At 67.7% G+C, this 42466-nt stretch carries 38 protein-coding genes and 1 tRNA gene (1 of these 39 only partly in view); all 39 read right to left on the bottom strand.

Annotated features, from left to right (window positions below):
* Positions 1-212 precede the first annotated feature (212 nt).
* Positions 213-2858 (bottom strand): DNA gyrase subunit A, encoded by a 2646-nt coding sequence (gene gyrA, locus FHW84_RS19405; protein WP_167257620.1) that lies wholly within the window; start codon positions 2856-2858, stop codon positions 213-215.
* A gap of 139 nt (positions 2859-2997) precedes the next feature.
* A complete protein-coding gene (locus FHW84_RS19400) occupies positions 2998-3408 on the bottom strand; it encodes a GtrA family protein (RefSeq protein WP_167257619.1) in 411 nt (136 codons plus the stop codon).
* A gap of 25 nt (positions 3409-3433) precedes the next feature.
* A complete protein-coding gene (gene mtnA, locus FHW84_RS19395) occupies positions 3434-4453 on the bottom strand; it encodes an S-methyl-5-thioribose-1-phosphate isomerase (protein WP_167257618.1) in 1020 nt (339 codons plus the stop codon).
* A 65-nt stretch (positions 4454-4518) separates the two neighbouring features.
* Entirely contained in the window at positions 4519-4710 is a 192-nt protein-coding gene (locus tag FHW84_RS19390) for a PspC domain-containing protein (protein WP_026634417.1), read from the bottom strand.
* A 22-nt stretch (positions 4711-4732) separates the two neighbouring features.
* Entirely contained in the window at positions 4733-5800 is a 1068-nt protein-coding gene (gene phaC / locus FHW84_RS19385) for a class III poly(R)-hydroxyalkanoic acid synthase subunit PhaC (protein ID WP_167257617.1), read from the bottom strand.
* An 11-nt stretch (positions 5801-5811) separates the two neighbouring features.
* Positions 5812-6915 (bottom strand): poly(R)-hydroxyalkanoic acid synthase subunit PhaE, encoded by a 1104-nt coding sequence (locus FHW84_RS19380; RefSeq protein WP_167257616.1) that lies wholly within the window; start codon positions 6913-6915, stop codon positions 5812-5814.
* Between the two features lie 628 nt (positions 6916-7543).
* Positions 7544-9643, bottom strand: a complete 2100-nt coding sequence (gene pnp / locus FHW84_RS19375; protein ID WP_167257615.1) for a polyribonucleotide nucleotidyltransferase — start codon at positions 9641-9643, stop codon at positions 7544-7546.
* A gap of 21 nt (positions 9644-9664) precedes the next feature.
* Positions 9665-9934, bottom strand: coding sequence for a 30S ribosomal protein S15 (gene rpsO / locus FHW84_RS19370; RefSeq protein ID WP_167257614.1), 270 nt, complete (start codon positions 9932-9934; stop codon positions 9665-9667).
* Between the two features lie 162 nt (positions 9935-10096).
* A complete protein-coding gene (truB, locus tag FHW84_RS19365; protein WP_167257613.1) occupies positions 10097-11023 on the bottom strand; it encodes a tRNA pseudouridine(55) synthase TruB in 927 nt (308 codons plus the stop codon).
* Complete coding sequence (rbfA, locus tag FHW84_RS19360) at positions 11023-11418, bottom strand: 30S ribosome-binding factor RbfA (protein WP_167257612.1); 396 nt, start codon at positions 11416-11418, stop codon at positions 11023-11025. Before rbfA ends, truB begins: the two co-directional genes overlap by 1 nt.
* A 147-nt stretch (positions 11419-11565) precedes the next feature.
* On the bottom strand, positions 11566-14409 hold the full coding sequence (gene infB, locus FHW84_RS19355) for a translation initiation factor IF-2 (RefSeq protein ID WP_167257611.1): 2844 nt from the start codon (positions 14407-14409) through the stop codon (positions 11566-11568).
* A 127-nt stretch (positions 14410-14536) separates the two neighbouring features.
* On the bottom strand, positions 14537-16036 hold the full coding sequence (gene nusA / locus FHW84_RS19350) for a transcription termination factor NusA (protein WP_167257610.1): 1500 nt from the start codon (positions 16034-16036) through the stop codon (positions 14537-14539).
* Between the two features lie 48 nt (positions 16037-16084).
* Positions 16085-16597 (bottom strand): ribosome maturation factor RimP, encoded by a 513-nt coding sequence (rimP, locus tag FHW84_RS19345; protein WP_167257609.1) that lies wholly within the window; start codon positions 16595-16597, stop codon positions 16085-16087.
* A gap of 421 nt (positions 16598-17018) precedes the next feature.
* Positions 17019-17095, bottom strand: a tRNA-Met gene (locus tag FHW84_RS19340).
* 157 nt (positions 17096-17252) lie between these two features.
* A complete protein-coding gene (gene nuoN, locus FHW84_RS19335; protein ID WP_167257636.1) occupies positions 17253-18692 on the bottom strand; it encodes an NADH-quinone oxidoreductase subunit NuoN in 1440 nt (479 codons plus the stop codon).
* Positions 18693-18700: 8 nt separating this feature from the next.
* Positions 18701-20209: an NADH-quinone oxidoreductase subunit M gene (locus FHW84_RS19330; RefSeq protein WP_167257608.1), complete on the bottom strand. Its 1509-nt coding sequence runs from the start codon at positions 20207-20209 to the stop codon at positions 18701-18703.
* Positions 20210-20223: 14 nt separating this feature from the next.
* Positions 20224-22302, bottom strand: coding sequence for an NADH-quinone oxidoreductase subunit L (nuoL, locus tag FHW84_RS19325; protein ID WP_167257607.1), 2079 nt, complete (start codon positions 22300-22302; stop codon positions 20224-20226).
* Between the two features lie 4 nt (positions 22303-22306).
* Positions 22307-22612 (bottom strand): NADH-quinone oxidoreductase subunit NuoK, encoded by a 306-nt coding sequence (gene nuoK / locus FHW84_RS19320; protein ID WP_026634431.1) that lies wholly within the window; start codon positions 22610-22612, stop codon positions 22307-22309.
* Positions 22609-23265 (bottom strand): NADH-quinone oxidoreductase subunit J, encoded by a 657-nt coding sequence (locus FHW84_RS19315; RefSeq protein ID WP_167257635.1) that lies wholly within the window; start codon positions 23263-23265, stop codon positions 22609-22611. The genes nuoK and FHW84_RS19315 overlap by 4 nt, the downstream gene beginning before the upstream one ends.
* Positions 23266-23279: 14 nt before the next feature.
* Positions 23280-23771, bottom strand: a complete 492-nt coding sequence (gene nuoI, locus FHW84_RS19310; RefSeq protein ID WP_167257606.1) for an NADH-quinone oxidoreductase subunit NuoI — start codon at positions 23769-23771, stop codon at positions 23280-23282.
* An 8-nt stretch (positions 23772-23779) separates the two neighbouring features.
* Positions 23780-24808 (bottom strand): NADH-quinone oxidoreductase subunit NuoH, encoded by a 1029-nt coding sequence (gene nuoH, locus FHW84_RS19305; protein WP_167257605.1) that lies wholly within the window; start codon positions 24806-24808, stop codon positions 23780-23782.
* 3 nt (positions 24809-24811) lie between these two features.
* Entirely contained in the window at positions 24812-27136 is a 2325-nt protein-coding gene (nuoG, locus tag FHW84_RS19300; protein ID WP_167257604.1) for an NADH-quinone oxidoreductase subunit NuoG, read from the bottom strand.
* On the bottom strand, positions 27133-28443 hold the full coding sequence (gene nuoF, locus FHW84_RS19295; RefSeq protein ID WP_167257603.1) for an NADH-quinone oxidoreductase subunit NuoF: 1311 nt from the start codon (positions 28441-28443) through the stop codon (positions 27133-27135). Before nuoF ends, nuoG begins: the two co-directional genes overlap by 4 nt.
* A gap of 13 nt (positions 28444-28456) precedes the next feature.
* The gene (gene nuoE / locus FHW84_RS19290; protein ID WP_167257602.1) at positions 28457-28984 is read right to left on the bottom strand and encodes an NADH-quinone oxidoreductase subunit NuoE; all 528 of its coding nucleotides are present in this window, start codon (positions 28982-28984) and stop codon (positions 28457-28459) included.
* Between the two features lie 18 nt (positions 28985-29002).
* Positions 29003-30256 carry an NADH-quinone oxidoreductase subunit D gene (locus tag FHW84_RS19285; protein WP_167257601.1) on the bottom strand — a complete coding sequence of 418 codons (1254 nt, stop codon included), beginning with the start codon at positions 30254-30256 and terminating at the stop codon, positions 29003-29005.
* A 2-nt stretch (positions 30257-30258) separates the two neighbouring features.
* Positions 30259-30987 (bottom strand): NADH-quinone oxidoreductase subunit C, encoded by a 729-nt coding sequence (locus FHW84_RS19280; protein WP_167257600.1) that lies wholly within the window; start codon positions 30985-30987, stop codon positions 30259-30261.
* 11 nt (positions 30988-30998) lie between these two features.
* Entirely contained in the window at positions 30999-31556 is a 558-nt protein-coding gene (locus tag FHW84_RS19275; protein WP_026634440.1) for an NADH-quinone oxidoreductase subunit B, read from the bottom strand.
* Positions 31547-31903 (bottom strand): NADH-quinone oxidoreductase subunit A, encoded by a 357-nt coding sequence (locus FHW84_RS19270; protein WP_167257634.1) that lies wholly within the window; start codon positions 31901-31903, stop codon positions 31547-31549. Before FHW84_RS19270 ends, FHW84_RS19275 begins: the two co-directional genes overlap by 10 nt.
* 311 nt (positions 31904-32214) lie before the next feature.
* Positions 32215-32571 carry a PilZ domain-containing protein gene (locus FHW84_RS19265; protein ID WP_035322846.1) on the bottom strand — a complete coding sequence of 119 codons (357 nt, stop codon included), beginning with the start codon at positions 32569-32571 and terminating at the stop codon, positions 32215-32217.
* Between the two features lie 116 nt (positions 32572-32687).
* Positions 32688-33614, bottom strand: coding sequence for a PIG-L family deacetylase (locus tag FHW84_RS19260; protein ID WP_167257599.1), 927 nt, complete (start codon positions 33612-33614; stop codon positions 32688-32690).
* The gene (locus FHW84_RS19255; RefSeq protein WP_167257598.1) at positions 33605-35260 is read right to left on the bottom strand and encodes a glycosyltransferase family 39 protein; all 1656 of its coding nucleotides are present in this window, start codon (positions 35258-35260) and stop codon (positions 33605-33607) included. Before FHW84_RS19255 ends, FHW84_RS19260 begins: the two co-directional genes overlap by 10 nt.
* 153 nt (positions 35261-35413) lie before the next feature.
* Positions 35414-36349, bottom strand: a complete 936-nt coding sequence (holB, locus tag FHW84_RS19250) for a DNA polymerase III subunit delta' (RefSeq protein WP_167257597.1) — start codon at positions 36347-36349, stop codon at positions 35414-35416.
* Positions 36346-36984, bottom strand: coding sequence for a dTMP kinase (gene tmk, locus FHW84_RS19245; protein WP_167257596.1), 639 nt, complete (start codon positions 36982-36984; stop codon positions 36346-36348). Before tmk ends, holB begins: the two co-directional genes overlap by 4 nt.
* Positions 36981-38033: an endolytic transglycosylase MltG gene (mltG, locus tag FHW84_RS19240; protein WP_167257595.1), complete on the bottom strand. Its 1053-nt coding sequence runs from the start codon at positions 38031-38033 to the stop codon at positions 36981-36983. The genes tmk and mltG overlap by 4 nt, the downstream gene beginning before the upstream one ends.
* On the bottom strand, positions 38030-38857 hold the full coding sequence (gene pabC, locus FHW84_RS19235) for an aminodeoxychorismate lyase (protein WP_167257594.1): 828 nt from the start codon (positions 38855-38857) through the stop codon (positions 38030-38032). Before pabC ends, mltG begins: the two co-directional genes overlap by 4 nt.
* The gene (locus tag FHW84_RS19230; RefSeq protein ID WP_167257593.1) at positions 38857-40206 is read right to left on the bottom strand and encodes an aminodeoxychorismate synthase component I; all 1350 of its coding nucleotides are present in this window, start codon (positions 40204-40206) and stop codon (positions 38857-38859) included. Before FHW84_RS19230 ends, pabC begins: the two co-directional genes overlap by 1 nt.
* Before the next feature lie 7 nt (positions 40207-40213).
* Positions 40214-41452: a beta-ketoacyl-ACP synthase II gene (fabF, locus tag FHW84_RS19225; protein ID WP_167257592.1), complete on the bottom strand. Its 1239-nt coding sequence runs from the start codon at positions 41450-41452 to the stop codon at positions 40214-40216.
* A gap of 204 nt (positions 41453-41656) precedes the next feature.
* Positions 41657-41896 carry an acyl carrier protein gene (gene acpP / locus FHW84_RS19220; protein ID WP_026634450.1) on the bottom strand — a complete coding sequence of 80 codons (240 nt, stop codon included), beginning with the start codon at positions 41894-41896 and terminating at the stop codon, positions 41657-41659.
* A 315-nt stretch (positions 41897-42211) separates the two neighbouring features.
* Positions 42212-42466, bottom strand: partial view of a 3-oxoacyl-ACP reductase FabG gene (gene fabG / locus FHW84_RS19215; RefSeq protein WP_167257591.1) — the final stretch only. 489 nt of this gene lie beyond the right edge of the window; only the last 255 of its 744 coding nucleotides appear in the window; its start codon lies beyond the right edge, outside the window; the stop codon is at positions 42212-42214.

Genomic DNA, 42466 nt, shown 5'->3' with positions numbered 1-42466 from the left:
CTCTTTGGTTACTTTCTCTTTGAGCCAGCAAAGAGAAAGTGACCCGGGCGCCGGCAGGCGTCCGGAATGCCCGCTGCATAAGCGGCCAAATCGCGACAACCACACCTAGTCGCTACTGGACCCCGGCCTACGCCGAAATGACGAGCAAAAAAATCCCCCGCCGCGGTGCGGCGAGGGATCTCATCAATCAGCGCTGAGCAATCAGCCGCCGATCACTCCTCCGGCGTCGGCTCGCCGGCATCGCCCGCATCGCCGGCATCCGGCGCCGCAACGTCACCACCCTGCTCCACGCCGCCGCTCCCGCCATCGGGTGCATCCGCACCCTCAACCTCCTCCTCCGCATCCAGCCGCACCACGCTGACCAGCGCCTCATCGGCCGGCAGCTTGATCAGGGTGACGCCCTGGGTGTTGCGGCTGAGCTGCGAGACTTCCGCCACGCGGGTGCGCACCAGGGTGCCCTGGTTGGAGATCAGCATCAGCTCGTGCGCCTCGGTGACCTGCACCGCGGAGACCAGGCCGCCGTTGCGCTCGGAGCACTGGATGCCGATCACGCCCTGGGTGCCGCGGCCCTTCTTGGGGAATTCCTCCAGCTGGGTGCGCTTGCCGTAGCCGCGTTCGGTGGCGGTGAGAATGTCGCCTTCCGGTTCGGCCACGATCAGCGACACCACTTCGGCGCCGTCGGCCAGCTTCATGCCGCGCACGCCGGTGGCGGTGCGGCCCATCGAGCGCACCTCGCCCTCGTCGAAGCGCACCGTCTTGCCGTTGGAAGCGAACAGCAGCACGTCGCTGTTGCCGTTGGTGAGCGCCACGTTGACCAGGGCGTCGCCCTCGTCGAGGTTGATGGCGATCTTGCCCTTCTGCAGCTGGAAGGCGAACTCGTTGAGCGGCGTCTTCTTCACCGTGCCCTGGCGGGTGGCGAAGAACACGTAGCAGTCGTCGCTGTATTCGCGCACCGGCAGCACCGCCTGCACCTTCTCGCCGGCGGCGAGCGGCAGCAGGTTGACCATCGGCTTGCCGCGGGCGTTGGGGCCCGATTCCGGCATCTGGTACACGTTGAGCCAGTACACGCGGCCGGTGCTGGTGAAGGTGAGCAGGGTGTCGTGGGTATTGACCACCCACAGCTGCTCGACGAAATCCTCGTCCTTCAGCGCCGAGGCCGAGCGGCCCTTGCCGCCGCGCCGTTGGGCACGATAAGTGCTGGCCGGCTGGCGCTTGACGTAGCCGGTGTGCGACAGCGTGACCACGACGTCTTCCGGCGCGATCAGGTCGAGGACGTTGAGGTCTTCCTGCGAATGCTGGATCTCGGTGCGGCGCTTGTCGCCGAATTCTTCCTTGACCACTTCGAGCTCGGCGCGGATCACCGCCAGCAGGCGGGCCGGGTCTTCCAGGATCTCGATCAGGCCGCGGATGGTGGCCAGGATCTCGCGGTACTCGTCGGAGAGTTTTTCCTGCTCCAGGCCGGTCAGGCGGTGCAGGCGCATGGCCAGGATTTCCTGGGCCTGCACGTCCGAAAGCTGGTAGCCGTCGGCCTTGAGGCCGTCGCGCGGGTCGAGGTCTTCCGGACGCGAGGCATCGGCGCCGGACGCGCCCAGCAGGGCCGAGACCATGCCCGGCTCCCACTTGCGCGCCAGCATGCGCTCGCGCGCTTCCTGCGGCGAGGCGGAGCTGCGGATCAGCTCGATCATCGCGTCGATATTGGCCAGCGCGACGGTGAGGCCTTCGAGGATGTGGGCGCGGGCGCGGGCCTTGCGCAGCTCGAAGATGGTGCGGCGGGTGACCACCTCGCGGCGGTGGCGGATGAAGGCCTCGAGGATGTCCTTGAGGTTCAGCAGGCGCGGCTGGCCGTCCAGCAGGGCCACCATGTTGATGCCGAAGGTGACCTGCAGCTGGGTCTGCTGGAACAGGTTGTTGAGCACCACATCGGCCATCGAGTCGCGGCGGATCTCGATCACTACGCGCATGCCGTCCTTGTCGGACTCGTCGCGCAGCTCGCTGATGCCTTCGAGCTTCTTTTCCTTGACCAGCTCGGCGATCTTCTCGATCAGGCGCGCCTTGTTCACCTGGTACGGCAGCTCGCTGACGATGATCGTCTCGCGGCCGTTGGATTCGGTCTCGATCTCGGTCCGGGCGCGCACCAGGATGCGGCCGCGGCCGGTGCGGTAGGCCTCGACGATGCCGGAGGAGCCGTTGATGATGCCGGCGGTGGGGAAATCCGGGCCGGGGATGTACTGCATCAGGTCGTCGACCGACAGCGACGGGTCGTCGATCAGGCCGATGGTGGCGGCCACCACCTCGTTGAGGTTGTGCGGCGGCACGTTGGTGGCCATGCCCACCGCGATGCCCGCGGAGCCGTTGACGAGCAGGTTCGGCACGCGGGTGGGCAGCACCAGCGGCTCGCTTTCGCTCTCGTCGTAGTTGGGGCCGAAGTCGACGGTTTCCTTGTCGATGTCGGCCAGCAGCTCGTGGGTGAGGCGCGACATGCGCACCTCGGTGTAGCGCATGGCCGCGGCGTTGTCGCCGTCGACCGAACCGAAGTTGCCCTGGCCGTCGACCAGCATATAGCGCAGCGAGAACGGCTGGGCCATGCGCACGATGGCGTCGTAGACCGAGGCATCGCCGTGCGGATGGTATTTACCGATCACGTCGCCGACCACGCGGGCCGACTTCTTGTAGGGCTTGTTCCAGGCGTTGCTCAGTTCGTTCATCGCGTACAGCACGCGGCGATGCACAGGCTTGAGGCCATCGCGCACGTCCGGCAGGGCGCGGCCCACGATCACGCTCATGGCGTAGTCGAGGTAGCTCTGGCGCATCTCGTCTTCGATGTTGACGCGGATGATTTCTTTGGCGAGTTCTGCCATCAATCGGCTTCCCTGGATGAAGAAAAAGGGCCGTGGCGCGCGAGCTTCAGCCGCGCGTGCAGCGGTCCCGGATATAGCCTTTGAAGTGTAGCAGAAATACTATCGAAACGACAGTATTTTGATGAATGGAATCAATAGCTTACGCAGAGCTTTTGGAGCCTTTGAAAAGCACCCCGCGCGCTGTCGAGAAATTGACCAGCGCAGCCACCGCCGAACCGGCCAGCACGGCTACCGCCGGCCAGCGGTGCAGGGCCGGAAAACCGACCAGCATCAGCGCGTAGGTGGCGTAGTTGATCAGCGCGCCGGCGGTCATCAGGCCCATCCAGCGCAGCCATTCCAGGTGCAGCGGCTGCCCGCTGGCGCGGTGGGCGAAGGTGTAGCGGCGGTTCCACCACCAGGTCGCCGTGGCCGCGAGCAGGAAGGACGGCACGCGCGCCACATAGGCGTTGGCGCCGGCCAGCGAGACCAGGGCCTGCACGCCGCCGGCATCGACGATGAAGCCGATCACGCCGCCGACGAAGAACAGGCCCGCTTCGCGGCGCAGCCTCATGGGCCGGCCCCGTATGAGCCGTGCCTCATGAACCGAACATCGCCTGCATGGCCAGCGCGTTCGGATGCTCGATCACCCCGCGCTCGGTGACGATGGCGTCGATCAGCCCGGCCGGCGTCACGTCGAACACCGGGTTCCACGCCTGCGCGCCCTCGACCACGGTGCGCTGCCCGGCCACGGCCAGCAGTTCCGCCGGATCGCGCAGCTCGATCTCGATCGCCTCGCCCGAGGGCGTGGCCATGTCGACGGTGGACGACGGCGCCACCACCATGAACTTCACGCCGTGGTGGCGCGCGGCGATGGCCAGCTGGTAGGTGCCGATCTTGTTGGCGGTATCGCCGTTGGCGGCGATGCGGTCGGCGCCGACGATCACCCACTGCACCGCGCCGGAGCGCATCAGGTGCGAAGCGGCGGAGTCCGCGATCAGGCGCGCGGGCACGCCGTCGCGCACCAGTTCCCACATGGTCAGGCGCGCGCCCTGCTGCCACGGCCGCGTCTCGCCGGCATAGACCTCGTCGATACGGCCGGCGCTGACGCCGGCGCGGATCACGCCCAGCGCGGTGCCGAAACCCGCGGTGGCGAGCGAGCCGGTATTGCAATGGGTGAGCACACCGGAACCCGGTGCAATGAGCGCGGCGCCGAGCTCGCCCATATGGCGGTTGGCGGCCAGATCCTCGTCCTGGATCGCCTGCGCTTCGCGCTCCAGCGCGGCGGCGTCGGCACCGGCCGTGATGCGCGCCTTCATGCGGTCCAGCGCCCACATCAGGTTCACCGCGGTCGGGCGGGCGGCGCGCAGCATGGCCAGGGCCGGCTCGAGCGGCGCGCCCTGCTGCGCTGCCAGCACCACGCCCCAGGCGGCGGCGATACCGATGGCCGGCGCGCCGCGTACGGCCAGGTCGCGGATGGCCTGGGTCACCTGCGCGGCGTCGCGGCAGTCGATCCACTCCTCCGTGCGCGGCAGCAGGCGCTGGTCGAGCAGGCGCAGATGGTCGCCCTGCCATTGCACGGCACGGATGCGGTCGTAACGGTCGTAGTCGATGCTCATGGATGTACTCGAACGAAGCGGCAGGCGCGGTGGTGCGCCTGCCGGCAGCCGTGGGGTCCGGCCGTTTAGACGTCCTGCGGCATCACCAGCCACAGGATCAGATAGATAAGGATACCGGAGCCGCCGGCCAGGGTCAGGACGATCCACAGCAGGCGCACGATGGTGACGTCCCAGCCCAGGTATTGGGCGACGCCGCCGCACACGCCGGCGATCATCTTCTGGCTGCTGGAACGGACGAGGCGCTTGTCGGTATTCATGCGGTTCTCCTTGTGCTGGAACTCAATCCCTGGAACGCAGCCACTGGTGGATGGCCGGCGGCACTTCGCGCTGCGCGCGTCCGGAAACGTAGATGCCGATATGCCCGCCCTTGAAGGCGAGCTGGGTGTAGTCGGTGGTGCCCACGTGCTTGCCCAGCGCGCGCGAGGCGTCCGGCGGCACGAGGTGGTCCTGCTCGGCGAAGATGTTCAGCACCGGCTGGGTGACCATGCCCAGATCCACCGGCTTGTCGCCGATGGTGAGCGTGCCCTTGACCAGCTTGTTGCCCTGGTAGAAATCCTTGATGAACTGCCGGAACGCTTCGCCGGCCTGGTCGGGCGAGTCGAAGATCCAGCGTTCCATGCGCAGGAAATTTTCCATCTCCTTGCGGTTGTCCAGCAGGTCGACCATCGACACGTATTTCTGCTGGTTGAGCCGCACGGGCTTGAGCGTGAGGTAGACGTAGTTCATCAGCTCGGCGGGGATATTGCCCAGCGTGTCGACGAACAGGTCCACGTCCAGGTTCTGCACCCAGTGCGACAGCATGTTGTCCGGCGTGTGGTAGTCCACCGGCGTGACCATGGTCACGAGGTTCCGCACTTTCTCCGGATGCATCGCCGTGTAGCACAGCGAGAACGCGCCGCCCTGGCAGATGCCGAGCAGATTGACCGCATCCAGGCCGTGGCGCGCGCGCACCGCGTCGACGCAGCGGTCGAGATAGCCGTTGAGGTAGTCGTCCAGGGTGAGCCAGCGGTCGGCGCCGTCCGGATAGCCCCAGTCGATCAGGTACACATCCTCGCCCTGCTCCAGCAGATTGCGCACCAGCGAGCGGTCGGCCTGCAGGTCGGTCATCCACACCGTGTTGACCAGGGCGTAGACGATCAGCAGCGGCGTCTTCGAGGTGGGCTTGCCGTTGCCCTTCATATGCCAGACGGTGAGCTTGTCCTCGCGATAGACGGCTTCGCGCGGCGTGTTCGCGTATTCGGGTTCGTGCATGCCGCGCAGGCTTTCCACGCCGGCGGCGAGCTTGCGCTGGAAGGCGGCGACTTCGCCGAGGAGCTTGGCCGGATCGATGCGTAGAGGGGTGAACATGCGTCAGTCCTTCACTTGCGCGTGCGTTGCGTGCCGCGCGCGGGCGCGGTCTTGGCGGTGCGGCGGGCGGCGGGCGGCTTGCGTTTGCTTTCCGCCTCGGCGCCCAGCGATTCGGACAGCACTTTCTTCGGCGCGTGGCCGGCTTCGGCGCGGCCGGCGAGCTTGCGCTTCAGCGCGGCGACTTCGTTGCGCAGCGCGTCCAGTTCCGCGTCCGGCGCGGCGGCGCGCGTCGCCTTGCCGGCGGAGCTGGCGCGCAGTTCGCGGCGCAGCTCCTGCACGCGCTTGCCCAGCGAATCGACTTCGCCGCGCGTGGGCATGCCCAGTTCGCGGCACCAGGCGTCGGTCTGGCGCTGCTGGCGCTGGCGCACCTGCATCTGCGTGTTGACCATGGCGCCGTAGGCTTCGCGGAATTCGTCCGACAGCGCGATCTGCGCATAGGCTTCTTCGGCGGCGTCGACCCACAGGTCGTACAGCGCCTTGAGCGAATCGACCTGGCGCGCCGGCTCGGTCATCTGCGTGAGCTTTTCGCGCAGGCGTTCGAAGCCGTCGGCGTTGGCGCGCAGGATCAGCGTGTTGTAGCGCGACGAAGCCTCGGCGTATTCGCGCATGGCTTCGAGCAGCGCCTGCTGCTGCATCTGGCGTTCGCGCGTATAGCCGAAAGCCGGCGTGTCGCCCAGGCCCGCGCCCCAGGCGCCGGCCTGCGGCTGCGCGGCCTGCAGCCAGCTCTGCCATTGCTGGGCGAAACCGTGCGCGGCGGCATTGTCGATGCCGGCGAAAGCCTGCGCGAACGGCTGGTTGATGCCGGCGAACGGATTGCCCATGAAGCCCTGCCCCATGGCGGCCGCACCCGCCACCGGCTGCCCCATGAACAGCTGGCGCAGCGCCTGCTGCCAGTCGTCCGGCCCCTGCCCCGCGATGCCGCTGGTGGCGGCCGCCTGCATCCAGTCGGCATAGCTTTTCAGGCCACCCATGGCGCGCGACAGCAGGTCGTCGGAAGCCGCGGGCACCGGCGCGAACGGCGACGCGGGCCGCTGCAGCGATTGCATCCATGCGTCCCAGGATTGCTGCGCCCAGGCCTGGTATTGCTTCATCACATCGTTGGCGTGATCGCTCATGCCCGCATCCTCGTTTGCGCTCTGGGCATCGTAGCAAAAGCCACCTCACGCCACTGTTGCGCAAAAAAGTGGAGGGCGCTGGATGAGCGTTTTGGCGGAGTGGTGCGCATCACTCTTGCGCTCCGCCCGGCCCCTCACCCCAACCCTCTCCCCGGAGGGGAGAGGGGGATGACGGGCGGGGCGAAAACCGAGCGAAGAGCTCGCGGCGCAGCCGCGGCGTTCCGCTGGCGCGCTTCTGCTCTTGATCTACCGGGTCCCCTTGGCGCCGGCGGTGAGGGCTGGACGAAAAGGCCCCGCAGGGGGCGGGGACACGATGTCCCCGCCTTTTTGATCAGGGCATGGATGCCCTGTCAAAAAGCCCGGCCAGCCCTCACGGACCCTCAGCAGCTGCGCTGCTGAGGGCGCCAAGCAGGGTGCCCTTCTCTTTGCTTACTTTCTCTTGGGCACGCAAGAGAAAGTAAGTCGGGCCGCGGCAGCGGCACGAAACACTCGCCAAAGGCGAGGCCAGCGGACATCAACGCGACAACCAAGCGATACCGCCACTGGATCCCGGCCTACGCCGGGATGACGAGCAAAAAAAAGCCCGGCGATAAGCCGGGCTTTCTTCAACCTGCCTGCAGAGAGCGCCTCAGGCGCCCTCTTCCTCAGTCACCGCCTTCATGGACAGGCGAATACGCCCCTGCTTGTCCACTTCCAGCACCTTGACCTTGACGATGTCGCCTTCCTTCAGCTTGTCGGAGACCTTCTCCACGCGCTCGTTGGAAATCTGCGAGACGTGGACGAGGCCGTCCTTGCCCGGCAGGATCGTGACGAATGCGCCGAAGTCCATCAGCTTGGCGACCTTGCCCTCGTAGATGCGGCCCGGCTCGACGTCGGAGACGATCTGCTCGATGCGCTTCTTCGCTTCGTCGGCCGCCAGGCGGTTGACCGAGGCGATGATGACGGTGCCGTCGTCGCTGATGTCGATGGTGGTGCCGGTCTCTTCGGTGATCGAGCGGATGGTGGCGCCGCCCTTGCCGATGACTTCGCGGATCTTGTCCGGATGGATCTTGATGGTGAGCAGGCGCGGGGCGTACTCGCTCATCTCCGAACGCGGCTCGCTGATCACCTTGGCCATTTCGCCCAGGATGTGCAGGCGGCCACGCTTGGCCTGCTCCAGCGCCACCTTCATGATCTCTTCGGTGATGCCGTCGATCTTGATGTCCATCTGCAGCGCGGACACGCCGTTGGCGCTGCCGGCCACCTTGAAGTCCATGTCGCCGAGGTGGTCTTCGTCGCCCAGGATGTCGGACAGCACGACGTAGTCGTTGCCTTCCTTCACCAGGCCCATGGCGATGCCCGCCACCGGAGCCTTGAGCGGCACGCCGGCGTCCATCATGGCCAGCGAGGAACCGCACACCGAGGCCATCGAGGAGGAACCGTTCGACTCGGTGATCTCCGAGACCACGCGCAGCACGTACGGGAATTCCTCGATCGAGGGCTTGACCGCCTGCACGCCGCGCTTGGCAAGGCGGCCGTGGCCGATCTCGCGGCGCTTCGGCGCGCCGAAGCGGCCGGCCTCGCCCACCGAGAACGGCGGGAAGTTGTAGTGGAACAGGAACGGATCCTTCGACTCGCCTTCCGGCGCGTCGATGATCTGCGCGTCGCGGGTGGTGCCCAGCGTGGCCACGACCAGGGCCTGCGTCTCGCCGCGGGTGAACAGCGCCGAGCCGTGGGTGCGCGGCAGCACGCCGACGCGGACGGTGATCGGGCGCACGTCGTCCAGCTGGCGGCCGTCGATGCGGACCTTGGTCTTCAGCACGCTGTCGCGCATGGTGCGGTATTCGAGCTCGCCGAATTCCTTCGCCAGCTCGGCAGCCGGCCAGGCGTGCTCTTCGGCCTGGGCCTTGAGCGAGGCGATCACGTCCGCCTTGATGGCGGCGATGGCGTCGCGGCGCTGCAGCTTGTCCTTGACCTGGAAGGCCTCGTCCAGCTTGCTGCCGACGGCGCCGCGCACGGCGGCGGCCAGGGCCTCGTTACGGGCCGGCGGCTGCCAGTCCATCGACGGGCGGGCGGCCTCGGTGGCCAGTTCCGCAATGGCGCGGATCGCGGTCTGCATCTGCTGGTGGCCGAACACCACGGCGCCCAGCATGACTTCTTCGCTGAGCAGCTTGGCTTCGGATTCCACCATCAGCACGGCGTTGGTGGTGCCGGCCACGACCAGGTCCAGGTCCGAGCTCTTCAGCTCGGTGGCGGTCGGGTTCAGCACGTACTGGCCGTTGGTGTAGCCGACGCGGGCGGCGGCGATCGGACCCTTGAAGGGGATGCCGGCGAGGCTCAGCGCAGCGGACGCGCCCAGCATGGCCGGGATGTCGCCGTCGACTTCCGGATTGAGCGAGACCACCTGCGCGATGATCTGCACTTCGTTCTTGAACTCTTCCGGGAACAGCGGGCGCACCGGACGGTCGATGAGGCGCGAGGTCAGCGTCTCCTTCTCGGTCGGGCGGCCTTCGCGCTTGAAGAAGCCACCGGGGATGCGGCCGGCCGAGTAGAACTTCTCGACGTAATCCACGGTGAGCGGGAAGAAGTCCTGACCTTCCTTCGCCTTGGCCGCGGCCACCGCGGTGACCAGCACCACGGTGCCGTCCATGCTGACCATGACGGCGCCGGACGCCTGGCGGGCGATTTCGCCCGTCTCCAGTGTGACCGTGTGATTACCGTACTGGAATGACTTGGTTACTTTCGCCACGTCGTTAGTCCTTGGAGTCGATTAACGGCGGAGGCCGAGGCGTTCGATCAGGCTCTGGTAGCGGGTCACGTCGCTGGCCTGGAGGTAGCTCAGCAGGCGCTTGCGCTGGTTGACCAGCTTGAGCAGGCCGCGACGCGAGTGGTGGTCCTGCTTGTGGGTCTTGAAGTGGTCGGTCAGGTGGGCGATGCGGGCCGACAGCAGGGCCACCTGGACTTCCGGCGAACCGGTGTCGTTCGGCACGCGGCCGTATTCAGCAATGATCTTGCCGGTCTGTTCTGCAGTAAGGGACATGGGTCTCTCTTCCTCAAAAGCGGGTGCGAAGCTTGCGCAACGTCACCGTCGATGACGTTGCGCAAGCTTCGGATGGATGGATAAAGCTCTGGAACAAGCGGGATATTCTAGCCGGCCGATGCTCATTACAACAAGAGCATGACAAGCGCGCCGATGGCGCTCTCATGCCGTTTGCGCCGCCGGCGGCAGATTGAAGCCGCGCTGGATGCGCAACAGGCCGTCCGCGTCCAGCTCGCACAGCGCCACCGGGCGCCCGTCCGGGGCGAACGCGGCATAGGCGCCGGCCGCATGGCCGGCAAGCTGAATGCGCTGGCCGCGGGTCACGGCATGGCTCTGCGCCTCGTCCAGGGCCAGCGCCGGCCAGCCGGCCAGGCCGGCGGCGACCGGCAGCAGCAGGGCGTCCATGGCGGCCTCGCCCTGCTCCGCCGCGGCGTCGAGCTGATCCAGGCCGACCATGGCCGGCGCCCGGAACGGTTCGACCCACAGCCGGCGCAGCGCCGTGAGATGGGCGCCGCAGCCCAGCGCCTCGCCCAGGTCCACGGCGAGGCTGCGGATATAGGTGCCGGAGCCGCATTCCACTTCCAGCTCCAGCGTGTCGGCGGTGCGTGACAGCAGCTCCAGCCTGAAGATGTCCACTTCGCGGGGCGGCGCCTGCACGTCCTCGCCGCGGCGCGCCTTCACATACAGCGGCTCGCCGCCCTGTTTCAGCGCCGAGTACACCGGCGGAATCTGCACGATGCGCCCGCGCAGGCCGGCCAGGGCCGCTTCCAGCATGGCTTCGTCCAGCGGCGGCACGGGGCGTTCCCGCACCACCGCGCCTTCCAGGTCGGCCGTGGCGGTGGTGGCGCCCAGGCGCACCTGGGCGCGATAGGCCTTGCGCGAGCCGAGCAGGCTGCCGGCGATCTTGGTGGCCTCGCCGAAGCACAGCGGCAGCAGGCCGGTGGCCAGCGGGTCCAATGCCCCGGTGTGGCCGCCCTTCTCGGCGCGCAGCCGGTGGCGGACCTTCTGCAGGGCCTGGTTGGAACTCAGGCCCAGCGGCTTGTCCAGCAGCAGCAGGCCGTGCAGGTCGCGGAAGCGGCTGCGGCGCATCAGTCCTCGCCGTCGGCCTTGGCGGCGTCGTCCTTGGCCGGGGCCAGGTCGCGGGCCTGCTCGCGCAGCAGCGCCTCGATGCGCTCGCCCTTGTCCACCGAATCGTCGTACTTGAAGCGCAGCTCCGGCACGCGGCGGATGCGCATGCTGCGCGAGAGCGAGCGGCGGAATTCCACCGCCAGCTCGTTCAGCGCCTTCACGGCTTCCTTGGACTGTTCCGGCAGCAGCGCGGTCACCCACACCGAGGCCCAATCCAGGTCGCGGGTCACTTCCACGTCCGAGACGCTCACCGAGGGCAGGCCGTGGTCGCGCACGGCGGCGTGGACCAGCAGGCCCAGTTCACGGCGCAGCTCGGCGCCGACGCGGTCGGTACGCTTGAAATCGCGCGAGGGCATATAGCCTCCTTGAGACGGCCGCCATTCGCGGCCGATGGCGCGCCGCCCGGATGCCGGACAGCGCCGATACGAAAAACGCCGAAGCCCGGACAGGACTGTCCGGGCTCCGATTCCGTCGGAACAAGGAGCCTACGCCCCCTGCCCGGCTTACAGCGTGCGGGCCACTTCGATGCGCTCGAAGCACTCGATCTGGTCGCCGACCTTCACGTCGTTGTACTGCTTCACGGCGATACCGCATTCCATGCCGTTGCGCACTTCGTCGACCAGGTCCTTGAAGCGGCGCAGCGATTCCAGTTCGCCCTGGAACACCACGGTGTTGTCGCGCAGCACGCGGATCGGCTTGCTGCGCTTGACCGTGCCTTCGGTGACCATGCAACCGGCGACCGCGCCGAACTTGGAGCTGCGGAACACCTCGCGCACCTGGGCGATGCCGATGATCTCCTCGCGCACTTCCTTGCCCAGCAGGCCCGAAGCGGCCTGTTTCACCTGGTCGATCACGTCGTAGATGATCGAGAAGTAGCGCACGTCCAGGCCGGCGGTATCGATCACCTTGCGGGCCGAGGCATCGGCACGCACGTTGAAGCCGATCACCAGCGCCTTGGAAGCCGCCGCGAGGGTGGCGTCGGACTCGGTGATGCCGCCGACGCCGGCCGCGATCACGTTGACCTTCACGTTCTCGTTGCCGATCGAGCTGAGCGATTCGCGCAGCGCCTGCACCGAACCCTGCACATCGGCCTTGACCAGGATGTTGAGGGTCTGCTGCTCGGCGCCCTGGCCCATCTGGGCCATGATGTCCTCGAGGCGGTTGGCCTTGCTGACCATGCGCGTTTCGCGGCGCTTGAGCTGGCGCTCGGCGGCCACTTCGCGGGCCAGGCGCTCGTCCGCCACCACCACGAAGTCGTCGCCGGATTCCGGCACGCCGGACAGGCCCAGCACCTGCACCGGAATCGACGGGCCGGCTTCCTGCACGGTCTTGCCGTTCTCGTCGATCAGCGCGCGCATGCGGCCGTACTCGATGCCGCAGACCACGAAGTCGCCGCGCTTGAGCGTGCCCTGCTGCACCAGCACCGTCGCCACCGGGCCGCGGCCGCGGTCGAGGCTGGATTCGATCACCACGCCCGACGCCGGGCCGTCTTCCACGGCCGTCAGCTCCATCACTTCGGCCTGCACCAGGATCGCGTCGAGCAGGTCGTCGATGCCCATGCCGGTCTTGGCCGAGATCGGCACGAACGGGGTGTCGCCGCCCCACTCTTCCGGAATGACTTCCAGGTTGCCGAGGCCCTGCTTGACGTGGTCGGGGTTGGCGTCCGACTTGTCCATCTTGTTGAGCGCCACGATCAGCGGCACCTTCGCCGCACGCGCGTGCTGCACGGCTTCGGCCGTCTGCGGCATGACGCCGTCGTCGGCCGCCACCACCAGCACCACGATGTCGGTGGACTGGGCGCCGCGGGCGCGCATCGAGGTGAACGCCGCGTGGCCCGGGGTATCCAGGAAGGTGATCACGCCCTTGGGCGTTTCCACGTGGTACGCGCCGATGTGCTGGGTGATGCCGCCGGCTTCGCCCGAGGCGACCTTGGTGCGGCGGATGTAGTCCAGCGTCGAGGTCTTGCCGTGGTCGACGTGGCCCATGATGGTGACCACCGGCGGACGCGGCTTCTTCTCGCCCTCGAGCTCGGCGTTCTGGGTGTGCGCGGCCAGCGCGGCCTCGGCGTTGTTCTCGCTCGCGGCCACGGCCGTGTGGCCGAGCTCCTCGATCACCAGCACGGCGGTGTCGTGGTCGATGGTCTGGTTGATGGTGGCCATCACGCCCATCTTGAAGAGCGCCTTGACCACTTCCGAACCCTTGACCGCCATCTTCTGGGCCAGGTCGGCGACCACGTTGGCGTCGCCCACCACCACTTCGCGCACCACCGGTGCGGTCGGGCGGGAGAAGCCGTGCGGACCGGAGCTGGAGGCCGACGAGCCGCCACGCACGGGCTCGTTGCGGCCCGGCCGGCCCGGCTTGCCGCGCTTGTTGCGGCGGGCGCGGTCGGCTTCGGACAGATGCAGTTCGCCGGCGGCGAAACGCTTGCCGCCCGGGCCTTCGTCGCGGTCGCGGCCGCCCGGACGCGCCTTGTTGCGCGCGTCGGTGGCGCCAGCCGGCGCGGGAGCGGCGCCAGCCGCCGGAGGACGGCCCGCGGCCGGAGCCGAGGGGCGGCCGGGAGCGGGAGCCGGTGCCGGCGCAGCCACGGGAGGAGCCACCGGCTTCTCGCGACGGCGCGGTTCGTGAATGCGCGGCAGGATCATGCCCAGCGCCTTCGGATCGATCTTCTGCACGGACGACGCAGCCGGCGCGGCGGCCGTCTTTTCCTGCGCCTGCACCTGCGGCTCGGGAACGGCCTGCGGCGGCTCCTGCACCTGCACCTCTTCGCGCTCGACGGCGGCCGCAGCGGCGGCTTCGCGTGCGGCTTCGGCTTCCGCCTCGGCCTGCAGGCGGCGCTGCTCGGCTTCTTCCTGGCGGCGCAGCTCGGCTTCCTCGCGCTCGCGCACTTCGTCCTGGCGGCGGCGCTCGGCGTCGACGCGCTCGGTTTCCTCGTGCTCGCGCTGCTGCGCGGACTCCTGCAGCTTGCGCAGGGCGTCCTCGCGCTCGTGGTCGGCGCTAGCTTCTTCAGCGATGACGCTGCGCTTGACGTAGGTGCGCTTGGCGCGCACTTCCACGTTCACCGTCTTGGCGCCGCCGGCACCGCGGGCACCGGGCGTGGAGACCTTCAGCTCGCTCACCTTGCGGCGCTTGAGCGTGATCTGGCGCGGCGAGCTGTCTTCCGCTTCCGCGGTCTCCTCGCTCTTGCCGTGCGTGCGGCGCAGGAATCCGAGCAGCTTCACCTTCTCGGTGCTGCTGATGACCTGCTCCGGATCGGAGAATTTCATGCCGGCTTCGGCAAGCTGCCCGAGCAGCCTGTCCACCGGTAGGCCAAGTACCTTGGCAAGTTGTTTGATCGTTACGTCCGACATCGTGTTCTTTCTCCGCCGTTCCCGCGCATACCCCGTGCGACCGAAGGCCGCCCGGATACCGCCATCCGTGGTGGAAGCCGTTCAAGGCTTCCCTCGGCGCGCCCATCCCGGGCGCGGCCGTCCGCGGTTAGCCGCCCCTCTCCAGCCGCTCGATCATGGGCTTGCGCGCTTCCATGATCAGCTTGGCGGCGAGGTCTTCGTCCACGCCTTCGATATCGATCAGGTCGTCGACCGCGAGGTCGGCCAGATCGTCCAGCGACACCACTTCGCGCTCGGCCAGCGCATAGGCGATCGACTCGCTCATGCCCGGCAGCGCCAGCAGCTCTTCCGAAGGCTCGTTCACGCCCTCTTCCACCGCCAGCGCCTCGGTCAGCAGGGCGTCGCGGGCGCGGGCGCGCAGTTCCTCGACGATGTCCTCGTCGAAGCCTTCCACCGCCAGCAGCTCGGCGCTGGGCACGTAGGCGATTTCCTCGACCGTGGAGAAGCCTTCCTGCACCAGGATGTTGGCGATCTCCTGGTCCACCTCGAGCTTTTCCATGAACAGCTGGCGCGCGGCCTCCTGTTCGGCCTCGCTCTTGGCGGCGACCTGGTCCTGCGTCATCACGTTGAGCTGCCAGCCGGTGAGTTTGCTGGCCAGGCGCACGTTCTGGCCGCCGCGGCCGATGGCCTGGGAGAGCTTCTCCTCGGCCACCGCGATGTCCATGGAGTGCTTTTCCTCGTCCATGATGATGGACTGCACTTCCGCCGGCGCCATCGCGTTGATCACGTACTGGGCCTGGTTGTCGGCCCAGGTGATGATGTCCACGCGCTCGCCGTTGAGCTCGTTGGACACCGCCTGTACGCGCGAACCGCGCATGCCGATGCAGGCGCCGATGGGATCGGTGCGGCTGTCATGGGCCACCACGGCGATCTTGGCGCGGTCGCCCGGATCGCGGGCGCAGCCCTTGATCTCGACCAGGCCCTGGCCGACTTCCGGCACTTCGAGCTTGAACAGCTCGATCATGAATTCCGGCGCCGCGCGCGAGACGAACAGCTGCGGGCCGCGGATTTCCGACTTCACTTCGAACAGATAGCCGCGCACGCGGTCGCCGACGCGGTGCGATTCGCGCGGGATGGTCTTGTCGCGCGGGATGAAGGCCTCGGCGTTGCCGCCCAGGTCCAGATAGACGTTGCCGCGCTCGACGCGCTTGACGATGCCGGTGATCAGCTCGCCCACGCGGTCGGTGTAGGCGTCCACCACCTGCTGACGCTCGGCTTCGCGCACGCGCTGCACGATCACCTGCTTGGCGGCCTGCGCGGCGATGCGGCCGAATTCGGCGTTCTCGATCTGCGTCTCGATGTATTCGCCGACCTGCGCGTCCTCGCGCTCGTCGACCGCGTCCATCAGGCGCAGCTGGTGATAGGGCGATTCCATCTCGCCGTCGTCGGCGATGATTTCCCAGCGGCGGAAGGTCTCGTACTCGCCGTTCTGGCGGTCGATGCTCACGCGGATGTTCGGATCCTCGTCGGGGTAGCGCTTCTTGGCGGCCGAGGCCAGCGCGGCCTCCATCGCCTGGAAGATCACTTCGCGCGGCACGCCCTTTTCATTGGCAACCGCGTCGACGACCAGCAACAGTTCTTTGCTCATTGCAGCAACTCCGTGGACGCCTTTCCGTCGCCCGCTCGCTCTGATGGATTACTTGGTCTTCTTGACCGGCTTCTTGCCGGGCTTGGGCTGCGGCACGTAGCCGAGCGCTGCCCAATCCGGCACCACGCGCGCGCTTTCCACCGCGTCGTGATCGAACTCGAACACCTTCCCCTCGGCTTCCAGCGAAATGCGCTCGCCTTCCACCGCGGTGACCTTGCCGCGCAGGCGGCGGCGCCCTTCGATCGGCGCCTTCAGCAGTACTTTCACTTCCTGGCCGGCGACCTTGCCGAACTGCGCCGCGGTGAACAGCGGGCGGTCGATGCCCGGCGAGGACACTTCCAGCAGGTAATGCCCCGGGATCGGGTCTTCCACGTCGAGCATGGCCGACAGCTCGCGGCTGGCCGCCTCGCAATCGTCGAGGGAGACTTCGCGCCCTTCCACGTCCAGGTAAACGCGCAGGGTACTCTGCCCCTGCGACGGGGAGAATTCCACGCCAAGGCAGCTCAGGCCCAGATCGGCCAGTACCTCGGTGAAGCGTTGTGCGAGTGCCTGCGTGTCCATAAAAACCGTCTATTTACCGTCGCCAGAAACGAAAAATGGGCTCCAACGGCCCATTCCCTTATCTCGCCGATGTCCCGACTCTTCCGGGGCTCTTTCCGGGCATGTGCGCGCGCAAACCGGTACGAATAGCAAGCCGGGCGTGACGACTATGCGACGCATCCTTGCGCCCAACAAAAAAGCCTCACGAGGAGGCTTTCTTGTTCAAAGAAAGATCCGGTAGCGGGGGAACCTAGGATGCGCTGTGGAAGCGCTTCGTTATTCCGCTTTGTCCGCCTCAGAGTTCACGAATCATAGTCTGATTAACGCGATTCCGCAACATTTACGCGGGCTGGCCTGAGCCCGGCGCGCGAATGCGAAGCGAGGTTTTTCGAGCGCCCAAAGAAATTCGGCGCCCTCTTGCGAGGACGCCGAATCGAATAATTGGTAGCGGGGGTAGGATTCGAACCTACGACCTTCGGGTTATGAGCCCGACGAGCTGCCAGACTGCTCCACCCCGCACCAGAGAAATGAAACTATAGCGGGATGGCCGAATTCTTGCAAGGGCTCTAGGCGAATTCCGTAAAACTTTTTTTGCGGAATTCTTACCCGACCCCATACAACTCTTCTCAATCGCACGCTTGCTGCATCAACGCGGCGGCATCGGCCGCCGCATCGATCAACCGGGGAACACGCTCTTGCACCAGCCCAGCAGCGGACCCCAGGCCAGGCCCAGCACCAGCAAGGTGAGCGCATTGAGCGACAGCACCAGGCGCAGCGCCGGATCCTGCTGCAGCTTGATCTCGGTACCTTCCACCGGCGCGTCGAAGTACATCACCTTCACCACGCGCAGGTAGTAGTACAGGCCGATGATGGCGAACACCGCGCCGACGATCGCCAGCCACAGCATGCCGGCATGGATGGCCGACTGCAGCACCAGGAACTTGGCGAAGAAGCCGAACAGCGGCGGCACGCCGGCAAGCGAGAACATCACCAGCATCATCAGGAAGGCCATCCACGGCGATCGCTGGTTGAGGCCCTTGAGATCGTCGATCTCCTCGCACTCGAAGCCCGCGCGGGCCAGCGCCATGATCACGCCGAAGGCCGCGGTGCCCATCAGCGCGTAGCTGATCGCGTAGAACAGCGCCGACGCGTAGCCTTCCGGACCGGCGTTGACCAGGCCCAGCAGCAGATAGCCCATGTGCGAGATGGTCGAATAGGCCAGCAGGCGCTTGAGGTTGGTCTGCACGATCGCGACCAGGTTGCCGATCGCCAGCGACAGCACCGCCAGCGCGGCCAGCATCTGCTGCCAGTGCGCCGACAGGTCGCCCAGGCCCGCTTCCAGCAGGCGGTAGGCCATGCCGAACGCGGCCAGCTTCGGCGCGGAACCGATGAAGATGGTCACCGCGGTCGGCGCGCCCTGGTACACGTCCGGAATCCACATGTGGAACGGCGCAGCGCCCAGCTTGAAGCCGATGCCGATGATCATGAAGATCATGCCGAACAGCAGCAGGTTGGGCACGCCGGTATGCGCGGCGGCGCCGTGCAGGGTGGCCAGGTCCAGCGTGGCGGTGGCGCCGTAGACCATCGACATGCCGTACAGCAGCATGCCCGAGGCCAGCGCGCCCAGCACGAAGTACTTCACCGCCGCTTCGGACGAGAGCTTCGAATCGCGGTTCAGCGCCACCAGCGCGTACGAGGACAGCGTCAGCAGCTCCAGGCCCAGGTACACCGTGATCAGGTTGCCGGCCGAGACCAGCAGCATCACGCCGATCACCGCGAAGATCATCAGCGTGTAGAACTCGCCGACGTAGAGCTTGCGGTCGGCCAGGTAGGAGCGCGAGTAGACGAAGACCAGCGCCACGCACAGCAGCGCGAAGGTCTTCAAGATCTCCGCCACGCCGTCGCGCACGAACATGCCGCCGAAGGCGCGCACCGGCTGTTCCGGCTGGCCGGAGATCACCAGGTAGATGGCCACCAGCACCACCGCGATCGACAGCCAGTGCAGCAGGCTGCGCTGCTCCGGCTTCATGAAGGCGTCCAGCAGCAACAGCAGGCACGCCGCCGCCACCAGGTACAACTCCGGCAGCATGATCAGAATGTCATTGAGATTCGGCATGGTCATTCTCAGATCTTGTGGTTGCCAAGCTGCTGCACCAGCTGCGACACGGAGCTGTCCATCAGGTGGATCAGCGGCTGCGGCCACACGCCCAGCGCGATCACCGCGGCGGCAAAGGCGATCAGCACGAAGGCTTCGCGCCCGTTGATGTCCTTCATCTCGGCCACGTGCGGGTTGGTCACCTCGCCCCACAGCACGCGCTTGACCATCCACAAGGTGTAGGCGGCGCCGATGATCAGGGTGAAGGCGGCGAACAGCGCGATCCACGGATTGGCCTGGAAGCTGGCCAGGATCACCTGGAACTCGCCGACGAAGCCGCTGGTGCCCGGCAGGCCGCTGTTGGCCATGGCGAACAGCACGTAGAAGAAGCCGAACCACGGCATCACGTTGATGACGCCGCCGTAGTCCTTGATCTGGCGGCTATGCAGGCGGTCGTACAGCACGCCGATGCAGGAGAACATCGCGCCCGATACGAAGCCGTGCGAAATCATCTGCACCATCGCGCCCTGCATGCCGAGCTTGGCCGCGTCCAGGTTGCCGGCGCCGCGCACCAGCATGAAGGCGATGAAGATGCCCAGCGTGACGAAGCCCATGTGCGCCACGGACGAATACGCCACCAGCTTCTTCATATCGTCCTGCACCAGGGCGATGTAGCCGATGTAGACCACCGCGATCAGGCTCAGGCCGATCACCACCCAGGCGTAGGCCTCGGAAGCGTCCGGCACGATCGGCAGCGAGAAGCGCAGGAAACCGTAGCCGCCGATCTTCAGCATCACCGCGGCCAGCACCACCGAACCGCCGGTCGGCGCCTCCACGTGGGCATCCGGCAGCCAGGTGTGCACCGGCACCATCGGCACCTTCACCGCGAAGGCGGCCAGGAAGGCGAAGAACAGCCAGGTCTGCTCGCGCATGCTCAGCGGCAGCGCCGCCAGCGTGGCCAGGTCGAACGAACCCGCCTTCAGGTACAGGTAGATCAGGCCCACCAGCATGAAGATGGAGCCGAGGAAGGTGTAGATGAAGAACTTCAGCGTCGCGTACACGCGGCGCGGACCGCCCCAGATGCCGATGAGGATGAACATCGGGATCAGCATGGCTTCGAAGAACACGTAGAACAGCAGCGCGTCGGTGGCGCAGAACACGCCGATCATCAGGCCTTCGAGCACCAGCATGGCGGCCATGTACTGGTGCGGGCGGTTCTGGATGACTTCCCAGGCGCCGACGATGACCAGGATGCCGACGAAGCTGGTCAAGAGGATCAGCGCCACCGCGATGCCGTCGACCGCCAGGCCGTAGTGCACGCCGAGCGAGGCGATCCACAGATAGCTTTCGCCGAGCTGCTTGCTGCTGTCGGCCGCGTTGTACTGCGTCAACAGGAACAGGCTGAGCACGAAGGTGAGCACGGCCACCAGCAGCGAGATCCAGCGTGCGGTATTGGGACGGCCGGAGCCGGCCAGCAGCACGGGGATGGCGCCGACGATCGGGAGCCAGATCAGCAGGCTGAGCAAGTGATTGAACATGGAGCTGGGTTCCCTTATTGCCCGACCAGCCAATACCCGCCAAGCAGCAGGATCAGGCCGAGGATCATCGCGAAGGCATAGTGATAGAGGTAGCCGGACTGCAGCGCGCGCACGCCGCCGGCGATGCGCTGGACCAGCGAGGCCGAGCCGTTCACCAGCGCGCCGTCGATCACCGCGGCGTCGCCGCCCTTCCACAGGGCGCGGCCGAGCTTCACGCCGCCCTTGGCGAACAGCGCGAAGTAGACGTCGTCGACCCAGTACTTGCGGTCCAGGACGGTCCACAGCGGCTTGAGCGCGCTCTTGATCTTGTCGGCGACGGACGGGTTGAACAGGTAGATGTAGGTCTGGATGACGAAGGCGGCCAGCACCAGGAAGAACGGCCACTGCAGGAAGCCATGCAGCGCCATCGCGGCCCAGCCATGGAACTCGTGGCCCACTTCCGCCAACACGTCATTGGCTTCGTTGACGTGGATGGCTTCGCCGAACCAGCCGCCGAACAGCATCGACTTCACGCCGATCGCGCCGATCACGATGGACGGGATCGCCAGCAGCACCAGCGGCAGGGTCACCACCCACGGCGACTCCTTCGGCGCATGGTGCAGCACGCCGGGCTCATGGTGGCCATGGTCATCGTGGTGTGCGTCATCGTGATGCGCATCGCCATGGTGCGCGTCGTGATGGGCGGCGTGCGCATCGTGGCCATGGCCATGCCAGGCCACCACGGTGAAGCGCTCCTTGCCGTGGAAGGTCAGGTACATCTGGCGGAAGGTGTACAGCGCGGTGACGAACGCGCCGATCAGCACGCAGGCATAGGCATAGCCCGCGCCCCAGCGGTGCGACTCGCCCACCGCCTCGATGATCGCGTCCTTCGAATAGAAGCCCGCGAAGAACGGCACGCCGCACAGCGCCAGCGAACCGATCCACATGGTGATCCAGGTGACCGGCATGTACTTGCGCAGGCCGCCCATGTAGCGCATGTCCTGCTCATGGTGCATGGCGATGATCACCGAGCCCGCGCCCAGGAACAGCAGCGCCTTGAAGAAGGCATGGGTCATCAGGTGGAAGACCGCGCCGGAGTACGCCGAGACGCCCAGCGCCACGGTCATGTAGCCCAGCTGCGACAGCGTGGAGTACGCCACCACGCGCTTGATGTCGTTCTGCACGATGCCGATCAGGCCGGTGAACAGCGCGCCGGTGGCGCCGATCACCATGATGAAGCTGAGCGCGCCTTCGGACAGCTCGAAGATCGGCGACATGCGCGCGACCATGAAGATGCCCGCGGTCACCATGGTGGCCGCGTGGATCAGCGCCGAGATCGGGGTCGGGCCTTCCATCGAATCGGGCAGCCACACGTGCAGCGGCACCTGGGCCGACTTGCCCATGGCGCCGATGAACAGCAGCACGCCGATCACGGTGGCGGCGTCCCAGGCATGGTTCTGGGTGATCTGCAGGGTCTTGCCGACCAGGCTCGGCGCGTTGGCGAACGCGGCGGAGTAGTCCAGCGTGCCCAGGAAGTACAGGATCGCGGCGATGCCCAGCAGGAAGCCGAAATCGCCAACGCGGTTGACCAGGAAGGCCTTGAGGTTGGCGAAGATCGCGGTCGGGCGCTTGAACCAGAAGCCGATCAGCAGGTACGACACCAGGCCCACCGCTTCCCAGCCGAAGAACAGCTGCATGAAGTTGTTGCTCATCACGAGCATCAACATGGAGAAGGTGAACAGCGAGATGTAGCTGAAGAAGCGCTGGTAGCCGTCGTCTTCCGCCATGTAGCCGATGGTGTAGATGTGCACCAGCAGCGACACGAAGGTGACCACCACCATCATCATGGCGGACAGCTTGTCGATCAGGAAACCGACCGTGGCGGTGTACTTGCCGATCTCGAACCAGGTGTAGATGTTCTGGTTGTAGACCGGCACGGCGCCCGTGCACAGCTGGTACAGCACGTACATCGACAGCGCGCAGGAAACCGCCACGCCGAGGATGGTGACGCTGTGCGAGCCGGCGCGCCCGATGAACTTGCCGAGGAAGCCGGCGAGCAGGCAGCCGAGCAGCGGCGCCAGCGCGATGACCAGCAGGATGGAGGTGGAGATCATCGGCTCAGCCCTTCATGCTGTCGATTTCGGCGATGTTGATCGTGCTGCGATTGCGGAACAGCAGGACCAGGATCGCCAGGCCGATGGCGGTTTCCGCCGCGGCCACGGTGAGGATGAAGAACACGAACACCTGGCCGGCCACGTCGCCGAGGAAGCGCGAGAAGGCCACGAAGTTGATGTTCACGGCCAGCAGCATCAGCTCGATCGACATCAGCAGCACGATGACGTTCTTGCGGTTGATGAACAGGCTGGCCACCGCGATGCAGAACAGCACCGCGCCAAGCACGATGAAGTGCGACAGCGTGATCATGGCTTGGTCTCCGGATTCTGGGTCTGCGCGGGCGCGTCGGTCGCGGGGCGCTCGGCCGCCATCTTCACGATGCGCACGCGGTCGGTGGCCTTCACGGCGACCTGCTGCGCGGCCGTCTGGTGGCGGGTGCCGCCGCGGTGGCGCAGGGTCAGCGCCACGGCCGCGACCACGCCCACGGTCAGGATCAGCGCGGCGATCTCGAACGGCAGCAGGAACTGGGTGTACAGCGCCTGGCCCAGCCACTGCGTGTTGGACAGGCCGGCGGCGGTGGCCGGGTTGGCCCCCATCACCGCCTCGTGCATGGTGCGCACGCCGATCAGGGCGAGCATTTCCACCAGCATCACCACGGCCACCACGATGCCCACCGGCAGGTAGCGGATGAAGCCTTCGCGCAGGTGCTCCTGCTTGATGTCCAGCATCATCACCACGAACAGGAACAGCACCATCACCGCGCCGACGTAGACCACGATGAGCGCGATGGCCAGGAACTCCGCCTCGGCCAGCAGCCAGATGCAGGCCGTGCTGAAGAAGGTCAGCACCAGCGACAGCACGGCATGCACCGAGTTGCGCAGGGTGATGACGCCCAGCGCCGCCACCACGGTGACCGCCGCGAAAGCGTAGAAGCAGACAAGTTGGAACACAGACGGATCGATCACGGTTGTGTCCTTTAGCGGTACGCGGCGTCTTGGGCGCGGGCGGCGGCGACTTCATGCTCGAAGCGGTCGCCGATGGCGAGCAGCTGCGGCTTGGTCACCACGTTTTCGCCACGCTTTTCGAAGTGGTATTCGTGCACGTGCGTCTCGACGATGGAGTCGACCGGGCAGCTCTCCTCGCAGAAGCCGCAGAAGATGCACTTGAACAGGTCGATGTCGTAGCGCGTGGTGCGGCGCTGGCCGTCGCTCTCGCGCGGGGCGGAGTCGATGGTGATGGCCAGCGCGGGGCACACCGCCTCGCACAGCTTGCACGCGATGCAGCGTTCCTCGCCGTTGGCGTAGCGGCGCAGCGCATGCAGGCCGCGGAAGCGGTTCGACTTGGGGATGTGCTCCATCGGGTAGCGCATCGTGTACTTGGGGCTGAACATGTAGCGCATGGTCAGGCCCATGCCCTTGAACAGCTCGATGAGCAGCAGGCTCTTGAAATAGTTGCTAATGCCGGACATGGTTTTCTTCAGCCTCCCGTGCCGATGCTGACCCAGCCGAAATACTTCATGCAGCCGGCCACGAGAACCCAGACGATGGTGATGGGAATGAACACCTTCCAGCCCAGCCGCATGATCTGGTCATAGCGGTAGCGCGGGAAGCTGGCGCGGAACCACAGGAACAGGAAGGCGAAGAAGAACGCCTTCGCGAACAGCCAGAAGAAGCTGCCCTGCCCCAGGAACGGCACCGACGAGGGGAACGGCGACAGCCAGCCGCCCATGAACAGGATCGCGGCCAGGAAGCTGACCAGGATCATGTTGGCGTATTCGGCCAGGAAGAAGATGGCGAACGCCGAACCCGAATACTCCACGTGGAAGCCGGCGACGATTTCCGATTCGCCTTCGGCCACGTCGAACGGCGCGCGGTTCGTCTCGGCCACGCCGGAGATGAAGTAGATGACGAACACCGGCAGCAGCGGCCACATGAACCACTCGAAGATGCCCTTGCTGCCCGACTGCGCATGCACGATGTCGGTGAGGTTCAGGCTGCCGGCCAGCACCAGCACGCAGACCAGGCACAGGCCCATGGCCAGTTCGTAGGAGATGACCTGCGCGGCGGAACGCATCGCGCCCAGCAGCGCGTAGCGCGAGTTGGAGGCCCAGCCGGCCAGGATGATGCCGTACACGCCCAGCGAGGTCATCGCCAGCAGGTACAGCACGCCGGCGTTGACATTGGCCAGCACCATCTTGTCGTTGAACGGGATCACCGCCCACGCGGCCATCGCCGGCACCAGGGCCAGCAGCGGCGCCAGGTAGTACAGGAACTTGTTCGCGCTGGTCGGAAGGATCACTTCCTTGATCAGCAGCTTCACCACGTCGGCGAAGGCCTGCAGCAGGCCGAGCGGACCGATCTTGTTCGGCCCCATGCGCACGTGCATCCAGCCGATGACCTTGCGCTCCCAGTACACGAACATCGCCACCGCCAGGATCACCGGAACGGCGATGCACAGGATGTAGATGATCGGCCAGACGAGCTGGTTGAGGATCTGTTCGCCCATGGCTTACGCCTTGCTCAAGGTGATGGCCGCGCCGTAAGGCGGCAGCGTGGCGGTGAGTTCGTGCGCGGCTTCGATCCAGGCGGTGCCGTCCGGCACCGACTCGTCGACGGCCACCGGCAGCGCGACCTTGCCGATGCGCACCGAAGCGCCGTCGGCCAGGCCCAGGCGCTGCGCCTCGGCCGGGCTGAGGCGCACGGCCGGCTCGCGGTTGAGCGGATGCGCGCTGAGCGCGCCCGCGCGGCGCAGCACGGCGTCGGAGCGGTACATCGGCCAGGTGGCCAGACGGGTGAGGCCGTCGGCCGCGGCGCGCGGCGCCAGGCCTTCGCGGGCGGCCGGCACGCGGTCGGCGATGTCGTCGCGCAGGCCGGCCAGGTCGTCGAACTCGAAACCGGCCAGCTTCAGGCCGCCACCGAGCGCGCGCAGCACCTTCCAGCCCGGGCGGGCGTCGCCGGGAGCGCGGGCGCCCTGGACCACGCTTTGCGCGAGGCCGTCGACATTGACCAGGGTGCCGTCGATTTCCGGCAGCAGCGCGATCGGCAGGATCACGTCGGCCAGGTCGCGCAGCGCCGGGGCGGCGTAGGCGGAGAACGCGACCACGCTTTCGGCGCCGGTCAGCGCCTGCAGCGCGGCGGCGCCGTCGGCGACGTCGTGCGGCAGCTCCACGCCGTACAGCACGTAGGCCTTGCGCGGCTGCGCCAGCATCGCCTGCGCGTCGAGGCCGCCGTTGCCCGGCAGCACGCCGACGCGGCTCAGGCCCAGCGCGTTGGCGCCGACCGGGATTTCGTTGTAGCCGGCGCCGGTGGCCTGGGCGATGAAGCGCGCGATCGCGCGCAGCCAGGAGGCCTGCGGATGCGTCGCGGCGGCTTCGCCGAGGATCACCACGGCCTTGCCGGCCTTCAGCGCGTCGATCGCGCCGCGATCGCCGTCGTCGGCCTGCACGGCGTCGATGGCGGCAGCCAGCGCGGCCGGTGCGGTGGCACCGCCCTGCACTGCCGCCTTGGCCAGCGCCAGCAGCGCGTCGGCCATGGCCTGCGGCGCGACGATCTCTTCGCCAGCCAGCGCGTAGTTGAAGTTGAAGCGCGCCGGATTGACGGCGTAGACCTTGGCGCCCTTCTTCACCGCCTGGTGCACGCGGTGGTTCAGCAGCGGCATTTCGTAGCGCAGGTCGGCGCCGACCAGCAGCGCGGCCTTGACCTTGTCCACTTCCGCCACCGGCAGGCCGAAGGCCTGGGCGTGGGCCTGGTCGGCGAAGTCGGTCTGGCGCAGGCGGTGGTCGATATGCGCCGAACCCAGGCCATGGGCCAGGCGCACCAGCAGGTCGCCTTCCTCGTTGGTGGTGGCCGGGGAAACCAGGAAGCCGAGTTCGCCGCGCGCCTTGGCCAGCGCTTCGCCGGCCACGATCAGCGCGTCTTCCCAGGTGGTCGACTGCCACTGGCCGTTGCGCTTGACCTGCGGCGCGGTGATGCGGTCGGCCGCGTACATGCCCTGGTGGCTGTAGCGGTCGCGGTCCGACAGCCAGCACTCGTTGATGCTTTCGTTGTCGCGCGGCACCGTGCGCAGCACCTCGCCGCGGCGCGTATGCAGCCACAGGTTGGAGCCCAGCGCGTCGTGGTAGCCGACGGACGGCTTGGCCACCAGTTCCCAGGCGCGCGCCTTGAACTGGAACGGCTTGTTGGTGAGCGCGCCGACCGGGCACACGTCGATGACGTTGCCGGACAGCTCGGTCTCCAGCGCCTTGCCGATATAGGTGCCGATCTGCAGGTTGTCGCCGCGGCTCATGCCGCCCAGCTCGTAGGTGCCGGCGATCTCGCTGGTGAAGCGCACGCAGCGGGTGCACTGGATGCAGCGGGTCATCTCGGTGGCGACCAGCGGCCCGAGGTTTTCGTCGGCGATGGTGCGCTTGCGCTCGGTGTAGCGCGACACGCTGCGGCCGTAGCCCAGGGCCACGTCCTGCAGTTCGCACTCGCCGCCCTGGTCGCAGATCGGGCAGTCCAGCGGATGGTTGATCAGCAGGAATTCCATCACGTCGCGCTGGAACTTCAGCGCGCCGGCGGAACGGGTGGTGACCTTCATGCCCTCGGCCACCGGAGTGGCGCAGGCCGGCTGCGGCTTGGGCATGGGCTTGCCGCCCATCTCCACTTCCACCAGGCACATGCGGCAGTTGGCGGCGATGGGCAGCTTGCGGTGATAGCAGAAGCGCGGGATCGACACGCCGATGGCGTCCGCCGCCTCGATGATCATGGCGCCCTTGCGGATCTGCGTGGGCTTGCCGTCGACCTCGATGTTGAGGAGATCGGGCGGCGTGTTGTTCACGGGCTGCGCGCTCATGCGGCGACTCCGATCTGGTCGTCGACGATGGAACGCCCGTTGACGATGTAGTACTCGAATTCATGCCAGAACTGGCGCAGGAAACCCTGCACCGGCCAAGCCGCCGCCTCGCCGAACGCGCAGATGGTGTGGCCTTCGATCTGGCCCGCGATCGCCTTCAGGCGATGCAGGTCGTCCATGGTGCCCTTGCCTTCCACGATGCGGTCCAGCACGCGGTGCATCCAGCCGGTGCCTTCGCGGCACGGCGTGCACTGGCCGCAGGATTCCTTATGGAAGAACTGCGAGATGCGGCGGGTGAAGCGCACCGTGCAGACGGTGTCGTCCAGCACCACGATGGCGCCGGAACCCAGGCCGGTCTTGAGGTCGCGCAGGGTGTCGTAGTCGAACGGCAGGCCCTTCAGCTGCGCCGCCGTCAGCACCGGCATCGACACTCCGCCCGGGATCGCGCCCTTGAGCGTGCGGCCCGGACGCAGGCCGCCGGCCATTTCCAGCAGCTCGTCGAAGGTGGTGCCCAGCGGCACTTCGAAATTGCCGCCCTTCTGCACGCAGCCGGAGACCGAGAAGATCTTCGGGCCGCCGTTCTTGGTCTTGCTCTGCGCCAGGAACCAGTCCGCGCCCTTGCGCAGGATCGCCGGCACCGAGGCGTAGGTTTCGGTGTTGTTGATGGTCGACGGCTTGCCGTACAGGCCGAAGTTGGCCGGGAACGGCGGCTTGAAGCGCGGCTGGCCCTTCTTGCCTTCCAGCGATTCCATCAGCGCGGTTTCCTCGCCGCAGATGTAGGCGCCGGCGCCGAGCGCGCCGTAGATGTCCACGTCCAGGCCGGTGCCCTGGATGTTCTTGCCCAGCAGGCCCGCGGCATACGCTTCCTTGAGCGCTTCCTCGAAGTGCTCGAAGGGTTCGTGGTGGAACTCGCCGCGCAGGTAGTTGTACGCCGCGGTGGAGCCGGTGCAGTAGCAGGCGATGGCCATGCCCTCGATCACCGCATGCGGGTTGAAGCGCAGGATGTCGCGGTCCTTGCAGGTGCCCGGCTCCGACTCGTCGGAGTTGCAGAGGATGTACTTCTGCATGTTGCCCTTGGGCATGAAGGACCACTTCAGGCCGGTCGGGAAGCCCGCGCCGCCGCGGCCGCGCAGATTGCTCTTCTTGATCTCTTCGATCAGCGCGTTCGGGTCGGGCTTCTCGGCGAGGATCTTCTTCCACGCTTCATAGCCGCCGACCTGGGTGTAGCTGTCCATCGCCCACGGCTTGTCGAAATGCAGCGTGGTGTAGACGACCTGGTGTTCCTGGGGTGCGGGACCGTATGCCATGACGCCGTGACCCTTACTTGAGACCGTCGAGGATCTCGTCGACCTTGTCGGCCGTGAGACGCTCGTGGTAATGCCCGTTGACGGTCATCGCCGGCGCGCAGGCGCAGGCGGCGATGCATTCTTCTTCGCGCTTGAGGTAGACGCGGCCATCCGGGGTGCTCTCGCCCAGCTTGATGCCCAGCTTCTTCTCGCAATGCGCGACCAGCGCCTCGGCGCCGTTGAGCCAGCACGAGATGTTGGTGCAGATGGCGACGTTGTTGCGGCCGACCGGCCTGGTCTCCAGCATCGAATAGAAGCTGGCCACCTCGTACGCCCACACCGCGGGCAGCTCCAGGTACTTGGCGACGGCGGTGATCAGCTCGTCGGTGAGGAAGCCCTGGTTCTGCTCCTGCGCGGCGAACAGCGCCTGGATCAGCGCCGAGCGCTTGCGGTCCGGCGGGAACTTGGCAACCCACTCGTCGATGTGATGGCGGGTGTGCTCGTTGAGTGCGACGAGCGGGTCGACGTGCTTGACCTGCTCGTAATTTCCGGTGGCTTTCATGCGTATGCTCCCGTCGGCTCAGCGATCGACTTCGCCGAACACGAGGTCATAGGTGCCGATCATCGCCACCACGTCGGCCAGCATGTGGCCGCGCACGATGGGATCGATCGACGACAGATGGGCAAAGCCCGGCGCGCGCAGATGCACGCGGAACGGCTTGTTGGCGCCGTCGGAGACCAGGTAGCAGCCGAACTCGCCCTTCGGCGCCTCGACCGCGCAGTAGGTCTCGCCGGCCGGCACGCCGTAGCCTTCGGTGAACAGTTTGAAATGGTGGATGAGGGCTTCCATGTCCTCCTTCATGGCCTCGCGCCTGGGCGGCGCGACCTTGAAGTTCTCCACCATCACCGGGCCCGGGTTGGCGCGCAGCCAGGCCACGCACTGCTGGATGATGCGGTTGGACTGGCGCATTTCTTCCACGCGCACCAGGTACCGGTCGTAGCAGTCGCCGTTGACGCCGACCGGGATGTCGAAATCCATCTCGGCGTACTTGGCGTAGGGCTGCTTCTTGCGCAGGTCCCAGGCCACGCCCGAGCCGCGGATCATCGCGCCGGTCATGCCCCACTGCTGGGCCAGCTCCGGCGAGATCACGCCGATGCCGACGGTGCGCTGCTTCCAGATGCGGTTGTTGGTGAGCAGCTCCTCGTACTCGTCCACCTTCGACGGGAAGTCGGCGGTGAAGGCCTCAAGGAAGTCGAGCATGGAACCCTCGCGCCAGGCGTTCAGGCGCTTGAGGTCGCTGCCCTTGTGCCAGGGCGACTCGCGGTACTGCGACATCTTGCCCGGCAGGTCGCGGTAGACGCCACCCGGACGGTAGTACGTGGCGTGCATGCGGGCGCCGGAGACGGCCTCGTACACGTCCATCAGTTCTTCGCGTTCGCGGAAGGCGTACAGGAACACCGCCATCGCGCCGAGATCGAGCGCGTTCGAGCCGATCCACATCAGGTGATTCAGGATGCGGGTGATCTCGTCGAACATGGTGCGGATGTACTGCGCGCGTTCCGGCGCCTCGATGCCCAGCAGGGTCTCGATCGCGCGCACGTAGGCGTGCTCGTTGCACATCATCGACACGTAGTCGAGGCGGTCCATGTAGCCGATCGACTGGTTGAACGGCTTGGCCTCGGCCAGCTTCTCGGTGCCGCGATGGAGCAGGCCCACGTGCGGGTCGGCGCGGACGATGGTCTCGCCGTCCATCTCCAGCACCAGGCGCAGCACGCCGTGCGCGGCCGGATGCTGCGGGCCGAAGTTCATCGTGTAGTTGCGGATTTCCTGCATGCTCAGTTCTCCCGCCAGTTATCGGCGGCTTCGGCCTTGGCCTGCAACAGGTCGGCGTCGTCGCGGATCACGCGCGGCACCAGCACGCGCGGCTCGATCGACACGGGTTCGTAGACCACGCGCTTCTGCTCGGGGTCGTAGCGCACTTCGACGTTGCCGATCAGCGGGAAGTCCTTGCGGAACGGATGCCCCACGAAACCGTAGTCGGTGAGGATGCGGCGCAGGTCCGGATGGCCTTCGAAGATGATGCCGTAGAGGTCGAACGCCTCGCGCTCGAACCAGTTGGAACCGGCCCACACGCCGGTGACCGAGGGCACCACCGGCAGGCTGTCGTCCTCGCCGAACACGCGCAGGCGCAGGCGCTGGTTGTTCTCGACCGACAGCAGGTGGATGACCGCGGCGAAGCGGCGCGGCTGGCTGACGTCGCGCGGACGGTCGGCCCACTTGAAGCGGCCCATCGCCTCGCCTTCGACGCCGCGCGAGAAGCCGGTGCCGGACACCGTCTCGGTATCCCATTCGGTCTGGCCGTAGCCGAGGTAGTCCACGCCGCACAGGTCGATCAGCTCGCCGAAGCGGAAGGCCGGCTCGTCGCGCAGCGCGGTGGCCACCGCGATCAGGTCGGCGGCGGCCACTTCGGCGGTGACTTCGGTGCGGGCGACGCTGATCTTCAGCGTGTCGCCGAATCGCGCGGACAGGCGCTCGGCCAGCGAGTTCGTTTGCGTTTCGCTCATGGCTTAAGGCCTCAGGACCGCGCGATGGTGCTGGTGCGGCGGATTTTCTTCTGCAACTGCAGGATGCCGTGGATCAGCGCTTCGGCCGTCGGCGGGCAGCCCGGCACGTAGATGTCCACCGGCACGATGCGGTCGCAGCCACGCACCACGGAATACGAATAGTGGTAGTAACCGCCGCCGTTGGCGCAGCTGCCCATCGAGATCACCCACTTGGGGTCGGGCATCTGGTCGTAGACCTTGCGCAGCGCCGGGGCCATCTTGTTGACCAGGGTGCCGGCCACGATCATCACGTCGGACTGGCGCGGGCTGGGACGGAAGATCACGCCGTAGCGGTCCAGGTCCAGGCGCGCGGCGCCGGCGTGCATCATCTCGACCGCGCAGCAGGCCAGGCCGAAGGTCATCGGCCACATCGAGCCGGTGCGCGCCCAGTTCATCAGCGCGTCGACCGTGGTGGTCACCGCGCCGCGCTGGATCACCGGGTTGTCGCCGGCCGGACGCAGGATGTCGTCCACCACGTTCAGCGGCTGCGGGTTGTGCATCACCCGGTCAAGCGAGGAGATCACTCCCATTCCAGTGCTCCCTTCTTCCACACGTAAGCAAAACCGATCACCAGGAGCAGCAGGAACAAGGCCATTTCGATCAGGGCCGTCAAGCCGATCTTGTCGAACACCACCGCCCACGGAAACAGGAAGGCGATTTCCAGGTCGAAGATGATGAAGAGGATCGCCAGCAGGTAATAGCGCACGTCGAAGCGCATGCGGGCGTCCTCGAAGGCCTCGAAGCCGCACTCGTAGGGCGAGAGCTTTTCCGATTCGGGACGGCGGGGGCCGGCCAGCAGGCCGATGGCCAGCAGGACGAGCCCTAAGCCCGTCGCGACGCCGATGAAGAGCAGGATGGGCCAGTATTCGGCAAGCACGATGTCGCGTACCTCCGCGCCGCCGGGGCGCATCAGTGACCGTCCGGGGGAAACGGCCAGGGGTAAAACAGGTCCGGTCTACTGCGGATCGGCATGGCCAGGAGGCCGCGGGCTTTCGAGCCACGATCGCGCGCGTTGCAAGCACGAGCGTCCGACTTTCCACGATCGAATTCGGGAATCGGGACATTGTATCAGTGCGTTTAACAACAACAAGCCTTGACGGCTATTTCATCGGCCTGCTGGCAAGCGCTGCCGGCAAGCGGCAGCCGGCCCCGCGACGCCATGCCGCGCCTGCTGCCGTGACGGCGGCGTTACATCGTGTGAGTGGGGCGTTCGGAGCCGCTCATGCCGGCCAGGATGGCCTCGATGCGGGAACGCGCGACTTCGCCGTCGGAGGAGTCGTTGAACTGCACGCCGATGCCGGCCGTGCGGTTGCCCTGGGCGCCGACCGGCGTGACCCAGACCACCTTGCCGGCCACCGACAAGCGCTCGCCTTCGTCGGCGAGGTTGACCAGCAGCACCACTTCGTCGCCCAGCGAATAGCCCTGGGCGGTGGGGGCGAACAGGCCGCCGTGCTTGAGGAACGGCATGTACGCGTTGTAGAGCGCGGCCGTGTCCTTGATCTTCAATGAAATGATGCCCTGGCGGGCCGCGATGGCCGGATTCATGCTGCGTCCCCGCGGGCCGTGGACGGTGTCGGCCCGATGGCGGGCATCGTAGCGAGCGGCCCGCCTGGGCGTAAAGCGTGCATGGCCTGCCGTGGGAGCCGGTTCACAGCCGCCCGCTACAGCTCGCACCAGCCCCAGCGGTCGAAGATCCACAGCGACGGCAGCTCGCAGTGGAGCTTGACGAAGCGCGGGCCGGGCGCCGCTTCCGGCAACAGGCGCCAGCGGCCCGAGGCAGCGCGCTCCAGCGGCGCCTTCGACCAGGGCCAGGTGCATGCGCCGTCGCGGCCGGCCAGGGTCAGCTTGAGCCAGGGCCGCTGCGTGGCGGAAGGCTGCCACGGCAGCCAGCCTTCGCCGCCGGCAGGCTCCACCGTGCGGAACACTTCCGGCCGCCCGGCCAGCCCGCGCATGCGTCCGCCGCTGAGCGCGACCTGGCTCTGGTGTTCGTCCAGCGCCGCCAGCTTGGCCGCATGGATGGCCGCGGAGGAAGGCAGAGCGACCGCTTCGCCGCGCTCCGCCGCGCGGCCATGCACCAGGTAGCTCAGCAGCAACGGCGCCTCGCCCTGCCCCGCTTCCCGCCAGCGCGCCACCGCCAGGCGCAGCAGCACATGGGCGGCGCTGTGGTCGGGGTGGCCGTCGCCGAGCGCCGGCACGGCAATGAGGTTCGGCCGGCAGCGATCCAGCCAGCCGGTCCAGGCGTGCAGCTGGCCATCGAGGTCGTCGCGGATGCACGCGGTCAGGCCCATGTCCGGCAGGCCCAGTGGATGCAGCGCTTCCTGCGGCAGGCCCAGCCGCGCCAGCGCGCCGGCCACTTCCTGGCGCCGGCGCGCGCCCCAGCGGCGGCGGTCCCCGGCGCGGATGCGCAGCCGGCGTTCCAGCCAGCGCTGCGGCCAGGGATTGTTGTCGCCCAGGGTGAGCAGCAGGATCTCCACCGCGCCGCCCGCGGCGCGCACGTGCTGGATCAATTCGCCGGTGGCGATGCTTTCGTCGTCCGGATGCGGCGCCACCACCAGCAGGCGGGTCCGCGCGTCGATCGTCACTGGCATGCGTCCGCGCCCTCCTCGTCTTCCACCGGCGGCGGCAATGCCGCCGGTCGCCAGCCGCGCTCCCAGGCGCGCTTCCACACCAGCACCAGGGCGCGGCCATTGGCGGCGTCGATGCGATGGCGTCCCGCGGCCAAGGTCCATGCCGTACCGGCGGGCGCACCGTCGACCGAGGCCTGCACCAGGCCCTTGCCGTCGCTCAGTACATAACTGCCCGCCAAGGCGAGGTCGACGGAACGTGTTCCCGATGCAGGCGGCAGGTACTGGCCGGCCAGCCATACCTCGTCGCGCAGCGGCAGGTAATTGCGCCGCACGAAGGCATCGCTGGCCGGCGGCAGGCGCCGACGCAGCACCAGCATGGTGCGGTCGCGCGCCATCTCCTCGGCGATGGTGTCGGCCATATGGCCGCGGCGCAGGCGGATCATCGCCATGCTTTCGATCACCGGAAAATACGGCCGCGGGCGGAAGATGGCGTCGCCCTTGGGGTCCATCACCGTCTCGCCCGCATCGGTGTAGTGCAGCACCGCGGCCAGCTCCGCGCGCTGCGGCGCGAGGCGGTCCAGCCACGGCGGCGCGCCGAGCAGCAGCGCGGCCAGCTCGACACCGATCACCACCTTGCCCACCGCGCGCCGGCGTGCCGCGCTTTCGCGCAGCCACGGCAGCCGCGCGATCGCACCGGCCAGCACCAGCACCAGCGGCGGGATCGCCGGCAGGAAATCCTGCGCGGTGATCAGCGGCCACACGAACCACACCAGGAACAGGAACAGGCCCGCCTGCAGCGCCAGGAATACGGGCCAATCGAACACCTCGCGCGCCACGCGCCGCACATGCCCATAAGCCAGCCGCACGCACACGCCCGACAGCAGCACGAAGACCAGCAGCTTGGGCAGCGCATACGCCTTGCGCGCGCCGCCGACGTTGTAGCCGACCAGCCCGTACCACGCCGGCCCCAGGTCGCCGCGCCAGGCCAGCCACAGCGCGAACAGCGCCGGCACCAGCAGCAGGCCCGCGATGCCGCAGGCGAGCGAACGCAGCCGCGGCACGCGCCGCCCCGGCGGCCGCGCCAGCGACACCACCAGGCCCGCGAAGCCGGCCACGCCCAGCAGCACCAACGTCTTCTGCGACACCGACAAGGCCGCGCCCACCAGCACGCCCGCGACGAACCAGCGCCACGCCCGCGGCGGCGCGCCCACCACCACGGCCAGCGCCGCCAGCCACAGCGCCATCCACATGTCGTCGGTGCGGAACTGGCCACTGACCAGGAAGAAGCGCGGCACCAGGGCCACGATCAGCATCGCGTAGAACGCGATGTTCGGCGTGTACAGCCGGCGCCCCATGCGCCACACCGCGAACAGCGCCAGCGCATACCAGGCCTGCATCGACAGGCGCAGCCAGGTCAGCGCGTCGGCGCGCGCGCCGATCAGGTCCAGCACCAGCGAGTGCAGGCCGCTGAACAGCGGGCCGTGGTTGTCGAACACATCGCGGTAGACGTGCAGCCCCTGCGTCCATGCCCAGGCCACGTGCGCGTGCTGCGCTTCGTCGGAATTGAGCGGATAGGCGTTCAACCACGCCAGGCGCAGCACGGCGAGCAGCGCCAATGCCAGCCATGGCCACCGAACCGTGAAGGGTTTTTCCTTGGCAAAACTCATCCAGCCAGTTTAGAAAAACGGGCTGTCTGCGAGCTTTCCAGTCCAGGACATCGGAGGTTGGGGTGAGCCGCAGGCGCCCCCCAACATCGCAGTGCAAAGGTGTCGACGTTGGGGTTCGCCTGCGGCTCACCCCAACCTACGCCGCGGTGCGAGTCAGCGCCAGCGCGAGAGCAATTCCAGCAGCAGCAGGTCGCCGCGCAGCGGACCGCGCAAGGCATCGCGCGCATGGTTGGCGGCGCGATACCAGTCGTCGAGCGCTTCGGCATCCAGATGGCTGGACAGCGGACCGTTGCCCGCACCCGCACGGCCGCGCGCTTCGTCGGCCGCGGCCTGCGCGGCGAACCACAGGCGCTGCTCCGGTTCGTTGTCCAGCCAGCGGCGCACCACTTCCATGGTTTCGCCGCGGCCGGCCGCGAGCGCGGCGAGGTCCTTGCGCACTTCCTGGCGGCGCGCGAGCGCGCCCTGCTCCGCCCAGGCCTTGGCCAGGCCGGGATTGCCGCCGGCTGCATCGAGCGCGGCGGCCGCATCCTTCACGCCCTCGCCCTGCAGCCAGGCCAGTGCCTCCTCGCGCGCAGGCACCTGGAATTCGATGCGCTGGCAGCGGCTGCGGATGGTCTGCGGCATGCGCCAGGGCGCGTCGGCCACCAGCAGCAGCAAGGTGTTCCGCGAAGGTTCTTCCAGCGTCTTCAGCAGCGCGTTCGCCGCCGCGGTATTCATGAAATCGGCCGGATCGATGGTGGCGATCTGCCAGCCGCCGAACTGGCTGGCCATGGCCAGGCGCGAGGAAAGATCGCGGATCTGGTCGACCACGATGTCGCTGCGCTGCACGCCGTCCTTGCGCAGGCCGAAGCTCAAGGCGATCAAGTCCGGATGCGTGCCCGCGTCCAGCAACAGGCAGCTGCGGCAGCGGCCGCAGGCATCGCCGTCGACGGACTGCTCGCACAGCAAGCCGCGCACGAAGCGGCGCAGAAAGTCGCGCTTGCCCAGGCCCGCCGGCCCGCACAGCAGCAGCGCATGCGGCATGGCATCGCGGCGGCGGCGCGCCTGCAGTCGTTCCCACAGTTCCGCATGCCAGGGCATCGTGCTCATGGCGCAGCCTCGAACAAAGGCGCGATGGCCTGCTCGGCGGCACGCAGCACTTCTTCCGGCGAATGGCTGGCGTCGATCACGCGGAAGCGCTGCGGCTGTGCCGCGGCACGCGTGCGATACGCGGCGCGCACGCGCTCGAAGAACGCATCCGCTTCCACCTCGATGCGATCCGCTTCGCCGCGCCCCGCGGCGCGCGCGCGGCCGGTGGCGACGGGCAAGTCCAGCAGCAAGGTGAGGTCGGGCGCGAGACCTCCGGTGGCCCACTGCTCCAGCGCCTCGATGCGCTCCACCGGCTGGCCGCGCCCGCCGCCCTGGTAGGCGTAGCTGGCGTCGGTGAAGCGGTCGCACAGCACCCAGCGGCCGGCGGCCAGCGCCGGTTCGATCAGCTCGCGCACCAGCTGCGCGCGCGAAGCGAACATCAGCAGCAATTCGGTTTCCGCGGCCATGCCGCGCAAGGCGGGATCGAGCACGATGCCGCGCACCGCCTCGCCCAGGGTGGTGCCGCCCGGCTCGCGGGTCAGCAGCAGGTCGACGCCGCGCGCTTCGATGCAGGCGCGCAGCCCGGCCAGCAAGGTGCTCTTGCCCGCGCCTTCGCCACCTTCGAGGCTGATGAATTTTCCGCGTGTCTGGCTCATTGGCACCGCTTCAACTGATAACAGGCGACATTGCGATTGTGTTCGTCCAGCGTACTGGAGAACACATGGCTGCCGTCGCCGCGCGCGACGAAATACAGCTCGCTGCCGGCCGCCGGATGCAGCGCCGCCTCCAGCGCCGGCTTGCCCGGCAGGGCGATCGGCGTCGGCGGCAGGCCGGCGCGGGTATAGGTGTTGTACGGCGTGTCGGTGGTGAGGTCGCTGCGGTGGATATTGCCGGCGTAGCTCTCGCCCATGCCGTAGATCACGGTGGGATCGGTCTGCAGCAGCATGTGCGTGCGCAGGCGGCGCACGAACACGCCGGCGATGCGCGGACGCTCGTCGGCGCGGCCGGTTTCCTTCTCCACGATGGAGGCGAGGATCAGCGCCTCGTACGGCGTGGCCAGCGGCACGTCCTTGTCGCGCTGCGCCCACAGCGCGTCGAGCGTCTTGCTCATGGCGGCATGCGCGCGCTTGAGCACGTCGATATCGCTGTCGCCCTTCACGTAGGCGTAGGTCTCCGGCAGGAAGCGGCCTTCGGGCATTTCGCCGGCGGCGCCGATCCGGTCCATCAGCTGGGTGTCGTCCAGCGCCGCGCCGTCCTGGCGCAGCTTGTCGGCCTTGGCCAGGGCCTGGCGCAGTTCGCGGAAGGTCCAGCCGTCGACGATGGTGAAGTTGCGCTGCATCACCCGGCCCGCGGCCATGTTGGCGAGCAGGTCGCGCGGCGTCATGCCGGGGGTGAGCGCGTATTCGCCGGCATGCAGGCGGCCGGCCACGCGCAGCTGCTCGGCCAGCGCGCGCCAGTACAGCGGATGCTCGGCGCTGACGCCCTGCGCGCGCAGCTGCGCCACGATCTCTTTCAGGCTGCTGCCGCGGCCGACGTCGATGCTTTGCCCCGGCGCCGATAAGTTCTGGGCCTGCACGTTCAGCGGCGCCGCGCTGAAGCGCGCGAACTCGCGCCAGCCGTAGGCCAGCGCGCCGGCGACCGCCAGCAGCAGCAGGAGAACCAGGCCGCGGCCCAGCGCGCGCCCTTTCGTCTTGCGTCGACTCATGAGTGCTCCGTCGGAAAACCAAGCTCGCGCCAGTGCGACTGCAGGGCGCGGGTGACCGGTCCGGGAACATACACGGTCTCGGCCATGCTCCGCACCGGCACGATGCCGCGCACGCTGGAACTGAGGAACAGCTCCTGCGCATGCGGCAGCTCACCCAGGGCCAGTTCCCGCACCCGCACCTCGCGCACGGCCAGCACTTCGGCGCGCGCCACGCCGGCCACGCCGCAGCGCTCCAGCGAGGGCGTGACCAGCGCGCCGCCGATCACCGCGAACAGGTTGGCCATGGTGGTGCAGATCACGCGGCCGGCGCCGTCGAGCAGCAGGCCGTCGGCGATGGAGGGATCGTCCCATTCCGCGCGCGCCAGCACCTGTTCCAGTCGGTTCAGATGCTTGATGCCGGCCAGCAGCGGCTGCTCGGCCAGCCGCAGCTGGCACAGGCGCAGGCGCAGGCCGTCGCGGTACGTCTCCGGCGCCGTCACGGGCGCGGCGAACGCGGCGACGATGCGGGTGGGCTGCGGCGATGCGGGCATGGCATAGCCGCGCTCGCCCACGCCGCGGGTGATGGTGATGCGTACGACGGCATCGGCCATACCGTCCGCGACGGCGGCCGCTTCGCGTGCAAGCAAGGCTTCATCCGGCGCCGGCAGGCACAGGCGTGCGCAGCTCTCGCGCAGGCGCTGCATATGCCGCGGCCACAACGCCGCACGGCCGGCGACGAAGCGGATCGTCTCGAACAGCCCGTCGCCGTAGGCCAGCCCGCGGTCCAGCGGCGACAGCGCGGCGTCCGCCGCGCCATCGACCAGCAGGCGCGACGGCGCCGCCATCAGTCCGCCGCTCCCAGCGCGCGCAGCAGGCCGCGCGCCTTGGCGCGGGTTTCGTCCAGCTCCTTGTCCGCCACCGAGTCGGCGACGATGCCCGCCCCCGCGCGCAGGCTGACCTGGCGGCCGGAAAGAGTGAGCGTGCGGATCAGGATGTTGAGGTCCAGATCGCCGTTGCGGTCGAGATAGCCCAGCGCGCCGGTATAGGCGCCGCGCGGCGCGTGCTCCAGCGCCGCGATGATTTCCATGCAGCGCACCTTGGGGCAGCCGGTGATGGTGCCGCCCGGGAAGGTGGCGGCGATCACCTGCCCCGGCGTCACCCCGGCGCGCAGCTTGCCGCGCACGTTGGACACGATGTGGTGCACGTGCGCATAGCTCTCCACCACCATCAGCTCGTCGACCTGCACCGTGCCCGGCACGCAGACGCGGCCAAGATCGTTGCGTTCCAGGTCGATCAGCATCACGTGCTCGGCGCGCTCCTTCGGATGCGTGCGCAGCTCGCGGATGCGCGCCAGCTCGTCGTCCGCCGGCGTGCGCGGGCGCGTGCCGGCGATCGGCCGCGTCTGCGCGATACCGCCGCGCGCTTCCACCAGCCGCTCGGGCGAGGAGCTCACCACCGCCCAGGCCGGCTGCTGCAGCAGGCCAGCGAACGGCGCCGGATTGGCCTGGCGCAGCGAGGCATACAGCGAAGCCGGCGCGGGCGCTTCGGCGAACTGCGCGCGCCATGCGCGCGACAGGTTCACCTGGAAGATGTCGCCGGCATGCAGGTGTTCGTGGATGCGCGCCACGCCGTCGAGGAACAGCTGCGGATCGTCTTCGTCGCGCGCCACCGGCAGCGGCAGCGGCGCGATATCCACGTGCGCTTCCAGGTCGGCGGCCATAAGGTCGAGCAGTGCCTCGCAGCCGGCTTCGGCGACCAGCACGGTGCGCTCGCGTTCGTGGTCGACGATGACTGCCGCGGGGCAACGCAGCGCCAGCGCCACCGGCAAGACCTCGTCCTGCGCCAGGCGCAGGCGCGGCTCGATTTCGCCGGCCAGTTCATACGCCAGCAGCAGCACCCAGCCACCGTGGAACGGCAGGCCGTCGTCCGCTTCGCGCGGCAGGCGTTCGGCCTGCCAGGCGGCGTCGAGCGCATGGAGAAAACCGCCCGCGTGTTCCGCGCCCTGCCCGTCCAGCACGCGGCCGTCGCCGTGCAGGGTCAGGCTGTCGCGCGGAAAGGCGAACAGCAGGTCGAAGCGCGCCTGCGGGGTGCCGCGCACCACGCTTTGCAGCAGGCAGGGATAGCGCTCCGGAAATGCAGCGGCCGGCGCGAGCAGGTCGCGCCGGCCGTGCAGGGTGCGGCTGATGGAGGTCACGCGCCGGTCAGAGGCGGCGGAACGCCAGCGTGCCGTTGGTGCCGCCGAAGCCGAAGGAGTTGGAGAGAGCAACGTCGACCTTGGCTTCGCGCGCGGTGTGCGGCACGAAGTCCAGATCGCAGCCTTCGCCCGGCTCGTCCAGGTTCACCGTCGGCGGCAGCACCTGGTCGCGCAGCGCCAGGATGGTGAAGATCGCTTCGACGCCGCCGGCCGCGCCGAGCAGATGGCCGGTGACCGACTTGGTCGAGCTCATCGCCAGCTTGTAGGCGTGGTCGCCGAACACGCGCTTGGCGGCCAGCACTTCGCCCAGGTCGCCCAGCGGCGTGGAGGTGCCGTGCGCGTTGACGTACTGCACGTCGGCCGGGTTGATGCCGGCATCCTTCAGCGTGTTCTCCATGCAGCGCGCCGCACCTTCGCCGCCCTCGCTGGGCGCGGTGATGTGGTAGGCGTCGCCGCTCATGCCGAAGCCGATCAGCTCGGCGTAGATCTTCGCGCCGCGGGCCTTGGCGTGTTCGTACTCTTCCAGCATCAGCACGCCGGCGCCGTCGGACAGCACGAAGCCGTCGCGGTCCTTGTCCCACGGACGGCTGGCCCTGGTCGGCTCGTCGTTGCGGGTGGACATGGCCTTGGCCGAGCAGAAGCCGGCCATGGCGGTGCCGGTGGTGGCGAACTCGGCGCCGCCGGCGATCATCGCGTCGGCATCGCCGTACTGGATCATGCGCGCGGCCAGGCCGATGTTGTGGGTGGCCGTGGTGCAGGCGGTGACGCAGGCGATATTCGGGCCCTTCAGGCCGTACATGATCGACAGGTGGCCGGACACCATGTTGATGATCGAGCTGGGTACGAAGAACGGCGACACGCGGCGCGGGCCCTTCTCGTGCAGTTCGATCGAGGTGTGCTCGATGGTGTGCAGGCCGCCGATGCCGGCCGCCACCGCCACGCCGATGCGCGGCGCATTGGCTTCGGTCACCTCCAGCCCGGAATCGCGCAGGGCTTGCGTGCCCGCGGCGATGCCGTAGTGGATGAAGGGATCCATCTTCTTGATGTCCTTCGGCGCGATCCACTGCGCCGGATCGAAATCACGCACCTGGCCGGCGATGCGGGTGGCGTAGTTCGTGGCGTCGAAATGGGTCACCGCACCGATGCCGCTCACGCCCTTGAGAACGTTGTCCCAGGCCGTGGCGATATCGTTGCCGACCGGCGAGATGATGCCGAGGCCGGTAACCACCACACGTCGTTTGCTCATGCTGATCTTCCTTCATGGTTCCGTGTGCCTGCCGCGAGGGCAGCCATCCCGCGGAGACCGCGTGGATGCCGTCTTCGCCGTATGTTGCGCGAGACGCGAACCATACGGGTTAGGACGTTGCAAATTGCAGAAACGAAAACTGCGCCAATGTGGCGCAGCTTTCTGGTGTCGCGTCGTGAGGCAGGCCAGGCCCGCCAGGCACGATCACTCCTTGGTGTGGGCCTTGATGTAGTCGACGGCCTGCTGCACCGTGGTGATCTTCTCGGCCTCTTCGTCCGGGATCTCGGTCTCGAACTCTTCCTCGAGCGCCATCACCAGTTCGACGGTGTCCAGCGAATCCGCGCCCAGATCGTCAACGAACGACGAGCTCGGCTGAACCTCATCTTCCTTCACGCCCAGCTGCTCAACAACGATCTTTTTGACGCGCTCTTCGATGGTGCTCATGTTGCCAATACCTCCCAAGGACAAAAATGCCGGCGGATTGTAGTGGCTAAGCCTCAGCTCCCGCCACGGTCCACCAACGTTGGTAAGGCGCTGGCCCTGACGACCGGCGCGAAAGCGTAATTGTCTCCTAAAAACGGTCCGATGGCGACAACCCCGGCCGCCCCGCCCTGGCGGGCTCTGCCGGGCCGGGCGGACGGTCTGGCCGTTGGCGCCCGGGGTGGTCATGCATACCCGGGCGGATGTCCGGAAACACGACCGCGGAAACGATGGAGCCGCCCCTCGGGACGGCTCTGTCCGGACCGTTGGAAACCGGCCTTACGGCATGTACATGCCGCCGTTGACGTGCAGCGTCTCGCCGGTGATGTAGGCGGCCGCCGGCGAGGCCAGGAAGGCCACCGCCTTGGCAATATCCTGCGCTTCGCCCAGGCGGCCCAGCGCGATCTGGCCCAGCAGCGCCTGCTTGGATTCTTCCGGCAGCGCGCGCGTCATGTCGGTGTCGATGAAGCCCGGCGCCACCACGTTGACGGTGATGCCGCGGCTGCCGATCTCGCGCGCCAGCGACTTGGAGAA

Source organism: Dyella sp. SG562 (assembly GCF_011759495.1).
Classification (GTDB): Bacteria; Pseudomonadota; Gammaproteobacteria; order Xanthomonadales; family Rhodanobacteraceae; genus Dyella_D; species Dyella_D marensis.
The sequence above is the reverse complement of the archived record's forward strand: the minus strand, read 5'-3'. Positions and strand labels throughout refer to the sequence as shown.

What these genes read in the sequence shown, in the direction of transcription:
- FHW84_RS19280 (WP_167257600.1), bottom strand. Translation starts at nt 30,987, where the DNA reads ATGAGCGAAACGCAAACGAACTCGCTGGCCGAGCGCCTGTCCGCGCGA.
- truB (WP_167257613.1), bottom strand. Translation starts at nt 11,023, where the DNA reads ATGCGCCGCAGCCGCTTCCGCGACCTGCACGGCCTGCTGCTGCTGGAC.
- infB (WP_167257611.1), bottom strand. Translation starts at nt 14,409, where the DNA reads ATGTCGGACGTAACGATCAAACAACTTGCCAAGGTACTTGGCCTACCG.
- tmk (WP_167257596.1), bottom strand. Translation starts at nt 36,984, where the DNA reads ATGAGCCAGACACGCGGAAAATTCATCAGCCTCGAAGGTGGCGAAGGC.
- holB (WP_167257597.1), bottom strand. Translation starts at nt 36,349, where the DNA reads ATGAGCACGATGCCCTGGCATGCGGAACTGTGGGAACGACTGCAGGCG.
- FHW84_RS19275 (WP_026634440.1), bottom strand. Translation starts at nt 31,556, where the DNA reads ATGGGAGTGATCTCCTCGCTTGACCGGGTGATGCACAACCCGCAGCCG.
- nuoH (WP_167257605.1), bottom strand. Translation starts at nt 24,808, where the DNA reads ATGGGCGAACAGATCCTCAACCAGCTCGTCTGGCCGATCATCTACATC.
- nuoF (WP_167257603.1), bottom strand. Translation starts at nt 28,443, where the DNA reads ATGGCATACGGTCCCGCACCCCAGGAACACCAGGTCGTCTACACCACG.
- FHW84_RS19380 (WP_167257616.1), bottom strand. Translation starts at nt 6,915, where the DNA reads ATGAGCGATCACGCCAACGATGTGATGAAGCAATACCAGGCCTGGGCG.
- acpP (WP_026634450.1), bottom strand. Translation starts at nt 41,896, where the DNA reads ATGAGCACCATCGAAGAGCGCGTCAAAAAGATCGTTGTTGAGCAGCTG.
- mtnA (WP_167257618.1), bottom strand. Translation starts at nt 4,453, where the DNA reads ATGAGCATCGACTACGACCGTTACGACCGCATCCGTGCCGTGCAATGG.
- FHW84_RS19255 (WP_167257598.1), bottom strand. Translation starts at nt 35,260, where the DNA reads ATGAGTTTTGCCAAGGAAAAACCCTTCACGGTTCGGTGGCCATGGCTG.
- FHW84_RS19330 (WP_167257608.1), bottom strand. Translation starts at nt 20,209, where the DNA reads ATGTTCAATCACTTGCTCAGCCTGCTGATCTGGCTCCCGATCGTCGGC.
- FHW84_RS19260 (WP_167257599.1), bottom strand. Translation starts at nt 33,614, where the DNA reads ATGCCAGTGACGATCGACGCGCGGACCCGCCTGCTGGTGGTGGCGCCG.
- pabC (WP_167257594.1), bottom strand. Translation starts at nt 38,857, where the DNA reads ATGGCGGCGCCGTCGCGCCTGCTGGTCGATGGCGCGGCGGACGCCGCG.
- nuoL (WP_167257607.1), bottom strand. Translation starts at nt 22,302, where the DNA reads ATGATCTCCACCTCCATCCTGCTGGTCATCGCGCTGGCGCCGCTGCTC.
- phaC (WP_167257617.1), bottom strand. Translation starts at nt 5,800, where the DNA reads ATGTTCACCCCTCTACGCATCGATCCGGCCAAGCTCCTCGGCGAAGTC.
- gyrA (WP_167257620.1), bottom strand. Translation starts at nt 2,858, where the DNA reads ATGGCAGAACTCGCCAAAGAAATCATCCGCGTCAACATCGAAGACGAG.
- nuoE (WP_167257602.1), bottom strand. Translation starts at nt 28,984, where the DNA reads ATGAAAGCCACCGGAAATTACGAGCAGGTCAAGCACGTCGACCCGCTC.
- rpsO (WP_167257614.1), bottom strand. Translation starts at nt 9,934, where the DNA reads ATGTCCCTTACTGCAGAACAGACCGGCAAGATCATTGCTGAATACGGC.
- nuoG (WP_167257604.1), bottom strand. Translation starts at nt 27,136, where the DNA reads ATGAGCGCGCAGCCCGTGAACAACACGCCGCCCGATCTCCTCAACATC.
- nuoI (WP_167257606.1), bottom strand. Translation starts at nt 23,771, where the DNA reads ATGTCCGGCATTAGCAACTATTTCAAGAGCCTGCTGCTCATCGAGCTG.
- nuoK (WP_026634431.1), bottom strand. Translation starts at nt 22,612, where the DNA reads ATGATCACGCTGTCGCACTTCATCGTGCTTGGCGCGGTGCTGTTCTGC.
- FHW84_RS19285 (WP_167257601.1), bottom strand. Translation starts at nt 30,256, where the DNA reads ATGCAGGAAATCCGCAACTACACGATGAACTTCGGCCCGCAGCATCCG.
- FHW84_RS19390 (WP_026634417.1), bottom strand. Translation starts at nt 4,710, where the DNA reads ATGAATACCGACAAGCGCCTCGTCCGTTCCAGCAGCCAGAAGATGATC.
- FHW84_RS19400 (WP_167257619.1), bottom strand. Translation starts at nt 3,408, where the DNA reads ATGAGGCTGCGCCGCGAAGCGGGCCTGTTCTTCGTCGGCGGCGTGATC.
- FHW84_RS19265 (WP_035322846.1), bottom strand. Translation starts at nt 32,571, where the DNA reads ATGAATCCGGCCATCGCGGCCCGCCAGGGCATCATTTCATTGAAGATC.
- rbfA (WP_167257612.1), bottom strand. Translation starts at nt 11,418, where the DNA reads ATGCCCTCGCGCGATTTCAAGCGTACCGACCGCGTCGGCGCCGAGCTG.
- mltG (WP_167257595.1), bottom strand. Translation starts at nt 38,033, where the DNA reads ATGAGTCGACGCAAGACGAAAGGGCGCGCGCTGGGCCGCGGCCTGGTT.
- fabF (WP_167257592.1), bottom strand. Translation starts at nt 41,452, where the DNA reads ATGAGCAAACGACGTGTGGTGGTTACCGGCCTCGGCATCATCTCGCCG.
- rimP (WP_167257609.1), bottom strand. Translation starts at nt 16,597, where the DNA reads ATGGACACGCAGGCACTCGCACAACGCTTCACCGAGGTACTGGCCGAT.
- nusA (WP_167257610.1), bottom strand. Translation starts at nt 16,036, where the DNA reads ATGAGCAAAGAACTGTTGCTGGTCGTCGACGCGGTTGCCAATGAAAAG.
- nuoN (WP_167257636.1), bottom strand. Translation starts at nt 18,692, where the DNA reads ATGCCGAATCTCAATGACATTCTGATCATGCTGCCGGAGTTGTACCTG.